General features: G+C 57.7%; 53 protein-coding genes (1 of these 53 cut by a window edge). 22 read left to right on the top strand and 31 right to left on the bottom strand.

The features are described 5' to 3' along the window. Positions 1 to 460: the 3' end of a chloride channel protein gene (locus AC2FGE_RS11505; protein ID WP_496819362.1), read on the top strand. 1226 nt of this gene lie to the left of the window's left edge; only the last 460 of its 1686 coding nucleotides appear in the window; the start codon falls outside the window, past its left edge; it ends in the stop codon at positions 458 to 460. On the opposite strand, the gene AC2FGE_RS11500 is transcribed toward AC2FGE_RS11505, so the two are convergent. The 3 genes from AC2FGE_RS11500 to AC2FGE_RS11490 form a co-directional block, all read right to left on the bottom strand. Continuing rightward, complete coding sequence (locus tag AC2FGE_RS11500) at positions 457 to 1824, bottom strand: DUF3179 domain-containing protein (protein ID WP_496819361.1); 1368 nt, start codon at positions 1822 to 1824, stop codon at positions 457 to 459. The two genes, AC2FGE_RS11505 and AC2FGE_RS11500, sit on opposite strands and share 4 nt — an antisense overlap. Before the next feature lie 209 nt (positions 1825 to 2033). Continuing rightward, positions 2034 to 2597, bottom strand: coding sequence for a hypothetical protein (locus AC2FGE_RS11495; RefSeq protein WP_496819360.1), 564 nt, complete (start codon positions 2595 to 2597; stop codon positions 2034 to 2036). A gap of 46 nt (positions 2598 to 2643) precedes the next feature. After that, complete coding sequence (locus tag AC2FGE_RS11490; RefSeq protein ID WP_496819359.1) at positions 2644 to 3009, bottom strand: YMGG-like glycine zipper-containing protein; 366 nt, start codon at positions 3007 to 3009, stop codon at positions 2644 to 2646. 163 nt (positions 3010 to 3172) lie between these two features. On the opposite strand from AC2FGE_RS11490, the gene AC2FGE_RS11485 reads away from it, so the two are divergent. Together AC2FGE_RS11485 and AC2FGE_RS11480 are read left to right on the top strand one after the other, a co-directional pair. Continuing rightward, positions 3173 to 3682, top strand: coding sequence for a hypothetical protein (locus AC2FGE_RS11485; RefSeq protein WP_496819358.1), 510 nt, complete (start codon positions 3173 to 3175; stop codon positions 3680 to 3682). A gap of 8 nt (positions 3683 to 3690) precedes the next feature. Further along, the gene (locus AC2FGE_RS11480; RefSeq protein ID WP_480540708.1) at positions 3691 to 3897 is read left to right on the top strand and encodes a helix-turn-helix domain-containing protein; all 207 of its coding nucleotides are present in this window, start codon (positions 3691 to 3693) and stop codon (positions 3895 to 3897) included. Between the two features lie 48 nt (positions 3898 to 3945). Here AC2FGE_RS11480 and AC2FGE_RS11475 read toward each other — a convergent pair whose 3' ends face one another. The 9 genes from AC2FGE_RS11475 to AC2FGE_RS11435 all read right to left on the bottom strand — a co-directional run bounded on the left by AC2FGE_RS11475 (position 3946) and on the right by AC2FGE_RS11435 (position 13191). Further along, positions 3946 to 4287, bottom strand: coding sequence for a DUF427 domain-containing protein (locus AC2FGE_RS11475; protein ID WP_496819357.1), 342 nt, complete (start codon positions 4285 to 4287; stop codon positions 3946 to 3948). Positions 4288 to 4351: 64 nt separating this feature from the next. Next, positions 4352 to 6142: an aminopeptidase P family protein gene (locus AC2FGE_RS11470; RefSeq protein WP_496819356.1), complete on the bottom strand. Its 1791-nt coding sequence runs from the start codon at positions 6140 to 6142 to the stop codon at positions 4352 to 4354. 77 nt (positions 6143 to 6219) lie between these two features. Beyond that, positions 6220 to 7392, bottom strand: a complete 1173-nt coding sequence (locus tag AC2FGE_RS11465; RefSeq protein WP_496819355.1) for an alpha/beta hydrolase — start codon at positions 7390 to 7392, stop codon at positions 6220 to 6222. 296 nt (positions 7393 to 7688) lie between these two features. Then, the gene (gene cobT / locus AC2FGE_RS11460; protein ID WP_480827676.1) at positions 7689 to 9566 is read right to left on the bottom strand and encodes a cobaltochelatase subunit CobT; all 1878 of its coding nucleotides are present in this window, start codon (positions 9564 to 9566) and stop codon (positions 7689 to 7691) included. Then, on the bottom strand, positions 9563 to 9949 hold the full coding sequence (locus AC2FGE_RS11455; RefSeq protein ID WP_496819354.1) for a hypothetical protein: 387 nt from the start codon (positions 9947 to 9949) through the stop codon (positions 9563 to 9565). The genes cobT and AC2FGE_RS11455 overlap by 4 nt, the downstream gene beginning before the upstream one ends. Further along, entirely contained in the window at positions 9949 to 10935 is a 987-nt protein-coding gene (gene cobS, locus AC2FGE_RS11450; protein ID WP_496819353.1) for a cobaltochelatase subunit CobS, read from the bottom strand. Before cobS ends, AC2FGE_RS11455 begins: the two co-directional genes overlap by 1 nt. A gap of 149 nt (positions 10936 to 11084) precedes the next feature. Continuing rightward, positions 11085 to 11690: a methyltransferase family protein gene (locus AC2FGE_RS11445; RefSeq protein ID WP_496819352.1), complete on the bottom strand. Its 606-nt coding sequence runs from the start codon at positions 11688 to 11690 to the stop codon at positions 11085 to 11087. A 149-nt stretch (positions 11691 to 11839) separates the two neighbouring features. Then, entirely contained in the window at positions 11840 to 12406 is a 567-nt protein-coding gene (locus AC2FGE_RS11440; RefSeq protein ID WP_496819351.1) for an NYN domain-containing protein, read from the bottom strand. A 158-nt stretch (positions 12407 to 12564) separates the two neighbouring features. Next, positions 12565 to 13191 (bottom strand): J domain-containing protein, encoded by a 627-nt coding sequence (locus AC2FGE_RS11435; RefSeq protein ID WP_496819350.1) that lies wholly within the window; start codon positions 13189 to 13191, stop codon positions 12565 to 12567. A gap of 108 nt (positions 13192 to 13299) precedes the next feature. Between AC2FGE_RS11435 and AC2FGE_RS11430 the strand changes: the two genes are divergently transcribed. The 3 genes from AC2FGE_RS11430 to AC2FGE_RS11420 all read left to right on the top strand — a co-directional run bounded on the left by AC2FGE_RS11430 (position 13300) and on the right by AC2FGE_RS11420 (position 14995). After that, the gene (locus tag AC2FGE_RS11430; protein ID WP_496819349.1) at positions 13300 to 13554 is read left to right on the top strand and encodes a BolA family protein; all 255 of its coding nucleotides are present in this window, start codon (positions 13300 to 13302) and stop codon (positions 13552 to 13554) included. A 122-nt stretch (positions 13555 to 13676) separates the two neighbouring features. Further along, positions 13677 to 14309 (top strand): hypothetical protein, encoded by a 633-nt coding sequence (locus AC2FGE_RS11425; RefSeq protein ID WP_496819348.1) that lies wholly within the window; start codon positions 13677 to 13679, stop codon positions 14307 to 14309. Then, entirely contained in the window at positions 14309 to 14995 is a 687-nt protein-coding gene (locus tag AC2FGE_RS11420; protein ID WP_496819347.1) for a hypothetical protein, read from the top strand. Before AC2FGE_RS11425 ends, AC2FGE_RS11420 begins: the two co-directional genes overlap by 1 nt. A 24-nt stretch (positions 14996 to 15019) precedes the next feature. On the opposite strand, the gene AC2FGE_RS11415 is transcribed toward AC2FGE_RS11420, so the two are convergent. The 6 genes from AC2FGE_RS11415 to pepN form a co-directional block, all read right to left on the bottom strand. Continuing rightward, positions 15020 to 15451, bottom strand: a complete 432-nt coding sequence (locus tag AC2FGE_RS11415; RefSeq protein WP_496819346.1) for a DUF4177 domain-containing protein — start codon at positions 15449 to 15451, stop codon at positions 15020 to 15022. A 79-nt stretch (positions 15452 to 15530) separates the two neighbouring features. Continuing rightward, a complete protein-coding gene (pepT, locus tag AC2FGE_RS11410) occupies positions 15531 to 16787 on the bottom strand; it encodes a peptidase T (RefSeq protein WP_496819345.1) in 1257 nt (418 codons plus the stop codon). 91 nt (positions 16788 to 16878) lie between these two features. Continuing rightward, a complete protein-coding gene (gene gatB / locus AC2FGE_RS11405) occupies positions 16879 to 18402 on the bottom strand; it encodes an Asp-tRNA(Asn)/Glu-tRNA(Gln) amidotransferase subunit GatB (protein WP_496819344.1) in 1524 nt (507 codons plus the stop codon). Between the two features lie 79 nt (positions 18403 to 18481). Continuing rightward, positions 18482 to 19741, bottom strand: coding sequence for a hypothetical protein (locus AC2FGE_RS11400; RefSeq protein WP_496819343.1), 1260 nt, complete (start codon positions 19739 to 19741; stop codon positions 18482 to 18484). Positions 19742 to 19869: 128 nt separating this feature from the next. Beyond that, positions 19870 to 20298 carry a hypothetical protein gene (locus AC2FGE_RS11395; protein ID WP_496819342.1) on the bottom strand — a complete coding sequence of 143 codons (429 nt, stop codon included), beginning with the start codon at positions 20296 to 20298 and terminating at the stop codon, positions 19870 to 19872. Then, the gene (gene pepN, locus AC2FGE_RS11390) at positions 20295 to 22847 is read right to left on the bottom strand and encodes an aminopeptidase N (RefSeq protein WP_496819341.1); all 2553 of its coding nucleotides are present in this window, start codon (positions 22845 to 22847) and stop codon (positions 20295 to 20297) included. The genes AC2FGE_RS11395 and pepN overlap by 4 nt, the downstream gene beginning before the upstream one ends. Positions 22848 to 23056: 209 nt before the next feature. Between pepN and AC2FGE_RS11385 the strand changes: the two genes are divergently transcribed. The 3 genes from AC2FGE_RS11385 (at position 23057) to AC2FGE_RS11375 (ending at position 26616) form a co-directional block, all read left to right on the top strand. Then, positions 23057 to 25192: a malate synthase G gene (locus AC2FGE_RS11385; protein WP_496819340.1), complete on the top strand. Its 2136-nt coding sequence runs from the start codon at positions 23057 to 23059 to the stop codon at positions 25190 to 25192. An 82-nt stretch (positions 25193 to 25274) separates the two neighbouring features. After that, positions 25275 to 25700: a GlcG/HbpS family heme-binding protein gene (locus AC2FGE_RS11380; protein ID WP_496819339.1), complete on the top strand. Its 426-nt coding sequence runs from the start codon at positions 25275 to 25277 to the stop codon at positions 25698 to 25700. Between the two features lie 136 nt (positions 25701 to 25836). After that, positions 25837 to 26616 carry a gamma-glutamyl-gamma-aminobutyrate hydrolase family protein gene (locus AC2FGE_RS11375; RefSeq protein WP_496819338.1) on the top strand — a complete coding sequence of 260 codons (780 nt, stop codon included), beginning with the start codon at positions 25837 to 25839 and terminating at the stop codon, positions 26614 to 26616. Positions 26617 to 26665: 49 nt separating this feature from the next. On the opposite strand, the gene AC2FGE_RS11370 is transcribed toward AC2FGE_RS11375, so the two are convergent. Both AC2FGE_RS11370 and AC2FGE_RS11365 read right to left on the bottom strand, forming a co-directional pair. Next, the gene (locus AC2FGE_RS11370; RefSeq protein WP_496819337.1) at positions 26666 to 28906 is read right to left on the bottom strand and encodes a xanthine dehydrogenase family protein molybdopterin-binding subunit; all 2241 of its coding nucleotides are present in this window, start codon (positions 28904 to 28906) and stop codon (positions 26666 to 26668) included. 3 nt (positions 28907 to 28909) lie between these two features. Further along, the gene (locus AC2FGE_RS11365) at positions 28910 to 29374 is read right to left on the bottom strand and encodes a (2Fe-2S)-binding protein (RefSeq protein WP_496819336.1); all 465 of its coding nucleotides are present in this window, start codon (positions 29372 to 29374) and stop codon (positions 28910 to 28912) included. A 99-nt stretch (positions 29375 to 29473) separates the two neighbouring features. Here AC2FGE_RS11365 and AC2FGE_RS11360 point away from each other — a divergent pair, with 99 nt between their 5' ends. Then, positions 29474 to 30052, top strand: a complete 579-nt coding sequence (locus AC2FGE_RS11360) for a TetR/AcrR family transcriptional regulator (protein WP_496819335.1) — start codon at positions 29474 to 29476, stop codon at positions 30050 to 30052. Here the strand turns inward: AC2FGE_RS11360 and kynU are convergent. Then, positions 30045 to 31238 carry a kynureninase gene (gene kynU, locus AC2FGE_RS11355; protein ID WP_496819334.1) on the bottom strand — a complete coding sequence of 398 codons (1194 nt, stop codon included), beginning with the start codon at positions 31236 to 31238 and terminating at the stop codon, positions 30045 to 30047. The two genes, AC2FGE_RS11360 and kynU, sit on opposite strands and share 8 nt — an antisense overlap. 173 nt (positions 31239 to 31411) lie before the next feature. Between kynU and AC2FGE_RS11350 the strand changes: the two genes are divergently transcribed. The 6 genes from AC2FGE_RS11350 to AC2FGE_RS11325 all read left to right on the top strand — a co-directional run bounded on the left by AC2FGE_RS11350 (position 31412) and on the right by AC2FGE_RS11325 (position 38133). Next, a complete protein-coding gene (locus AC2FGE_RS11350) occupies positions 31412 to 31861 on the top strand; it encodes a methyltransferase family protein (RefSeq protein ID WP_496819333.1) in 450 nt (149 codons plus the stop codon). Positions 31862 to 31988: 127 nt separating this feature from the next. Beyond that, the gene (locus tag AC2FGE_RS11345; RefSeq protein WP_496819332.1) at positions 31989 to 33560 is read left to right on the top strand and encodes a Re/Si-specific NAD(P)(+) transhydrogenase subunit alpha; all 1572 of its coding nucleotides are present in this window, start codon (positions 31989 to 31991) and stop codon (positions 33558 to 33560) included. A 13-nt stretch (positions 33561 to 33573) separates the two neighbouring features. After that, positions 33574 to 35025, top strand: coding sequence for an NAD(P)(+) transhydrogenase (Re/Si-specific) subunit beta (locus AC2FGE_RS11340; protein WP_496819331.1), 1452 nt, complete (start codon positions 33574 to 33576; stop codon positions 35023 to 35025). A 157-nt stretch (positions 35026 to 35182) separates the two neighbouring features. Continuing rightward, positions 35183 to 35539 carry a VOC family protein gene (locus tag AC2FGE_RS11335; RefSeq protein ID WP_496819330.1) on the top strand — a complete coding sequence of 119 codons (357 nt, stop codon included), beginning with the start codon at positions 35183 to 35185 and terminating at the stop codon, positions 35537 to 35539. 108 nt (positions 35540 to 35647) lie between these two features. Further along, positions 35648 to 36925, top strand: a complete 1278-nt coding sequence (locus AC2FGE_RS11330) for a DUF3422 family protein (protein ID WP_496819329.1) — start codon at positions 35648 to 35650, stop codon at positions 36923 to 36925. Between the two features lie 71 nt (positions 36926 to 36996). Continuing rightward, a complete protein-coding gene (locus tag AC2FGE_RS11325) occupies positions 36997 to 38133 on the top strand; it encodes an MFS transporter (RefSeq protein WP_496819328.1) in 1137 nt (378 codons plus the stop codon). Between the two features lie 6 nt (positions 38134 to 38139). On the opposite strand, the gene AC2FGE_RS11320 is transcribed toward AC2FGE_RS11325, so the two are convergent. From AC2FGE_RS11320 to AC2FGE_RS11310, 3 genes are all read right to left on the bottom strand, one after another. Continuing rightward, complete coding sequence (locus AC2FGE_RS11320; RefSeq protein ID WP_496819327.1) at positions 38140 to 39120, bottom strand: ABC transporter permease; 981 nt, start codon at positions 39118 to 39120, stop codon at positions 38140 to 38142. Further along, entirely contained in the window at positions 39113 to 40120 is a 1008-nt protein-coding gene (locus AC2FGE_RS11315; RefSeq protein WP_496819326.1) for an ABC transporter permease, read from the bottom strand. Before AC2FGE_RS11315 ends, AC2FGE_RS11320 begins: the two co-directional genes overlap by 8 nt. Before the next feature lie 91 nt (positions 40121 to 40211). Continuing rightward, on the bottom strand, positions 40212 to 41918 hold the full coding sequence (locus tag AC2FGE_RS11310; protein ID WP_496819325.1) for a peptide ABC transporter substrate-binding protein: 1707 nt from the start codon (positions 41916 to 41918) through the stop codon (positions 40212 to 40214). A 284-nt stretch (positions 41919 to 42202) separates the two neighbouring features. Here AC2FGE_RS11310 and AC2FGE_RS11305 point away from each other — a divergent pair, with 284 nt between their 5' ends. The 5 genes from AC2FGE_RS11305 to AC2FGE_RS11285 are packed head-to-tail and all read left to right on the top strand — an operon-like array spanning position 42203 to position 48747. Continuing rightward, positions 42203 to 44023: an ABC transporter ATP-binding protein gene (locus AC2FGE_RS11305; protein ID WP_496819324.1), complete on the top strand. Its 1821-nt coding sequence runs from the start codon at positions 42203 to 42205 to the stop codon at positions 44021 to 44023. A gap of 5 nt (positions 44024 to 44028) precedes the next feature. Continuing rightward, a complete protein-coding gene (gene argE / locus AC2FGE_RS11300; RefSeq protein ID WP_496819323.1) occupies positions 44029 to 45195 on the top strand; it encodes an acetylornithine deacetylase in 1167 nt (388 codons plus the stop codon). 25 nt (positions 45196 to 45220) lie between these two features. Beyond that, entirely contained in the window at positions 45221 to 46387 is a 1167-nt protein-coding gene (locus AC2FGE_RS11295; RefSeq protein WP_496819322.1) for a M20 aminoacylase family protein, read from the top strand. A gap of 15 nt (positions 46388 to 46402) precedes the next feature. After that, a complete protein-coding gene (locus tag AC2FGE_RS11290) occupies positions 46403 to 47566 on the top strand; it encodes a M20 aminoacylase family protein (RefSeq protein ID WP_496819321.1) in 1164 nt (387 codons plus the stop codon). Positions 47567 to 47583: 17 nt separating this feature from the next. Continuing rightward, on the top strand, positions 47584 to 48747 hold the full coding sequence (locus tag AC2FGE_RS11285) for a M20 aminoacylase family protein (RefSeq protein WP_496819320.1): 1164 nt from the start codon (positions 47584 to 47586) through the stop codon (positions 48745 to 48747). Between the two features lie 43 nt (positions 48748 to 48790). Here AC2FGE_RS11285 and AC2FGE_RS11280 read toward each other — a convergent pair whose 3' ends face one another. Both AC2FGE_RS11280 and moaA read right to left on the bottom strand, forming a co-directional pair. Further along, positions 48791 to 50125 (bottom strand): 3-deoxy-D-manno-octulosonic acid transferase, encoded by a 1335-nt coding sequence (locus AC2FGE_RS11280; RefSeq protein WP_496819319.1) that lies wholly within the window; start codon positions 50123 to 50125, stop codon positions 48791 to 48793. Between the two features lies 1 nt (position 50126). Then, positions 50127 to 51134 carry a GTP 3',8-cyclase MoaA gene (gene moaA / locus AC2FGE_RS11275; protein ID WP_496819318.1) on the bottom strand — a complete coding sequence of 336 codons (1008 nt, stop codon included), beginning with the start codon at positions 51132 to 51134 and terminating at the stop codon, positions 50127 to 50129. 90 nt (positions 51135 to 51224) lie between these two features. On the opposite strand from moaA, the gene AC2FGE_RS11270 reads away from it, so the two are divergent. Then, positions 51225 to 51650: a hypothetical protein gene (locus AC2FGE_RS11270; protein WP_496819317.1), complete on the top strand. Its 426-nt coding sequence runs from the start codon at positions 51225 to 51227 to the stop codon at positions 51648 to 51650. On the opposite strand, the gene AC2FGE_RS11265 is transcribed toward AC2FGE_RS11270, so the two are convergent. From AC2FGE_RS11265 to glmU, 5 genes are all read right to left on the bottom strand, one after another. Continuing rightward, positions 51638 to 52360 carry a DNA alkylation repair protein gene (locus AC2FGE_RS11265; RefSeq protein WP_496819316.1) on the bottom strand — a complete coding sequence of 241 codons (723 nt, stop codon included), beginning with the start codon at positions 52358 to 52360 and terminating at the stop codon, positions 51638 to 51640. The genes AC2FGE_RS11270 and AC2FGE_RS11265 overlap by 13 nt on opposite strands. Continuing rightward, entirely contained in the window at positions 52332 to 52874 is a 543-nt protein-coding gene (locus AC2FGE_RS11260; RefSeq protein WP_496819315.1) for a pyridoxamine 5'-phosphate oxidase family protein, read from the bottom strand. Before AC2FGE_RS11260 ends, AC2FGE_RS11265 begins: the two co-directional genes overlap by 29 nt. 61 nt (positions 52875 to 52935) lie before the next feature. Then, complete coding sequence (locus AC2FGE_RS11255) at positions 52936 to 53283, bottom strand: hypothetical protein (protein ID WP_496819314.1); 348 nt, start codon at positions 53281 to 53283, stop codon at positions 52936 to 52938. An 18-nt stretch (positions 53284 to 53301) separates the two neighbouring features. After that, on the bottom strand, positions 53302 to 55125 hold the full coding sequence (gene glmS / locus AC2FGE_RS11250) for a glutamine--fructose-6-phosphate transaminase (isomerizing) (RefSeq protein ID WP_496819313.1): 1824 nt from the start codon (positions 55123 to 55125) through the stop codon (positions 53302 to 53304). 4 nt (positions 55126 to 55129) lie between these two features. Beyond that, positions 55130 to 56482: a bifunctional UDP-N-acetylglucosamine diphosphorylase/glucosamine-1-phosphate N-acetyltransferase GlmU gene (gene glmU / locus AC2FGE_RS11245; protein WP_496819312.1), complete on the bottom strand. Its 1353-nt coding sequence runs from the start codon at positions 56480 to 56482 to the stop codon at positions 55130 to 55132. Positions 56483 to 56504 lie beyond the last annotated feature (22 nt).

Below are 56504 nucleotides of genomic sequence, written 5' to 3'. Positions count from 1 at the left end.
TTCAACCACACTCATTGTGTTTGAACTGACCGGAGACTGGCAGATCGGTCTGGCCGTGATGGTTTCAGTCTCGATGTCGACAGCACTGGCATCTCGTTTGGTGGACCGGTCTTTCTTCCTGACCCAGTTGGAGCGCCGAAATGTGCATCTGGCCGCTGGCCCGCAAGCCTATCTGCTTGCCATGCTACGCACCGGGGCAGTGATGCGGCCAATCGGCGACGCACGCTCGATTACCGCGGATGAGGCGCAGGAACTGATCGCGCGGGGCCTCTGCGTCAAAGCCAGCGCCACACTGGAAGCCGCCATGCCCTATTTTGACCGGGAAGACATTCCCTGTATTCCGGTGATCTTGTTGGAAGAAGACGGCTCAGAAACCCCCATTGGTGCGCTCTATCATGTCGATGCGCTCAAGGCTTATAACAGGGCGTTGGCGGCCACTGCGGCCGAGGAACATTCCTAGCCATCGTAAACGCTGGCAGCGTCACCCAGATAGTTATCCCAGGCAAACCAATAAGAGATATGCCCGGCGACGCGCGGTAGCTTCGCGCCATCTGGCCCGGTCAACATCTCTTCGGACAGGGTCCATTTGCGACCGCTTTCGTCCACTAGCCCGCCGTCAGAGGCTGTGAACCTGTGCCCCGCTCGCTCATAAGCCCGCACGGTCCGGCGATCCGGGTTTCCGATCAGAACCAGAGGGCGGTTCGCAATTGCATCATTGATCACACGGGTACGGCTGAACGCATCCAGTGGCCATGCACGCGCAGCGCCGAACTGGCGGATCGTAAAAATGTAGTCCTTTTGCCGGTGTTGGGACTGATCGACCTGTGCGGGGAACATCAACTCGGGCGAGGCGAAATACTCACGGTAGACCACGCCAGACCCATAGTTGCGGCGATGTCCGGTATCCAGCGACAGTACGCGGGTACCAGGGTGCGAAGTCTTCCAATTGTCCCAGGTCGTGATCACAACGGGTCGCTGTTTCAATTCGATCCCGCTGTCGACCAACGGGCCGACCACGGGTTTGCCGGTATATTGATTCCACAGCGAGTGTGTTTCGCGGTCAAACATCAGTTTGTTCGACCGGTAGAGGAAGCCAGAGGAACCAAAGACAAACGGTTTGCGCCGCCCCGAAACCTGCGTTTCAAACAGAATGCCAGACCCGCACAGGGTGCAATAGGCAAGTGCGACCGGAACACCTCCGATCACTTCGTTGAACATTTCATGCCACCCCATGATCCGCAGCGGATAGGCGCGTACATCCCGGTTGATCGAGACGCCAAAGACCAGATCATCTCCTTTGAGGTAGCTGGCGTCTGAGGCAGAGATAAGCGTTGGATTGTCCAGTGAAGGGATGCCGTCTTTGTAGACCCCACCCCAGGCGATTTCTTCCAGTCGGATCTTCATCCGGTCGCGTGCCAGGTATTCGGGCCGGAGGAACAGATCAAAATTCTGGTCGATCCCCAACAGAACCTCACGTTTGAAGGGGATCAGCGATGGGTGCGGGATCAGTTGTGGGTTCCGCTCTTGCCAGAGCATCCAATCAAACCAGCCCGTTCCGAGCTTCTGACCGCTGAGGGTTTCCATCACCTCTGAAATTTCATCCCGCCGCCGATCCCCGTATCGCATGGCGGTCAGCAAAGCAGGCACCACATCAGGTTTCCCGCGCTGCGTCAGATAGGCCATCTGCGCCTCAAACTCGGTTCGACCGGAATAAAGCGTGCTGCGCAGCGCCACCAGCACCGGGTCCTGTTGTGCCCAAAGCACGCGCGGTGCCAACGCGCTAAGACCCAGCCCCCCAACAAAGCTGCGGCGTGAAACTGACATAGCATCCTCCTAGGTCGTACATGCATAGTATGCCTTCAGTTGTACTCACTTTCATTCAACAGCGTCGTGATCGGGGTGTGAGCCTTTCGTTTCGCGAATCGCAGCCCCATCCAAACACATCGCATTTGAATAATTCGGCATAATCTAGGAGCGACCCCTGCATCCCAACGAAGGGCGTGCTCTCTCCTGAAGTCGAGATTCTAAGCGTACTACTCAGTTAGCAATCCGTATTTGCGGATCTCGGATTTTGACATCTTGTGAATGTCGTCAGCCGGGGCGGCGTAGACTGTGAACCAGTAGAATGCGTCATGCCCGAGCATGCGTTCGACATAAAGTCGGTTTTGCTCGTGTTCAGGTGCGCCGCGCGGGTAGTTGGATGCTTCTTTTGCACCATCTGACCATGCGTGTACGCCAATCTCTGCCCCGTCATCCATAGTTCTTCTGACACCTGCCAGAAAAAGATCAACCCCACCCGAGTGGATGAGACTGGATGATGTGAGATGCGTGTTGAGGCCTAGTTCGCGCACTCGGTAGGCCAATGCGATCATGGTGTCGTCATCCAGTGAGCCCGGCACATCAAGTTCAACCAGGGTCTCGATGTCAGGGTGTTGGGCATAGATTTCCTCGAATTGCTTAAGCGTTTTGGAGTTGATCGCTCCTTGCATAAACAGTTTTGTGCCTTCGACGCGGAACTCAGTCATCGGGACCTGGTTCCACGCCAAAACTGAAATCTGGGTACAACCAGACAGCACGACGGCCGCCAATGCTGCCATCACGGCAGCATACTTTCCAAGGCGCCAGCGGCGGGTGCGTCTTGGACTAGCCGACAACATTGTGTCCTCGACCGCGCATGCAGTTAAAGACAATACTCTTTCTCGCACTATCTAGCTCGCTAGAGTCCTCTGCCGTTCCCAACAGCCCTCCGACAGCTGCGCCAACCCCCAGCCCTGCAAGCGCATCGCCGCTATCGGCTTCGGCAGCACCAACAAGCCCGCCCACTATGGCACCAGTGATGGCAGAGTCGTTGGATTTCTCTTTTTGCAAAGACACCTGCTCGCAAGCTGCGAGATCTGATTGGAAGTTTGGGTTTCGTTGTCCGTCAACGATCAGTGAGTCATTGGCATCAGCGCATGCGGTTAGGGTTAGTCCAAGTGCCATCAACCCATATGCGTTCGTCATTTTCATTAGTCTTCGTCCTTTTGTTTGGTCTGAATTGTTCGGAAGGTGAGTTAGGGTTTCGATCTCAATAAATCAACAATTATTTTATGTTTTATTTAAATTACGTGAAGTAAGGATTTATTGATTTGATGATTTGCGCTAAAGAACGCTTGCTACTGCAGGAGGATCGATGACTTTTTTCGCAAAAGCCGCCATGGCGCTTAGTCTGAGCTGTTACTTCCTTTTGTTTGGATTCGTCTGGATTGGTGAGATGTTGGGGATTCACGGCCTGGTTTGGGATATGTTCGACTTTCCCGAACAAGACACTTCGCCTCCATTCTGGACGCTGGTTGTCGGTCTGATTTTAACCCTGATGGCGCTGATGTCCCTTGCTGGCGCCTTTCGCGGTGCATGGCTTGTGCTCAACGGGGGGCCAGAACAGGATTTTCGGGATCTTGGACGAAACCTGCGCCATATGGCGTGGGGATTGATCGGATTTTGGATCGGCTACAACGTAATAACTCTCGTCATGCCGCATCTGATCGTAATCGGATTGGAATCAACCGAAGGCTTTGATTTTAGTTGGGCGCCGCTCGACCTTGATATTGTTTTTGCGATCACGGGTGTGGTGTTGCTTGCGATATCCCAAACGTTACAACGCGCCTGGCAGGCCGAAGACGAAAACAAGCATTTTCTCTAGGGGGCACCATGGCTATTCAGGTAAATCTCGACCTGATGCTTGTTAAGCGCAAGGTCTCCTCGCGTGAGTTGGCTGCGGCAATCGGCTTATCCGAGACCAACTTGTCGTTGATCAAGTCCGGCAAAATCAAGGGTGTCAGGTTCTCAACGCTTGAGGCTATCTGCAGATATTTGGACTGCCAGCCAGGCGATATTTTGAGCTTCGAACCGGATTAACCCGGTATCAAATCTGTGCGTAGATCAGTCGGACAGTGCACTAAACTGTCAGATTTGCTCTACCTTAACCGACTCAACCGGATAGAAGGCGATGTAGCCCTTGATCTGCGCCACACCAGGGATCGGGCTTTCATAGCTCCAGGCGGCGTTTTCTGTGACCGAGGATTTGTTGACGATCGAGAAATGGGTCGCATCCCCTTTATGCGGGCAATGCGTGACCTTGTCGGTTTGGTCCAGAAAGGCCATCGCGATATCGGAACGCGGAAAATAGATCACGGGTTCCAGATCACCTTCCAGCAAAACCAGAGCAGTGTTTGTTTCACCCAGAATGGCACCGCCAGAGCGGACGCTCCATTTGCCATCAGCTTTCTCGATTGTGATCTCTGTCATTCCTTGCCTTCCCTTCAGCGTCGCGTGGGGCTCTCCTCTGCCCGTTTTATGTAACAGTCCGGTGTCAGACCGGCACGGTTGCGGCATCCAACCACAGTTGAGCGTCAGGGCCCAGTCTTGGCCGGATTTTTTCCGCAACGTCGCGGTGATAGGCGTTTAGCCAGATGCGCTCGGCGGCGGTCAGCATGTCCACCACGATCAGCCGACGATCAAAAGGCACATAGGTCAGAGTGCGCCACTGCAGCATCGCGCGTTCCTCATCACCACCGGGCAGGGCTGGGGCATCTTCGACGACGACCAGATTTTCGATACGGATGCCAAACGCTCCTTCACGGTAATATCCCGGTTCGTTGGACAGGATCATGCCGGGTTTCAGGGGCACGTGGCTGACGCGAGACAGGCGCTGTGGGCCTTCGTGGACGCTGAGATATGCGCCCACACCATGGCCGACTCCGTGATTGAAATCCTGCCCGGCCTGCCAAAGAGGCGCGCGCGCGATACATTCAATGTCGCGCCCGGCCAAACCAACGGGCCAGCGCAGCATCGAAAGGCCGATCATGCCTTTCAGAACACGGGTGAAGCAGGCTTTTTCTTCATCCCCCACCGCACCAATGGCGATGGTCCGCGTGATATCGGTGGTGCCGTCCAGATATTGCCCACCGCTGTCTAGCACCAGCAGGTGGCCGTTCTGCAGCAGACTGTCGGTCTCGTCGGTCACTCGGTAGTGCATGATGGCCCCATTCGGGCCGGTGCCTGAAATCGTATCGAATGAGATATCCTGGAGCGCATTGTCCTTGCGCCGGTTATCTTCCAACCGGGTCACAACTTGCGTTTCGGTCACGCTGCCGGGCTGTTGCGCATCCAGCCAACACAGGGTTTCGACGACGGCAACCGCATCGCGCAGATGCGCCTCGGCGCTGCCCTCAATCTCAGCGGCGTTTTTGCAGGCCTTCGGTAGGGCGCAGGGATCTCCACCATCGACCATCTTGTCGCCCAGCGCATCTGCCACGATCTGCGGCACGGTGGCCGCGTCGACCTGTACGCGCCCGTCCAGTTGCTGAACCGCATTCAGAAAATCTGCAGGATCGTGGACCGAGACCTGATCTCCCAAATGATCGCGTACCTCGACAAGTTTCCGGGCGGCCATGAACAAATCCACCTGACCTGTGGCGTGCAAAATCGCGAAGCCATGGGCGACAGGGTTGTAACCGATGTCAGAGCCGCGAATGTTCAGCAGCCACATGATCGAGTCCGGTAGTGTGATCAGCGCTGCCGTACACCCTGCGTCTTCTATGCTTTTTGCCAATCGTGTGATCTTGTCGCTGGCTGCTTCTCCCGCAAACTCTATCGGGTGGGCTTTGACCGGGTTCATTGGTGGGGCGGGCTGATCCTGCCATATCCGATCGACCAGATTGTCAGTGCGCACCAGCTCAATGCCGCTGCCCTCAAACTCCTTTTCCGCCGCAGAGATTTGCCCCGCCGCGTGTAGCCAGGGATCAAAACCAATCTTGCCGCCTTGGGGCAGTTGCTTTTTGACCCAGGTACTCAGGCTGACATCGGGCCAGGGGACCGGCGTATAAACATCCGCGACCTGCGCCTTGACCTGTGTGCGATATCGCCCATCGATGAACACACCAGCCTCATCCCGCAATGCCACGCAAAACCCCGCCGAGCCTGTGAAGCCTGTCAACCAGGCCAGACGTTCGTCACGTGGGGCCACGTACTCCCCTTGATGAGCATCCGCACGCGGGATCAGAAATCCATCCAGCCCTGCCCGTTCCAATTTTGCCCGCAGCGCGGCCAATCTTGGAGGTCCCTGTTCAGGGCGCGCAGTGACTTTAAAACTCTGAAACATGAGGGCCTCTTGCATCGGTCGATTTGCGCTGAAACCTGCGATCTGTCGAAGGAAATGTCCAGCGTGGGACAGTTCTGTTAAGTATCTGAGGTCAAAAAATCATCAATCGCCTTGATATAATCCCTGTACGCGTCGTTGCTGGGCAGTGGAAGCTGGTTAGCAGTCTCCAGAATGACGAGCGATGCATCAGGTATTCCCGCTGCTAACTTGCGCGCTTCGGACAAGGGATGAACAGTTGTGTGGCGGCCGTGTAGAATCAGGGTGGGGCATCTTACCTGAGGCAACAGATCTAGTGCCGTCATGCTGTTGCCGATGTCACGGTAGTGTAGTTTTTGCTCGCGCGAGTACAGCGATTGCATCTCTGTCACCATGTGGCGTACATCATCCAGTGGTCCATCCGGGAAATAGCTAAGCGTAGAGCCGATTGCATAGCCACCTCCTGGCGTGTGCCAACCTTCGGAAATCAGTGTTTTGATCGAGTCTGGTTTTTCGCTATCTACACGATGATTGCGCCCTTCTGCCCATCCGCCAGCAATAACCAGCTTGCTAACACGATCCGGATGACGCGTCGCAAAGTGGATGGCAGGAAAAGCGCCGCCAAACTCTCCTATGATCGAGAAACGATCGAAACCCACGGCATCCGCCACGGTCAGAATTTCATTTAGTCTGTGGTCGAAGACTGCCCGATGATCTTCGTTCGAGCTTACGCTGTGATCCTTGTTGTACCGCAGCAGGTGGAAACGGCTTGCCATATCTGTCAGACGCTTCCGTTCAGAGGCCAAGCGCCACTCTGCTTCCAGATCATGGATAACCGAGCCGATGCGAAGCACCGGAAGCCCTTCGCCGTTGAGAGTATACGGAACAACCAATCCGTCCTTACCATGCGCGTAGCGCAGTCTTTGCGTATGCTCTTGTTGTGCAACGGCGTGCTCAGGATCGCCGTCACATCTGACATCTGCCGCCAGTTGAAGCCCGCGCCGCACGATTGTGCGGATGATCCGTTGTGCCTTGCCATCATCGCCAACGGCCCGCCGCGCGGCGGCCACACGCGCGCTGATGGTGGATTCCGATACAAAACGCCCGTTCCAGACCCGCTCGATGATCTCATCCCGCGCCACCAGTTTGCCGGGGTGTTCGGCCAACAATTTCAACAGATCAAAGACCTGCGGTTCAACAGGCACTGCCTCGCCCTGGCGGGTCAGGACGTGGCGATCCACGTCCAGAACACAATCTGCAAATTCGTAGCGCATGGGATCACTACATCCGGTTTTGAGCGGTCTCACAAGCGCCAAAGGCAATCCCAAAGGTTTCTTAGGAATTTCTCAATGCGGCCTTCAAGCGCTCAGCTTAGCTGGGTGGCAAAATGACAATCAACATTAGGAGATCGCAACATGATGCCGCCCTTTGACACAGCTCTCCTGCGCTACCAACCCGCACGCTACCGGTTGCGCAACAGCGCTGCCCGCCCTCCAAAACCAAGCCGGCATTTCGCGCAGGCCGTTCTTCGGTTTCTATCAGGCCTCAGGACGCCTCAGGCGCAGCGAACCTAGCTGGCCTTCTTCATCCCCATCACGCGGGCACGGGCGCGAGGATCGCTGTCAAACAGCGCGGCCAACTGTTCAGTCATCGCACCGGCCAGTTGCTCGACATCGGTAATGGTCACCGCGCGGTCGTAGTAGCGCGTTACGTCGTGGCCGATCCCGATGGCCAGCAATTCGACCATCTTGCGCTTTTCGACCATGGCGATCACATCGCGCAGGTGTTTCTCCAGATAATTCGCCGGGTTCACGCTGAGCGTTGAATCATCGACCGGTGCACCATCCGAGATCACCATCAAGATCTTGCGCTGCTCGCGCCGGGCCAGCATGCGGCGATGGGCCCATTCCAGCGCCTCACCGTCGATGTTTTCCTTCAGCAGACCTTCTTTCATCATCAGGCCCAGATTGGCACGGGCGCGCCGCCAGGGTGCATCAGCACCTTTGTAGACGATATGGCGCAGGTCGTTCAGACGGCCCGGTTGCTGCGGGCGGCCATCGTTCAGCCAGGCCTCGCGCGCCTGCCCGCCCTTCCATGCCCGGGTGGTGAAGCCAAGAATCTCGACCTTCACATTGCAGCGTTCCAGCGTCCGGGCCAGAACATCCGCACAGACCGCCGCGATCGAAATCGGGCGTCCGCGCATTGAACCAGAGTTGTCCAATAGAAGGGTCACAACCGTATCGCGGAACTCAGTGTCCTTTTCGACCTTGAAGCTTAGCGGGGTCGTGGGGTTTGCAACCACGCGGGCCAGACGGCCGGCATCCAAAATGCCTTCTTCACGGTCAAACTCCCACGATCTGTTCTGTTGCGCCTGCAAACGGCGCTGCAGCTTATTGGCCAGTCGGCTGACTGCGCCTTTCAACTGATCCAGCTGTTGATCCAGATAGGCGCGCAGCCGTTCCAATTCCGCCGGTTCTGCCAGATCCTCGGCGGCAATCTCTTCGTCATGCGTGTTCAGATAGACCTTGTAGTCCGGGTCAGCCTCGGACGCGGGTGGAGGGGCAGGGGGCTCCAGCGGGGCTTCGCCATCTGGCATCTCGGCCTCATCCGACATCTCTTCGTCGGCCATCTCGTCCATCGAGACCTGTGCCTGAGACTGGTCCTGCTGTTCTTCCTGCGTCTGCTCAGGCGTGGCGTCAGCGTCTTGTTCGTCCTGATCATCCTGCCCGGTGCTGTCCGGATCGGGCTGTTCTTCGGCGTCTTCCTCGGCCTGATCTTCCTGTTCGTCATCCAGCTCATCCGGGTCGTCGCCCAGCTGGTCGCCGTAGCCCAGATCCTTGATCATCTGTCGCGCGAACTTAGCGAATTCGGCCTGATCCGAGAGCACCTCGTCAAGGTTCTCCAGCACGCCACCGGCCTGTTCCTCGATGAAACCGCGCCACAGGTTCATGACATTCTCGGCGGCAGGGGGCAGGTCGCGCCCAGTCGCCAGATGACGGATCAGATAGCCCGCCGCCACGGACAACGGCGCCTCGGCCGGTTGCTTGCACTGATCATAGCCCCGCCGCAGCGCTTCATGCCCGATCTTGACGTCGATATTGGACGCAGTGCCGGGCATGTCCCGTGCACCCATCGCTTCGCACCGAGCGGTTTCCATCGCCTCATAGAGGTCCCGCGCCATATCGCCCGGAGGGGCATAGCGGTTATGGGTCGCGTCGTCATGATAGCGGCGTTGCAAGGCCAGTGCATCCGCTGTGCCACGCGCCAGTAGAACCTCCTCGCGCGTCATCCGTCGCGACACCTGAGGCAGTCGCATCGACTCACCCGACAGGCCAGAGGGATCGACGGTGTAGCTTACCGAAAGCTCCGGATCGTCAGCCATGACCTTAGTGGCCTCGGCCAGCGCCTTCTTGAACGGATCGGCGGGGTTGTCGTTTGGTTTACTCATTTCTTGTTCTGGTCCCCAAACATACAGTTCATATTTGCTAGCTTAACCAGACCCAAGCTATCGCTGCCATCACAGGTTTGTCCCGGCGGTGGGCGAAGATTCAGCCAAAGCTCATCTTCAAGGACGATGGCACCGTCTGCAAAGAAGGTCATTGAGTTTTCGAATTTTACGTATGCGCTTTTTTCAAGATTAGGTGACTTGAACTCGATTGCACCACCAAGACCTGTATTACAAACCACAAAAATACCGGGGCCAATGGCATTCATCATGTCCATGTGACTAAAAAAAATAGGTTTTCCGCAGGGCCATTTTACATCAGCCAAAGCCGATTGCGCGCTGCTCAACATGAGCGCGAGAAGCGCGATGCGAGCACCGCAGCGCATCACCCCAAGCTCACGCTTGCCGCGCTTTCCGGCAGTTCCTCGTCAAAGCAGCGCTGATAGAACTCGGCCACGGTCTGGCGTTCCAGCTCATCACACTTGTTCAGGAAGGACAGACGGAAGGCATAGCCGACATCGCGGAAAATCTCGGCGTTCTGGGCCCAGTTGATCACGGTCCGCGGGCTCATAACGGTGCTCAGGTCACCGTTCATGAAAGCGGTCCGGGTCAGGTCGGCAACGGTAACCATCTGGCTGACGGTCTTGCGGCCCTCGGCGGTATTGTACAGCGGCGCTTTGGACAGAACGATCATCGTTTCTGCATCATGGCTCAGGTAGTTCAGGGTCGAGACCAGCGACCAGCGGTCCATCTGAGCCTGGTTGATCTGCTGCGTACCATGGTACAGGCCAGTCGTGTCGCCCAGACCAACTGTGTTCGCGGTGGCGAACAGGCGGAAGTTGGGGTTCGGCGTGATGATCTCGTTCTGGTCCAACAGGGTCAGCTTGCCGTCATGTTCCAGCACGCGCTGAATCACGAACATCACGTCCGCACGGCCCGCATCATATTCGTCGAATACGATGGCAACCGGGTTGCGCAGGGCCCAGGGCAGGATGCCTTCGTGGAATTCGGTGACCTGCTTGCCGTCGCGCAGTTTGATCGCATCCTTACCAATCAGGTCAATCCGGCTGATATGGCTGTCCAGGTTCACACGCACAGCGGGCCAGTTCAGACGCGCCGCGACCTGTTCGATATGGGTCGATTTGCCGGTGCCGTGATAGCCTTGGATCATCACGCGGCGGTTATGGGTGAAGCCTGCCAAGATCGCCAGCGTGGTTTCCGGGTCGAACTTGTAGGTGGGGTCGATTGCAGGGACGCGGTCGCTTGTTTCAGCAAACCCTTTGACCGCCATATCGCTATCAATGCCGAACACTTCACGAACCGAAATCTCTTCGGTTGGTTTTGCGTTGATGTCGATCGATCCGTCAGCCATGCGCCTTGTCCTTATCCTTTGGCCCGTTCTCCGGGTTTGAACCCGTGTGTGGTGCAACATATTGCAGACAAGGGCAAGGGAAAGCCGCGCGTTGAAATGGCTGACAGGATCTTTCTTTCAAACTGGCCTTATGGCAGGCAGAACCACGCTTAATCCAGAATGGCGTCACGCATCCGGATCAGACTGCGTTCATCGACGAAACGCGGGGTCTGATGCATATAATCGCGGAAGGCGCGGCCATAGCCCTGCAGCAGCCAACGTTCTTCGTTCAGAACGAACAGAAAATAGATCACGAACAGAATGGTGGCCAGGCCGAGGGTCAGCCACGACCCGCTGGCGATACCCAAGCCAATCGTTGCCAGAACCGAGGTGACGTATTGCGGGTTGCGCGAATAGGCATACATGCCGCCGGTCACCAGCCCGTCGCTTTCGCAATAGGTGTTATCGAGCCCCAGGAACCGGTAGCCCCAAAGCGTGATGCCAAAGGACATCACCATGATCGGCAGGCCCAGCACATAACGGATCCAATGACCCCAGCCGTTCACCCAGACCTCGGACAGCGCAAACACAACCGTTGCACCGCAGAACAGACGAAACAGGCCAAAGGCCGTGTGATGCCGCCATCCGCTGGCACTGGGCCACAGGCCAAGCTGCGGTAGGCGCAGGTTCAGCGTAAGATATCCGCTCAGCAACAGAGCCGAGCCTAGGGCAATACAAAGAGCAATCGTATGAACGTGATAAATGAGGGGTTCCATATCGAATTCCGTTGTCACAGGTCATGTTCGGATATGGGCGCGGTTCTTGGCCCATGAGCACAGGCCGTAGCAAGGCTTTGTAACAGGTTCAGGACTATGGCGCGTTCCGTGAATTTCCTGTGGTTGGAGGTCGGCGTAAGCGCAACAGGTTACAAGGTGTTCAGTGACAGCCAGAGCTTTCCCTGCTTGAAACCACCTCGAATGGCGATGCTTGGATCGCGAAATTCTGGATAATCCTCAAGCCAATCTCGAAACTGGTCGTTGGTCACAATGCGGGCTGTGTTCTCCCGAGCGGCGCGCAGGATCAGTGGATCGGCAGGGGTGCCTTTGGGGGCAATCATCACCCGATTGACGGGCAGTTTCAGAACGCGCGCAAAAGCCTGATCATTCATGTAATGCCCGATGATCTTGTATCCGGCATTGGCATCAAAAACGACGCCGGGTTTCAGCCCTGCTTCGGTCAGGGCCGAAATAACCTCCTTCAAGGTGGCCAGATCAGGCTTGCCATCTTTCCAGTGCATTACGTTGGACCCGTCCACGATGGCCCAGTTGCTTGCCCTCTTGCGACGGCCCAGCCAGGCGCGGACCACCAGAATCAGGCTGGCGGCAACGCTGAGGAGGGCGATCAGAAACGGCCCGTTGCTTGGTGTCGGCCAAAATGAGGCGGCACCTACGCCAATCAGCGAAAGTGACAGAACAATCAGTGATGTGCGCATGAAAACGACCCGGTAAATCCAATATTCAAATCCCCAGCACTATCCGGGGATTTAAAGTGTTTTCCCAGACCCTGTCGTTGTCAGAGGTAGCAACCGAGATAGTCCTGCACTGGCCTTGATGTTAGCGGACGTCCTGCGCAGCTCTTTCGCGCACGACATCACTTAAAGTTCCTACTGTCCTTGATCTGATCCCAGGCCCAGACCACCTCTTGCAGCTGTTCCTCCTGAGACCGGTCGCCGCCATTCATGTCAGGATGCAGGACCTTGATCAGCTTTTTATAGGCTTTGCGCACTTCCGACTTAGACCAGCTGTCATTGGCCTCAAGGATTTCAATGGCGCGACGTTCGGTGGGCGGCAGGCGACGACCACCGCTGCCCGAAGTGCGGCCCTTGTTCTGGGTGCTGTTTGCGCCCAGAACCTGATGCGGGTCCTCAATGCCCAAACGGGCCCAGGCGCGGGCTTCGGGGTCGCCCATAGGCTTGGTTTCGCGTTCCCATACCTTGTCTTTCGAGCGTTGCGCATTCAGCTCGGCCTCGGTGGTGCCATCGAAGAAATTCCATTTCTGGTTATATTCGCGCACATGTTGTTGGCAGAACCAGTAGAAATCATCCAACACATCCGGGGCCTTGGGCGCGCGGTACTTTCCGGGCTCCTGACATCCGGGATGGTCACAGATTCGCACCGAGGTTTCAGACGCACCCGACATGCCCCGACGCCCGCGCGGGTTCTTCTTCTTGGCGCTGGAAACGGACATATCGAATCCAAAGGGGTCTGATTTCGCCATGCTTTAATCCTCACGAACGTATCTTTTCGACTCGGAGGCAGCAGTTTAGTCTAAGCTGCCGAAAGTAGAAGAGGGGGGCGGCAAGTTTTTTTGCTGCTGAGCACAAAATTGAGCATTACCGAGGACATCCGAACCCGCCTGCAAGCCGCCTTTGACCCGCAAGAGTTGGAGGTGATCGACGACAGCGAAAGCCATCGCGGCCATGCGGGCTTTCAAGAAGGGGGCGAGAGCCATTTCAACGTCCGCATCCGCGCCGCAGCATTCGAGGGCCAATCCCGTGTTGCGCGGCATCGGGCTGTGCACAAGGCGTTGGGGGATGTCGTGCCGCGTATTCATGCATTGGCTTTGGATATTGGAGTCTGATGTTTTCTGACGTGCAGTTCAAGCGTAGTCGGCGTCTGATCCCGGTTCTACGATGCAAGCTGGGTTCTATCATATCCGTTTGTTTCCTTTGCCAAGGCGTGCAGGCCCACGCCGAAGGCCATATGTTTGACCTTTGGGTCAGTCACAAGGACATTCAGCTAGAGGCGTTCGACCCCCAAGGAGCTTATTCCTGCAATAGTCCTTCGAGACCGGCAAAGATCGATGTGACGCATGCCTTGGACTTAAGTGGTAAGGACGTTTCGCGTTTCTTAGGGCAGATACAACCTGAGCGCTCCGTAAGGCCGCAGGTCAGTCGAGGTGGAGGTGATCAACAAAATACAGGTGCTGACGAAGAAAGCCCGATAATCTTGCAAAGGTCTTTTACAAAGAACGAATTGGACAGCGAACAGAATGTCGATCTGCGTACTGAAATGTATTTTTGTGAATACCTTGGCTTCCCAGAGTTCGTAGGGCTCATCTACACGATTTCGGGTAGGGTTGGGAGGTACACTTTAAAGAAACGAGACTTTATTGGGCACGAACATGGCGGTCAGGTGCAGATCACATACCGTAGAACCTCGAGATTTTTAGGGGGTTCCGGCGAAGATCCTTTAGAGGAATACGTTAGCGGATATTTGAAGGCTTCGCTAAAGCTCAGAGATATCTATTTCCTTGAACAAGGCTCAGAGGTGAAAGTACCCATGGATTTTGACATTGATGTCCATGTCCAAGTGTCCACGGTTGAGGGGTTGTGATGAGAACCCGTTTTGCTGCCTTGGCAGGTACGGTGTTGACCTTGTTGGGGCTGTTTCCGGATCGCGTTTCGGCGCTTGGCGCCTGGGTCATCGAGTTTACAGAAAGCGACTATATTGTTGTCAGCTTGGAGCCCGTTCGATCATCCGATACCAAGCTTCCGTGTCGAGCGGGGTTTCGACCCGTGAGGTTGGAGGATCAGTCAAACCTAGGCGAATTTGGCCAGTTTCGAATCGGTACGACTTCGCCTGATATTTTCCAATCTACGGCTAAGAAAAGAAGCGTCGCTGCGCAAACGCGGGTGCAAGTACTGATGAAGACGCGGTTGTTCGGCTGTGCGTTTGGGCCGCATTTTGTGCCATATCGTGGGCATGTCGAATTGACGGTCTCTCTTGGATTAGCGGATATTGAACCGTTGCACCTTAGGCACAATGTGTTTGAACGAGGTAACGACTTTTCAGTGAATTACAGTGCCCAATTGGCGGGTGCGTTTGAACCCGAGTTCGTCACTTGGGGAAGGTCAATGAAATCACCACCGAGCGAATATGCTGACAAGGTGCGGGGCACTTTGCAATTGTCTTTCCGGCCAAACCCCACGATCCCCGTGTCAGATTGTGGCTTGGATGATCCAATCGTACTCAACCGCTTCAATGCGAGGTTTCTGATAGTACACGACGCATCGCGATAGAAGGCATTGGACTGTCGTCGCATTTCAAGACTCTGGTTTGGCTGCGACTTTTTCATTGTCCTTTAACGTCAATGGCGGCTCGTCCGCCTCTTCGGCGATGGGCTCAGGGGCCTGAACCGAATCCGGTCCGGGTACCGGTTGCGCCAGCGGTACGCCTTCGGGCGTTTCGCTTGGGGTTGGTGCGACGACCGGAGGCGCAGTCTCAGCTTCAGGTACGTCTTGTGCCAAGGTCCGCCGAAACACCAGCACATTGCGCCAGTTCGTTGTCGATCCGGTCAGGCCCGAGCGTTCCTCGCTGGGCAGAAGTTCCGCGCGCTGATACTCCCAGCCGTCCCGGCCCATCTGGTTCAACACCTGCTCGACCGAGGCGGCGAACCGGCCCTCGGACGTTTTCACACCCTTGGCTTTGACACCTTTTTGCGGGGCGGGGATGACCTTGTATTCGTAGCGCTGCATCAACTGTTCCTAAACCATATTCGCGCCAACTTAACATGCTGATCCCCGGGCGAAAGCACCGTTGCGGGATCGGCGAGATTTAGCTCCGCATGTTGCCGCCGACCTGTGCCGCTTTGGTCACCAGTGACAGACAAAGCTGGGTTGCCAGTGCCATGTCCTGCACCGATATCCACTCCAACGGCCCGTGAATACACTGCATCCCGGTGAACAGATTGGGGCAGGGCGTGCCGAATTCGGTCAGGCGCGAGCCGTCAGTGCCGCCCCGGATCGGAACAGAGAGGGGTTCGATCCCCAGCTCCCGGCAGGCCGCGCGGGCCAGATCAACGGGTGTCATGTCCTTTTCCAGCCAATAGCGCATGTTGCGATACTGATGGCTGATATCGCAGGTAATAGTCGCGCGGGGTTCGGTGGCCTGCACCGCGGCGCAGATCTGGCGCACGATCTCGCGCTGAGCCTCCAGCCCGTCCATTTCGAAATCCCGCAGGATCAGCTTGATCTCCATCTCTGATGAGCCGCCATTCATATCGGTAATGTGGATGAAGCCTTCGCACCCATCCGTCACCTCTGGCGTCATGGTGGCCTGTGGCAGCATCTGTACAATCTTTGCCGCCAGATGGGTGGCATTCACCATCTTGCCCTTGGCCAAACCGGGGTGGATCGACACACCTGCGATTTTGATCACCGCGCGATCAGCCGAGAAGCTTTCATATTCGATCTCGCCCACCTCCTGCCCGTCAAGCGTATAGGCGAAATCGGCCTTCAGATCCTTGGGCAATCGCTTGGTCACACCGCGCCCGATTTCTTCGTCCGGTGTGAAAGCGATGCGGATCGGCCCGTGCGGAATGTCGGGGTTATTGATCAGATGCCGCGCCATGGTCATCAGGATCGATACGCCCGCCTTGTCATCTGCTCCTAAAAGCGTTGTGCCTGAGGCGGTGATCAAATCATGGCCGATCTTTTGGGCCAGGTAAGGGTGTTCTTTGGGGGACAAAACCAGATCGGTATCGTCGGGAAAACTGATTTCTCCACCGTTATACCCCTTGATGACGCGCGGTTTGACACCCGCGGCATTGAACTGCGGGGCGGTATCGACATGGGCCAGAAACCCGACGGTCGGCCCTTCGGCGGTGCCCGGAACAGTCGCCACAACGACGCTGTCGTCGGTAAGTTCAACATCTTGCGCGCCGATTTCGGTCAGTTCCTGCCGCAGCAGGTGCAGCATATCGAACTGTATTTCGGTGCTTGGGGTCGAGGGTGAGGTCTCGTCACTTTGGCTGTCAATCGCCGTGTAGCGCATCAGCCGGGTTTCGAGTTCCTGGTCAAATTTGTTTGTCATAATGCCACCCTTTCCGGTGCCGAAGAAAGGGCGCAAATGAAAACGGAGTCAAGCGGGTGTCCTGACTCCGTTCAATCTTGTGATGCAGGGCTTACCCGCCCAGTTTTTTGCTGACCAATTCATTGACGGCTTTGGGGTTGGCTTTGCCCCCGGTGGCTTTCATCACCTGACCGACAAACCAGCCCGCCAATTTTGGGTTCACTTTGGCCTTTTCGACCTGCGCCGGGTTGGCGGCGATGATCTCGTCCAAAGCGGCCTCGATGGCGCCCGTGTCGGTGACCTGTTTCATGCCGCGCTCTTCCACGATCTGCGCCGGGTCACCGCCTTCGGTGTAGACGATCTCGAACAGATCCTTGGCGATCTTGCCCGAGATGGCATCCGAGGAAATCAGGTCGATGATCCCACCTAACTGCGCGGGGGAAACCGGCGAGTCGGTGATGTCGTGGTCTTCTTTTTTCAGGCGTCCAAACAGCTCGTTGATGACCCAGTTCGCGGCCAGTTTGCCGTTGCGGCCCCCAGTAACACCACCGACGACCTCTTCGAAATAGGCGGCGCTTTCGACCTCGGCGGTCAGGACGGAGGCGTCATAGTCAGTCAGGCCGAACGCTTCGATGAATCGCGCTTTTTTCTCGTCGGGCAGTTCAGGCAGCTTGGCGGCGATGTCATCGACCCATGCTTGCTCAATCTCTAGCGGCAGTAGGTCGGGGTCGGGGAAATAGCGGTAGTCATGCGCTTCTTCCTTGGACCTCATCGAGCGGGTCTCACCCTTGTCCGGATCGTACAGCCGGGTTTCCTGATCGACTTTGCCACCACCTTCGACGATGGCGATCTGGCGGCGGGCTTCGACCTCGATCGCCTGTTGGATGAAACGCATCGAGTTCATGTTCTTGATCTCGCAGCGCGTGCCCAGATGCGAGAAGTCCTGCGTTTCCTGATACTTCTCATAAGCACCCGGCAAGCAGATCGAGACGTTCACGTCCGCCCGCAGGTTGCCGTTTTGCATGTTGCCATCACAGGTGCCCAGATAGCGCATGATCTGGCGCAGCTTAGCGATATAGGCGGCAGCTTCTTCCGGGCCACGAATATCGGGGCGCGAAACGATCTCCATCAGGCAGACGCCGGTGCGGTTCAAGTCTACGAAGGACATATGCGGGTCCATGTCGTGGATCGACTTGCCCGCATCTTGCTCCATGTGGATGCGTTCTATGCGGACCATGCGCGCGGTGCCGTCCCCCATCTCGACCAGCACTTCGCCTTCGCCCACGATGGGGTGGTACAGCTGAGAAATCTGATAACCCTGTGGCAGGTCAGGGTAGAAATAGTTCTTGCGGTCGAACGCCGATTTCAGATTGATGTCCGCCTTCAGGCCAAGACCGGTGCGCACCGCCTGTTCGACGCAGTATTCATTGATCACCGGCAGCATCCCCGGCATCGCCGCGTCCACAAAGGCCACGTTCGAGTTCGGCTCGGCCCCGAATTGGGTCGACGCGCCCGAAAATAGCTTGGCGTTGGACGAGACCTGCGCATGCACCTCCATTCCGATCACCAGTTCCCAGTCGTGCTTGGCCCCGGCAATGGTTTTGGGTGTGGGCATTTCGTATGTCAGGTCGAGCATGGCGCGCCTCATTTCCGCAGAAGTCTAAGCCTGCGTATTAGGCCTGGCGGGGCCTAGGGGCAAGGGGGAAAGGCGCGATTCAGTGTTGTGAAAACTGCAGGCCGGTGGGCGTGAAGGTCACATTCTTGCCACTGCCCAGCTCATCCCGTAACAGATCGCCGATGGCGCGCAACGCATCGCGCTGTCCACGCGCTGCAAATCGTTCGGGCGAATTGATGCGAACCGAATTGTTGAAGCCCGCAGTTGCATGGGCCCAGATCAGCGGATGCAACTCGGTCAGGTGGTCGCGGATCAGCCAATTGGCGGTCTCGCGCATCTGGTTGCGGATCTGATCGGCCTTGTCGTTCAAACCCAACCCGTTTTGTACAGTGATCGCACAATAAGCGGACAGCATATTGACCATCTGCTGACCGGGGTGCAGCCGCAGAATGTCGCGCAGACCTTCAAGGAAATAATCGATATCAACGCGCGCGCAAGCTTCGGCGTCCATCGCGATGGCATCGAACTGGACCCATGTGTAACCGCCCGCACCCCATGTATCATGTGTTCGGGCCGCGTTGCGCAGGGCCTGCAGTTCAAGCTCCTCATAGCTGCCGAACCAGCGGGGCAGCAGATGACTGCCCATCGCGCGCATGTGGCGCTGGTTTTTCGGATCAAGGTCAATCAGGCGCTCATACTTTTCAGCGACCCGAGCGGTTGCCTTGCGCTGACCGGCCAGCAGCGCACATCTGGCGGCTGCGATAAGCGGGCTATCGGGTGCGGCGGCCATGCAGTCCGGCAGGATTTGGCCGGCACGATCAAAATGCGCCGCGCAGCGCGAACTGTGTAGCGACGGCAATGTCGCATCCGCCGAATTGCCACGCCAGGCCCAGGCAATATCGATATGTGCCAGCGCCACGATTGTGGCGATCATCGGGTCGTCCGGGTGATCGCGCATCTCGGTTTCCAGTTCCGAAATCCCGCCCAGCAGATCGAAATCGGATACTGCCTTGCCATCTGACAGCGCATGTTCGGCCGCCAACACCACGTCAGATCGAGCGCCAAAACCCAATAGATCGGCAATTGGCATCCCATCGGGCGCCGTTGCGCGCGCCTGATCAGCAGCGCGCATTTCTGCGGACAATTCATCCCAGCGATCCTGGCGCGCCAAATGGCGTCCGCGCTCGATCATTTCGCGGCCCACAAGGTCCTTGCGGTCAAGCTTGGCAACAGGGATGTTCAATTGGCCCTGTTCGGGCAAAGCCGCTGCCAAGGCAGAATTAGCCAGACAGACATCAGGCGTGACTTGAGGTTTCTGAGGTGAAAATCGGGCAGAGAATGCCCGTGTAAAGCGGAACATAGTGGTACTCGAAAACTTAAAAACTGGTAACTGCAGGATAGGCTGGCCGGAAAATCCGGTGATTTCAAGTTAAATGCGCGTTACCTTCCATGAATCCTGTGTAATCGTGCTGGGCTGCGTGGATCGTTTCAGAAAACAGTAAAATGATGGCGTTCAACGCGGTAACCGGCCTGGGTGACAACCTCTTCAAACTCCCGGTGCGGCGGTAGCGACTCATCGGGCAGGCGGATGCGTTTTTCCGATTTCAGCACCAGCGAGACGCGGACCGAGAAATCCCAGCGCGTGTCGAATCGAAAGAAATCAATCTCTTTCAAAGCGATCTGGCCTTTCCGTTTTCCAGAGTACCAACGCAGCATATCCTGATCGAACTGAACACCTGCGCTGCTGTCGTGCAAAACATCCCAAACTGCGGGCAGGGTGGTCACGGCCAGCAGAGCCATCAGCCACCATGCGGCTTCAAACAGAACAATCAACGCAAGCAATGCTGCGTAGATGACGATCAGAAGAATGACCGTCCGAGGGTTCCGATTGCGCCGCGTGAACGTGTAGGTTGTCATGCGCCCAGGATGCGCGAAATCATTTCGGTCGTATCACGCGACAGGTTCGGTGTTTCGGAAATGCGGGTCAGTTGCGTGCGGATCAGGTCCTGTCGATCTGCATCATAACGCCTCCAGGTCTGGAAGGCCGAACACATGCGCGCTGTGGTCTGCGGGTTGACAGGGTCCAGTTTGATCAACCAATCCGCCAGCAGTGCATACCCTGTGCCATCAAGCTGATGAAAGCCTGCATGATTCATCGCCAAACCACCCATCACAGCGCGGAATCGATTGGGGTTTTTCCAATTGAAATCAGTGTGTTCAGTCAAGTTTTTCGTGACTTTTCGCGCCACTTCGGGCGCGGCCATTGCCACTTGCAAACCGAACCATTTGTCGATGACCAGCCGATCATGCTGCCATTGATCATAGAACCGGGCCAATTCTGCCTCGCCATTGCGGGCACGCAACAAGCAGGACAGGGCCGAGAGTTGCAAGGTCATGTTGTCCGACTTCGTGTAGGATTCAGCAGCCAGCGCGCCTCCATCCAGGCGGGTGGTCAGAGCCAGCGCCGCGCCGCCCAGTGCGCGCCTACCCGATTGTGCGGCATTCGGTGCGTAGGGCGCGTCCACCAGTGCTTCGCCGTGCAGGCGGGGCAGCAGGTCTTGCAGGTGCTGGGCTGTGGCTTGTCGCAGGGTCTCGGTCGCGATCCAGATCGCCATCGGGTCAGGCGTCTGGCCGCGTTCATGCAAAGCCGCCGCCAACTCTGATTGTGTGGGCAGGCCCAGCATTAGCGCGCGGTAGGCGGGGTCCAGATCCCCATCGCGTAACACGGCCAGCAAACCGTCGAGGTAGTTGGAGTCTGGTGTTGCGTCGTCCGAGATCATGCGCAGCAGCGTATCTTCGGCCAGCGAACGCCCGGCCTGCCAGCGATTGAACGGGTCTGTGTCATGGGCCAGCAAGAAGGCGCGATCTGCGTTGGTGTGAACGTGTTCAAGGATCACCGGGGCCGAGAAATCCCGCAGGATCGACGGCACCGGCTTGGCCGCGAGACCAGAGAAGGTAAAGCTCTGTTCGGCCTCGGTCAGCTCCAGCACCTCGGTGGCGCGCACCTCATCCCCGTTCGGACCTAGCAGGCCGACCGCGATGGGGATGACCTGAGGCAGCTTCTCATCCTGTCCGGGTGTTGGCTCGGTGTGCTGGCTCAACGTCAAGGTATAGGTCCCATCGCTCCAGTCCTCGGCGACCGAAACCCGAGGCGTGCCGGATTGGCTGTACCAGCGTTTGAACTGGCTGAGGTCACGGCCTGTCGTGTCTTCGAATACTCTCAACCAATCTTCGATCGTGCAGGCCTGCCCGTCATGGCGGTCAAAGTAGAGGTTTAGCGCCTTGGCATAGGCTGCATCCCCGACCAATCGTTTCAACATGCCAATAACCTCGGCGCCTTTTTCATAGACGGTTGAGGTATAGAAGTTGTTGATTTCCTGAAAACTCTCAGGTCTGACAGGGTGAGACAATGGCCCGTTATCTTCGGGGAATTGCCGTGCGCGCAGGTCGATGGCGTCATGGATGCGTTTCACCGGGGCCGAGCGCATGTCGGATGTAAATTGCGCATCGCGGAAGACCGTCAGCCCTTCTTTCAAACACAGTTGGAACCAGTCGCGGCAGGTGATGCGATTGCCGGTCCAGTTGTGGAAATATTCATGCGCGATGATGGCCTCAATTCGTTCGAAATTCAGATCGGTCGAGGTTTCGGGGCTGGCCAGAACAGCGGACGAGTTGAAGATGTTCAGCCCTTTGTTCTCCATCGCGCCCATGTTGAAATCATCTACGGCGACGATATTGAACACGTCCAGATCGTATTCACGGCCATAGACGTCTTCATCCCATGCCATCGATTTTTTCAGAGCCTCCATTCCGAACGCGCACTTGCCTTCATCTCCGGGGCGGACCCACAGGTTCAGCTCGACTTCGCGTCCCGACATCGTTTTGAACTGGCCGGGATGGGCAATCAGGTCCCCGGCGACCAGCGCGAACAGATAGGCAGGTTTGGGCCATGGATCGGTCCATTCGGCCCAGCCTTCACCTTTGCCAGATGGGTTGCCGTTCGATAGCAGGACAGGGAGGTCGCCGTTGATCCGTACGGTGAAAGTGGACATCACATCGGGGCGGTCGGGATAAAAGGTGATCTTGCGAAACCCCTCGGCCTCGCATTGGGTGCAGTACATGCCGTTCGACATGTAGAGCCCTTCAAGCGCGGTGTTGTTACCCGGGTCGATTTCAACCTCGGCTTCCCAGATAAACGGCGCATTGGGAACATCGGTAGTCAAACCTTGATCGGTCAACACGGGGTTTACGTCTGACCCATCAATGGACGCACGTATCAGCTTTAATTCTTCCCCATGCAAGAAGAAGCGGTGGTCTGAGGCATTGGGGTTAGGCCGAAACGCGATGCGCGAAGAAACACGCGTTGCATGCGGTGCAAGATCAAAGGTCAGATGAACGCTGTCCACCAGATACCCGAAGGGTGTGTAGTCTTTCAGATAGATTGTCTTGCCGGTTTCGTCGCGCATCCGAGGCCTCGCATCGGTTTTGGGTTTTCCGCGACGTTAAGAGCTTCGTTCCGGGGCTGCAACCGGCCTGCGGAATTGCCTTGCCGCTTTTGAAACAGCTTTAGGCAAAACGGGGCGATGGGAAACCCTAGACAAAAGTTGCCTATCGGAAACTTTCGGCCTAAGTCAGTTTGGCATACATCGGCACACAAACGCGGGAGATCAGACACATGAGCGGCAGACAGACCCTGAGCGGGTTGCAGGTAGATCCGATACTGGTTGAGTTTATCGAGACACAGGCGCTGCCGGGCACAGATGTGTCGTCCGAACAGTTTTGGGCCGGTCTGGCCCGCATGGTGCAAGATTTGGGCCCCAAAAACCGGACCCTTCTGGCCAAACGCGCGGATATTCAAAGTCGTATTGATGGATGGCATCGTGCAGAAAAATCGCAACCCATGGATGCCGCCGCCTATCAGGCGTTTTTGAAAGAGATCGGGTATCTGGTTGATGAGGGCGAGGCGTTTCAGATCGAAACGGCAAATGTGGACCCCGAGATTGCGCTGATCCCCGGCCCGCAACTGGTTGTGCCAATTACCAATGCTCGCTTTGCTTTGAACGCGGCCAACGCCCGCTGGGGCAGCCTGTATGACGCGCTTTATGGGACAGATGCGATGGGTGATCTGCCTGCGGGTGGGGGCTATGACGTGGAGCGCGGGGGGCGTGTAATTACTTGGGCCAAGGCGTTTCTGGATGAGGTTGCACCGCTTGCCGAAGGATCGTGGGCCGAAGCTGCGGAGCTGACCATCGATGCCGGCGCGTTGACCCCCGCGCTGGCCAATCCTGCACAGTTTGCCGGTTTCGGCGGGGACGCAAATAAGCCTGCGTTTGTATTGCTGAAAAACAATGGCTTGCACATCCAGATCATGATCGATCCGTCCAGCACCATCGGGGCAAGCGATCCTGCGGGCATTGCTGATATGCGCTTGGAATCAGCACTCTCGACCATCATGGATTGCGAAGATTCGGTTGCCTGCGTGGATGCTGAAGATAAGGTTGTCGCCTACGGCAACTGGCTGGGCCTGATGAAGGGCGACCTGACCGAAGAGGTCACGAAGGGCGGCAAAACCTTCACCCGTAAGCTTGCAGATGATGTGGAATACACTACGGCTGACGGCGGTCGGGCGTCGCTGAAGGGCCGGTCGCTGATGTTGATACGGAATGTGGGCCACCTGATGACCAACCCGGCGGTATTGGACGGTGAGGGCAATGAGATCGGAGAGGGGCTGATGGATGCGCTGTGCACCACGCTGATCGCCATGCATGACCTCAAGCGCGACGGCGGGAACTCGGTCGAAGGGTCTGTCTATGTGGTCAAACCCAAGATGCATGGCCCCGAAGAGGTGGCGTTCGCAGTTGAGATTTTCGACATGGTCGAAGACATTCTGGGGTTGCCGCGCAACACTGTGAAACTGGGCATCATGGACGAGGAACGCCGCACCTCGGCAAACCTGACCGAGTGCATCCGCGCCGCGAAATTGCGTGTGGCGTTTATCAATACCGGGTTCCTGGATCGTACCGGGGATGAGATTCATACCTCGATGGAGGCGGGTCCGATGTTGCCCAAGGGGGACATCAAAACCACACCGTGGATTGCCTCATATGAGGATCGCAATGTCGATATCGGTCTGGCATGCGGTCTGAAGGGCAAGGCGCAGATCGGCAAAGGTATGTGGGCGATGCCCGACCGGATGGGTGAGATGCTGGAGGCCAAGATCGGCCACCCGCAATCCGGCGCAACCTGCGCTTGGGTTCCATCTCCCACAGCGGCGACGCTGCATGCAACGCACTATCACAAGGTGGATGTGCTGGCCCGGCAGGATGAAATCGCAACAGGCGGCGCGCGCGGTACATTGGATGATCTACTGACCGTTCCGTTGCTGGGCGGCCGCAACCTGAGCGACGAAGAAATCACCCGCGAGGTCGAAAACAACGCGCAAGGCATCCTGGGCTATGTGGTCCGATGGGTCGATCAGGGCGTTGGCTGTTCGAAAGTGCCCGACATTCATGATGTCGGTCTGATGGAGGACCGCGCGACCTGCCGTATCTCATCCCAGGCGCTGGCCAACTGGCTGCATCATGATGTCGTAAGCGAGGCACAGGTGATGGCTGCGATGCAGAAAATGGCGGCTGTGGTGGATCGGCAGAATGCGAGCGACCCAAGCTATGCTCCAATGGCACCCGGATTTGACGGTGTTGCCTTCCAGGCTGCTTGCGATCTTGTCTTCAAGGGCCGGGTTCAGCCCTCGGGCTATACCGAGCCGGTTCTGCATGCGCGGCGATTGGAGTTCAAAGCCAGTCAGCACTGAGTGGCAATTGCGGGAATGAGGGGGCTGTCTGCCCCCTCGTGCTCCCCCGAGGATATTTTTGGCCAGATGAAAGGGATCAGGTATGGGTATTTCTTTGCGCAAGGCGCGCGCGATCATTCGTAAGGCTTTGGAAAAAGGGCGCGAAATGGAGCTGAAGCCGCTGTCGGTAGTCGTGCTGGATGCCGGTGGTCATGTCATCGCGTTTGAGCGTGAAGACGGTGCCGCCCCTGGCCGGTTCGCCATTGCGCAGGGTAAGGCTTATGGTGCCGTCATGCTGGGCATGGCGGGCACAGCACAGATGCAGCGGGCTGAAGCGCAGGCTTATTTCATGGCCGCAGTGAATGGTGTTTATGGCGGGCAGGTCGTGCCAGTGCCGGGTGGTATTCTGCTGCGAGACCGCAAAGATGCGGTGATCGGTGCGGTTGGTGTGACGGGCGACACATCCGACAATGATGCCGTTGCAGGCATGGCGGGTATCGAAGCAGCGGGGCTGACGGGCGAAATCTGACCCGACACGGCCCGGTTTTTTGGGCGTGTGCGCAATTGAACATTGCTTTGCGCTGTTATGCAGGCCGTGCGTGGTTGCACGGGCTGCTTTGTGTCGATAGCGTCAGTTCCAATCAATGCAAAAGCAAGGAGTTGGAATGGTGCGACCCGTCGTTGGTATTATCGGCAACTCTTACCTGATGAATGATCAATATCCCACGCATGCGGGTGGGACGATGAATTCGGATGCCGTGGCCAATGTATCTGGCTGTCTGCCGCTGCTGATACCAGCAGATCCACGCTATGTCTCGGTCGATGAGTTGCTCGAGGTCTGTGACGGGTTCCTGCTGACGGGTGGTCGCCCCAACGTACATCCCGAGGAATATGGCGAAGCGGCCACAGATGCGCATGGCGATTTCGACCGGGCGCGGGATGCAATCACGCTGCCTTTGGTGCGCGCCTGTGTCGAACGCGGCCAGCCCTTTCTAGGGATCTGCCGTGGGTTTCAAGAGGTGAACGTGGCAATGGGCGGCACGCTTTATCCCGAAATCCGGGACCTGCCAGGTCGGATGAACCACAGGATGCCGCCCGACGGAACGCTTGAGGAAAAATTCGCCCTGCGACACATCGTGACCCTGTCGGAAAACGGTGTGTTTCACGATGTTTTTGGTGCGACCGAAGTGATGACGAATACCTTGCACGGTCAGGGCATCAAGCGGATTGGCGAACGCGTTGTGATTGATGGCCATGCGACGGATGGCACACCCGAGGCGATCTATATCAAGGATGCGCCTGGTTTTACCCTTTCGGTTCAGTGGCACCCGGAATGGGATGCGATCAATGATCCGGTGTCTCGTCCGCTGTTTGAAGCGTTTGGGACCGCTGTGCGGAGCTGGGCTTCTGGAACCGCGCTGCAACAGATGCAGAGATTGGCGTGACATTGATTGGCGGAGGCCCGGCAATAGTTGCCGGACCGCCTCTTTGTCATTAGATCAACAGATCGAACTGATTGATCAAGGGCAGGCTGCGTGCGCGCTCTCCGGTCAGGTCGAACAATGCGTTGCCAAGCGCGGGCATGGATGGAGGTGTGCCGGGCTCACCCGCGCCGCCCATATGGCGGTTGGTTTCCAGCACGCGCACCTCAACCTGAGGTGCGGTGTGCATGCGGATCGCGTCATAGTCGGGGAAGTTGTACTGCTCGACCTCGCCATCGGCAAAGGTAATCTCGCCGTAGCAGGCCGCTGAGAGGCCATAGATCATGCCGCCGAACATCTGGGCTTTGACATTCTCGGGGTCCAGCGCCAGCCCCATGTCACAGGCGATCCACGCCTTGTTGATACGGATCGTGCCGTCTTCATCTGCCACTTCAATGACTTGCGCCACAGGGGTGCCGAAGCTGTAGGTGAAGGCCACACCGCGCCCGACACCGGGGGGTGTCTGGCCCGTCCAGCCCGACATGTCGCGGACCGCTTCAAGGCATCCTGCGGATGGGGCGTGCTCGCCTTGCATCAATTCCAGTCTGAATTTCAGCGGATCACGGCCTGCAGCATGGGCAAGTTCATCCATGAATGTCTCATGGAAGAACCCGTTATGGCTGTTGCCGACCGAGCGCCAGAACCCGACAGGGATATCCAGCTTGGCGATATGGCCGCTCATGCGATAGTTCGGAACGCCGTAGGGCTGGTTGAAGAATCCCTCGACCAATACCTTGTCCGGGCCTGCACCGGGCAGGCCAGTATAGCGCTGAACAGCCTGTTGTGTGCAGGATTGTGAGGCGACGGCCCCATCGATCAAAACCACTTTGCCATCTTGAACCGCACCTCGCATCCGGGCGATCGCGCCGGGGCGGTAGTAGTCATGGCGCATGTCTTCTTCACGGCTCCAAGTGGTCTGGACCGGCGTACCCGGCATCTCCATGGCGACCTTGGTGGCGATGTCACCGAAATCCAGCTCTCCACGTCGGCCAAAGCCGCCACCCAGATAGGTGGTGTGGATCTGCACGGCCTCGGTCTCCAACCCGGCCGTGTTGGCAACGCGGAACTGGATCAGGGTAGGGGCCTGGTTGCCGCACCACAGTTCCAATGCGTTTCCGGTATAAAGCGCGGTGGCGTTCATCGGCTCCATCGTTGCATGGGCCAGATAGGGCAGATGATATTCAGCTTTGATCTCTGTTGCGCCTTCGGGCATGATGCTGACATCGCCATCATCGCGCATGGTCGAATTCGGCGCGTCGTCGAACGCCTTGGCGATCTCTGCAAAGACCTGATCCGTTTCGGGGGGGTAGGGGGCGTCGCCCCAATCCACATCAATGGCGTCAACCGCCTGTTGGGCAAGCCATGTGTTGTTGGCGATGACCGCAACACCAGTGCCCAGATCGACCACCTTTTCGACACCCGGCATCGAGGTTGCGGTACTGTCGTCATATCCGTTCATCGCGCCACCCAGCTTAGGGTTCATGCGCACAGCGGCGAATTTCATACCCGGCAAGCGGACATCGACGCCAAACTCTGCCGTACCCGTCGCTTTCTCCACCATATCCAGACGCGGCAGGGCCTGTCCCAGATAGCGCCATTCGGAGGGATCCCGCAGGGGAGCCTCGACCGGTTCAAGACCGGCGACATCAACGGCCAGATCGGTGTACGAGATTTTGTCGCCGTTCGGGGCGATCACATGGCCTGACGCGGTCTGCAACTCTGCCGGATCAACGCCCAGTCGGTTGGCTGCGGCGCGTTTCAGGGTTTCGCGCGCCGAGGCCCCGGCCTGACGCATGCGTTCATACCCGTCCTTCATCGAAGTAGAGCCACCGGTTACTTGTAGACTGAGGGTACGCCCCAACACACCCAAAGCCTCGCCCAGATTGTGTTGAAAATCCGAGATGTCATAGCCCTTGTTGGGCAGACCTTCGCCAATCAGGGCCGAGTTGTAATAGGCCGCAGCGGCAGGCCCGTGCAGAACGGTGATCTGATCCAGATCAACGTCCAGTTCTTCGGCAATCAGCGCGGCCCATGTGGTTTGTACACCCTGTCCCATCTCTGCGCGGGGGGCGAACAGCGTCACGCCGTTCTGGTCGATCAGAATGAACGGGTTCAGCGCCGCCTCGCCGTCGCTGGGTTTCAGCGGGTTGGCGGCCGGGCGGGTGACGTAATAGGCCCCAAAGGCCACGCCGCCGACAATTGCGGCAGAGCCGATCAGGAAGGTTCGGCGCAGGATTTTTCCAACTTTACCCATCTCTTACGCCTCCTTTAGTTTGCCAGCGGCGTCGTGAATCGCTGCGCGTATTCGGGGATAGGTACCGCAGCGGCACAGGTTCCCCTGCATCGCGTCGTCGATATCGGCATCTGAGGGCGCGGGGTTTTCGGCCAGCAAAGCTGCGGCCTGCATGATTTGCCCGGACTGGCAATAGCCGCATTGCGCCACCTGATGGTCGACCCAGGCTTGCTGGAGTGTCGACATGGCGGCAGGTGTTCCAATGCCTTCGATCGTGGTCACATCGCCCCAGACATCTGACAGGGCCACCTGACAGGACCGCACGGCCTCGCCATCGATATGCACGGTGCAGGTCCCGCAGGCAGCGACACCGCAACCGAATTTGGTGCCGGTCAGACCGACCTCATCGCGCAGCACCCAAAGCAGGGGGACATCATCAGGCAGATCGACCTGATGCGCTGTTCCGTTGATTTTAAGGGTGGTCGCCATGGCGCGCCTCTCGTTAGCTGTGGCAGTTTCTGACATAATTGTTGAAAAGTGTCAGTGTGTCAATTGACAAAATATACGAAAACTGTCAGAGCTTCTAAAATGAAGGATACGGGCGACGACACACGGCAAAAGGCCATTCTGGCTTCGGCTTTTCAGGCTTTTTCGAAATACGGATTCCGCAAGACGTCTATGGACGATATTGCGAAGGGTGCGGGTATGTCTCGGCCTGCTGTGTATCTGCACTATAAGAACAAAGAGGCAATCGTTCGCGAGCTGACCAGGCTGCACTATGCTGACAAGGCAAACGCCGTAGCCGCTGCTTTGAAGAATGCAGGATCAATCTCGCATGTACTGAACGCAGCGATTCAGGCGCAAATGGAGGGAATGACGGCGATACTGGCTTCACCCCATGGGGTCGAGATGCTGGATACGACCAAATCCATGTCGACCGATATTGTCGAACAGGGCGAGGCAGAACTGACCTTGCTGTTTGCGGAATGGCTGACCGATATGCAGGCCAAAGGGCGCGCCCGCGTGTTCGACACGCCCCACGACACCGCAAAGACGATTACGGCCAGCCTGAAAGGGATCAAGCTGACCGCCTCCAGCGCCGAAGAGTTCGAACAGCGCACCCGGCAGCTGGCTGCGATGATCGGCGCTGGGCTTGAGGTCAGGTGACCTGCTGGCGGATTTTGTATTCGGGCCGATCCCACTGTCGGTTGCCCATGATATCGGCCATAATATCAACCGCTTGTTCCACATCTGTTTCGTCGACGTAAAGCGGTGTGAAGCCAAAGCGCATGATGTCTGGTGCCCGGAAATCCCCGACCACGCCGCGCGCGATTAGGGCCTGCATCGCGGCATATCCTTCGGCAAAGTGGAATGAGACCTGACTGCCACGCTGCATCGGGTCGCGCGGGCTGGCAAGTGTCAGGTCAGAGCAGGTGGCCTCGACCCGTTGAATGAACAGCTCGGTCAATTCGATGGATTTTGCGCGCACATCGGCCATATCGGCCATATCCCAAACATCCATCGCCACCGAAAGTGAGGCCATCTGAATGACCGGAGGGGTTCCGACCCGCATGCGCTCGATCCCCGCGCCAGGGCGATAGTCGAGATCAAAGGCAAAGGGGGCCTCGTGTCCCAGCCAACCCGACAGCGCTGGGCGCACCTGGTCCATCAACCGAGGGGCCACATAGATAAAGGCCGGAGCACCGGGCCCGCCATTAAGGTATTTGTAGGTGCATCCCACCGCAAAATCAGCATTGCAGCCCGACAGGTCAACTGGAATCGCCCCAGCCGAATGCGCCAGATCCCAAACGGTCACCACGCCCAAGGAGTGGGCCAATTCAGTCAGGGCTTTCATGTCATGCAGGCGCCCGGTCCGGTAATCCACCTCGGTCAGCATCAGAACGGCGACGTCATCCGTCAGAGCCTCCGCCACTTGTTCAGGGTCGACCACTCGCAACTCATAGTCATCGCCGAGTGACCGCAAAAGCCCATCAACCATATAAAGATCGGTGGGGAAGTTGCCATTGTCTGACAGCACAACTTTGCGATCCGGGTTTAACTCCAAAGCGGATGCAACCGCCTGATAGACTTTGATCGACAACGTGTCGCCCACGACAACACTGCCGGGTTCTGCTCCGATCAGTTTGCCGATCCGGTCACCCAACGCCGCCGGCATACCCATCCAACCGGCCTTGTTCCAGCCGGTGATCAGCATTTGCCCCCATTCGTCGGTCATCATCTTGCGCACGCGATCTGCCGCAACCTTTGGAACCGGGCCCAGAGAGTTACCGTCGAGGTAGATCATCCCCTCGGGCAAAGTGAACATGTCTTTGGTCGTCGCAAAATCAGTCATGACTGCCTGTTTTTTCGTTTCTTTGGATAGCACTACACTCAGGGCGTAAAACATCCCGGCTCTGCTGTCCATTGATGCGACATCTGGGGTTTTGCTATTTCGGTCCCAAAGCGGTAGGACAGCGCCCAGAAACGACACGTGTACTTACGTGGCGTCAGCCCCGAGGATCGACGATGCGCTGGATCGACCTTCCCCCTGTCTGGCTAGTGGGCTTTGCCCTACTTGCCTGGTTGCAGTCGAGGTATTTGGGATTTGGCCTGTCCCTTGAGGGCGGGCTGACCGATCTGCTTAGCGGTGTGCTGATCGGGGGTGGCATTCTTCTGGCTGTATTGGCCGTTGCCGAATTCCGGCGCCACAAGACAACAGTCATTCCGCATGAAACACCCAGCGCAATCGTGCAATCCGGTATCTACAAACGCAGCCGGAACCCGATCTATCTGGGGGATGTTTTGATCCTGGCGGGTCTGGTGCTGCGCTTTGACGCCGTTCTGTCACTGGTTCTGGTGCCGATCTTCGTCTGGGTGCTTGAACGTCGTTTCATCCTGCCCGAGGAGGACCGCATGCGCCGCACCTTCCGCGCTGATTTCGCCCGCTATGAACAAAAGACAAGACGATGGGTGTAGCCAGATCAACCGAATGACACAACGTAATGGATGCTGCGCTTGCGAAATAAAATTGCGCAAGATACATCTTTTCTTAACAATCCATACCCGAGGACCTGACCGGCCTTAGAACCAAGGGGGACTGCCAGTGAAAATAGGCACACCGAAAGAAATACTGGATGGCGAGAACCGAGTGGCAATGACGCCAGACTCGGCCGTACAGCTGCAGAAACTGGGCTATGAGTGCCTGATCGAAAAAGGAGCCGGGGCGGCCGCCGGGTTTTCGGATGCCTCATATGAGGCTGCGGGTGTTGAGATCGTAAAAACCGCGGCGGCGCTTTGGAAAGCGGCGGATATTATCGCCAAAGTGCGCATCCCGACCGAGACCGAGCTGAAGCGTTTGACCAAAGGCAAGACGCTGATCTCTTTCTTCAATCCGGCGGGGAACGAAGAAGGGATGGAACTGGCCAAGTCCAAAGGCGCGAATGTCATTGCGATGGAGATGGTTCCGCGTATTTCCCGCGCGCAGAAGATGGACGCGTTGTCCTCGATGGCCAATATCGCCGGTTACCGTGCGGTGATCGAGGCGGGTAACAACTTTGGCCGGTTCTTCACCGGTCAGGTGACGGCGGCCGGTAAGGTGCCGCCTGCCAAGGTTTTGATCGTGGGGGCCGGTGTTGCCGGTCTGGCGGCGATTGGTACGTCCACGTCGCTGGGTGCGATCACCTATGCGTTCGACGTACGCCCCGAAGTGGCCGAGCAGGTCGAATCCATGGGCGCCGAGTTCGTCTATCTGGATTTCGAAGAAGAACAGCAGGATGGTGCGGCCACCGGTGGCTATGCTTCGGTCCAGTCGGAAGAGTTCCGCAACGCGCAGCTGGCCAAGTTCCGCGAACTGGCGCCCGAGGTGGACATCGTCATCACTACCGCGCTGATCCCGAACCGCGAAGCGCCCGAGCTTTGGACCAAGGATATGGTCGAAGCGATGAAGCCGGGCTCTGTCATCGTGGATTTGGCAGCGGAGAAGGGCGGTAACTGCAAGCTGACCGTGCCGGATGAGAAGATCGTGACCGACAATGGCGTGACCATCATCGGCTATACGGATTTCCCCAGCCGGATGGCGGCGCAATCCTCTTCGCTGTACGCGACAAACATCCGTCACATGATGACTGACCTGACGCCGGAAAAGGACGGTCAGATCAATCACGACATGGAAGATGACGTGATCCGCGGAGCAACCGTGACCCATGAGGGTGAGGTCACCTTCCCGCCGCCACCGCCCAAGGTGCAGGCGATTGCGGCGCAGAAAAAGCCCGAGGTCAAGGAACTAACCCCGGAAGAGAAAAAGGCGCAGGAAATCGCAGCCTTCAAGGCGCAGACCAAGCAGCAGTTCACCCTGCTCGGTATTGGCGGCGCGCTGATGCTGCTGGTGGGGCTGATCGCTCCGGCCAGCTTCATGCAGCACTTCATCGTCTTTGTGCTGGCGATCTTTGTGGGCTTCCAGGTGATCTGGGGCGTAGCGCACAGCTTGCACACACCGCTGATGGCGATCACCAATGCGATCTCGTCGATCATTATCGTTGGGGCCTTGATGCAGATTGGGTCCGGGTCGTTCCTGGTTATTCTGCTGGCCGCGCTGTCCGTCTTCATGGCCGGTATCAATATCTTCGGCGGCTTCCTCGTAACCCGGCGCATGCTCGCCATGTTCCAGAAATCCTAAGGAGGTCGGGCATATGATTGGCTTCACTTCTGCCGCTTACGTTGTTGCGGCTGTCCTTTTCATCCTTTCGCTCGGCGGTCTGTCGAACCAGGAAAGCGCCAAGCGCGCGGTCTGGTATGGCATCGTCGGTATGGCGCTGGCGGTCTTTGCCACGCTGGTTGGCCCCGGTTCGGGCCTGTGGCTGCTGTCGCTGCTGCTTATCGCGGGCGGTGGCCTGATCGGTCAATATGTGGCGCAGCGCGTCCAGATGACCGAAATGCCGCAACTGGTGGCTGCGATGCACTCGCTGGTCGGTCTTGCGGCCGTGTTCGTTGGCTTCAACGCCCATTTCGAGATCGGCAACGTGGCACAGGTCATGGCGATCGCGGATTCGGCGTCTCAGGCGGACCTGTCTGATCTGGGCGCATTTGCCAAGCTGATCGCCAAGAAAACCCCTGCGGAACTGGCGATTCTGCATGTGGAACTGTTCCTGGGCATCTTCATCGGTGCGATCACCTTTACCGGTTCGGTCGTCGCTTATGGCAAGCTGGCGGGCAAAGTCACCTCTGCAGCGACAAAGCTGCCCGGTGGTCATGCGCTCAACGCGGTAGCGGCTGGGCTCTCACTGATTTGTCTGATCTGGTACACCTCGACCGGGGGGCTGTTCCCGCTGTTCCTGATGACGCTGGCGGCGCTGTTCATTGGTTATCACCTGATCATGGGTATCGGTGGTGCCGACATGCCGGTGGTTGTGTCGATGCTGAACTCGTATTCGGGTTGGGCGGCAGCCGCGATTGGCTTCAGCCTCGGAAACGACCTGCTGATTGTGGTCGGCGCGCTGGTGGGCTCGTCCGGTGCGATCCTGTCCTACATCATGTGCAAGGCGATGAACCGGCATTTTGTCAGCGTCATCCTGGGCGGCTTCGGTGGTCCGCAGGGGGAGCAGATGGCTGTCGAAGGCGAACAGATCGCAATTGAGGCTGACGGTGTGGCCGCCGCGCTGAACGATGCGGACAGCATTGTCATTATCCCGGGCTATGGCATGGCTGTTGCGCAGGCACAGCAGTCAGTGTCCGAGCTGGTCCGCAAGCTGCGTGCCAAAGGCAAAGAGGTACGTTTTGCGATCCACCCGGTTGCCGGTCGTTTGCCGGGTCATATGAACGTGCTGCTGGCCGAAGCCAAAGTGCCGTATGATATCGTTCTGGAAATGGACGAGATCAACGATGACTTCCCCGAGACGGATGTGGCCATCGTGATCGGCTCGAACGACATCGTGAACCCGGCCGCGCAGGAAGATCCCAACAGCCCCATCGCCGGAATGCCGGTTTTGGAGTGCTGGAAGGCCAAGCAGGTGTTTGTGTCCAAGCGCGGTCAAGGCACTGGGTATTCGGGCATCGAGAACCCGCTGTTCTTCAAAGAGAACACGCGCATGTTCTATGGCGACGCCAAGCAGTCATTGGATAAGCTGCTGCCGATGATCGACTGATCATCTCATGTAAGAAAATTGCAAAGGGCGCCTTTGGGCGCCCTTTTCTTTGTTGCTGTGCAGGAGGCTTTGCCTCCTGACCTCCAAGATATTTGTGGCCAGGTGAAGCGGGTGGACCGTGCTATTCTGAACCAGAACTTGGTAGCAGGAGGTGGTCATGCAAAAAGTAAATGGAATAGGCGGGGTGTTCTTTCGGGCCCGTGACCCCGAGGCGTTGCGGGGCTGGTATGAAAGGCATCTTGGCGTAAATCACTATGACCCGGTGCCTTGGAAGCAGCGCGAGGGGTACACTGTCTTTGCTCCTTTCGCGCAGGATACAGACTATTTTGGCCGGGCCGAGCAGCAGTGGATGATCAATTTCCGCGTTGATGATCTGGCAGCGATGACCGCACAGCTTGAGGCCGCGGGGATCAAGGTTGAGACCCATCCTGACTGGGACAGCGAGGTTGGCAAGTTCGCTCGCATTCATGACCCGGAAGGCAATCCGATCGAGCTGTGGCAGCCAAATCAATGAGATAGCGGGTTTGTATACCGTTGCATTCCTGTAAGTATATGAAATAAAAAGAGAATTGATGTATTTCAGCTGTGTCGTATAGTGCCCCGGATAAGACGGAGCCACAAAATGACGCCGATTGATGATCATCCCTTGCGCTATGCGCTGGCCAATGAGCTGCACGCAAGGCCCTTTCCAAGCGCCGAAGTGCCTTGCACGGTTGCATTTCTGGCCATCAAGAAACCGGCGGCGGCGGTCGACGGGGACCGGCAGTCGGATATCGCGCATCTGACCGATCTTTTGACGCGCTATGGTGCGTCCCACCCTCAGCCAGATGCCACGCATTACGCGGGGCAGATAGGGCGCCATTGGTTGAAATGGGAACAGCATACCGAGTTTGTGACCTATACTGCGATTTCTCAGAATGTGAGTGCCCGGGCCTTTGACCCGGCTGACTTTGAGGTGTTCCCGGCGGATTGGGTCATGGCCAGCCCGGGCAAGAGGATCACATCGATCTTGATGCGTGTGGTGCGCCGACCAGATCAAGAGGCAGTTCGTGCCGTCTTGCCCGACTGGTTCGAACCTGAAAGCCTGGCGGTCTCTCGCGTTCTGGATGATGCCGCGATCTGTGCCAGCGATTTCCGTATCGATCCCGCAGGCCATATGCGATTTGCTGTGTTTGTCACCGAAGGCACCGGTCAGCGCCGGATCGGGCGTATTATTCAACGCTTGTGCGAGATCGAGACGTATAAGGCGATGTCCATGTTGGGTTTTGCTAGGGTCAAAAGCCTGACCCCACGCATTGGTGAACTAGACCAGAAACTGACCGCATTGATGGGAGAGATGACGGATGGCGAGAACCATCCTGACGACCTGTTACCTGATCTACTGCGCATCTCGACTGAGTTGGAAACCTTGTCTGCGCGCTGCGCCTTTCGCTTTGGAGCGACGGGGGCCTATGAGGCCATTGTCAATCAGCGCATCGCCGTCTTGCGGGAAGAACGGTTCATGGGCCGTCAGAGCTTTGCCGATTTCATGATGCGCCGTTACGACCCGGCCATGCGCACCGTGAAATCGACAGAAAAACGCCTGCAAACCCTGTCAGACAGGGCCATCCGCGCCGGTGATTTGCTGCGTACAAGGGTGGATGTGGAACGCAGCGCGCAGAACCAGGCTTTGTTGGAAAGCATGGACAAGCGCGCAGATTTGGCCTTGCGCCTGCAGCACACGGTCGAGGGGCTTTCGGTTGTGGCCATCAGCTACTATGCTGTGTCGCTGGTCAGCTACGTGCTGTATCCGCTCACGTCGACCGGGCTGAGCAAGGGTACATTGACCGCCTTGATCACGCTGCCGGTTATTTTATTGGTCTGGGCTGCCGTCCACAGAATTCGCAAGCGGTTGGAATGACGTGACTTGCACAGCGGGGCAAGCTTTGTACTAGTGACCGGCAACGATAGTCACACAATCGGAGCATCCCTGTGATCAGTGTCGTTTCAGCATGGCGGGCTGTGACCGCGATGTTCATACTCAACGGCGCATTGTTCGGTATCTGGGCTTCGCGTATTCCGGCGGTTCGGGATCATCTGCAGCTGAGCCATGAGGCGTTGGGCTATGGCCTGCTGTTCATGGCAGCAGGCGCGGTGTGCTCCTTTCCTATCACCGGGCGACTGACCGACCGGTTTGGCGCCGTTGCAATCACTCGGGTGATTGCGGTTCTCTATACCGGGTCGCTTGTGCTGTTGGGGCTGGCGGACAGTTTCACCCTGTTGGCTGTCTTTCTGTTTATCTTCGGGGCGTTTCACGGGTCGATGGATGTGGCCATGAATGCCTGGGCTGCCGAAGTTGAAAGCGCTTATGAGAAACCACTTATGTCCTCATTCCACGCGATGTGGAGCCTTGGGGCAGGCTTGGGGGCGATCAGCGGGTATGCGGCTGTACAACTTCAGATGAGCGTGTTGCAGCATTTCCTGTCGGCGGGCGGTTTGGTCGTTGTGTTGGCTCTGGCGTTGTCCTGGGTGCAATGGACGTCTCGCCGGTCGGTGCAGTCGCAGGGATCAGTTTTTGCGTTCCCGTCCGGTGTGCTGATCCTGGTAGGGTTCACGGCTCTGTGCGGTGCGCTGGGCGAAGGGGCCGTCGCGGATTGGAGTGCGATTTTCCTGCGTGACGTCACTGGCGCTGCGGAAAGCGTTGCGACCTTAGGCTACGCCGTGTTCTCGGTCGCGATGGTCGTATGTCGTCTTGCGGGGGGGCTGGTGATTGCGTTGGTCGGGCCGGTTGCTGCGGCACGGGGTGGCGGGATGTTTGCCGCTATGGGCGTGTTTTGTGTTGTCTCGGCGGGCACTGCTTCGCTCGCGTTGGTGGGGTTTATGCTGATGGGCGTAGGGTATGCTGTGATTATGCCATTGGCGTTCAGCCGGGCCGCGAATGATCCGCAGATACCGCCGGGGCAGGCCATCGCTAGCGTGGCAACGCTTGGGTATGGCGGTTTGCTGATCGGCCCGCCTTTGATTGGGTTTTTGGCAGAGTTGTTGACGTTGAGAATGGCCTTTGGTGTCTTGCTGCCGCTTGCCGTTCTGATCGTCGTGTGCGCCGGCGCGCTTAGGCGCGCCGACTGAGTTTGCTTAACGTCCGCGAATTCGCGGATCCAGCGCGTCGCGCAGACCATCACCCAGATAGTTTACGCTCAGAACGGTCAGCGAAATCGCCAGGCCGGGCCAGAACACGCGCTCGGGGTATTGCTGAAGATAGTCAACGCCATCAAACAGCAAGCGGCCCCAGGTCGGGAAGTCAGGCGGGAAGCCCAACCCCAGGAAGGACAGCGCGCTTTCGGTGATGATCGCTGTGGCAATCCCCAATGTCGCCGACACCATGATCGGAGACAGCACGTTCGGCAGGATGTGCCGCGTGATAATCTGGGTGTTGCTGGTGCCGATAGAGCGCGCGGCCAGAACAAACTCGCGCTCCTTGATCGCCAGCACGTCGCCCCGCACGATCCGGGCTGTCGGCATCCACGAGGTGATGCCGATGGCGCAGACGATCAGGATGAAGATCCCGCGTTCCAGCCCGAACGCAGCAGACAGAGGCTCGCGGAACAGCAGCATCATGACCAGCAGCAAAGGCAGCAGAGGCAGGGCCAGGAACAGATCGGTCAGGCGCATCAGCGGCCCGTCCAACCGTCTGAAGAACCCGGCGACCACGCCTATGAACGAACCCAGGAACAGTGCCAGCAGCATCGCGGTGATGCCCACCGAGACCGAGGTCTGCCCGCCGGACATCATCCGCGCCAGGATATCACGACCTAGTTGGTCGGTCCCGAAAGGATGCGCCCAGCTTGGGCCCTGATTGCGCGACCGGATGTCGATCTGGGTTGGATCGATGCTCCAAAGGAACGGCCCCAGATAGACGCCAGCGACGATGAAGATGAACAGGATCGCTCCGATCATCGCGCCTTTGTGGGTCTTGAACTGATCCCACACATCGCGCCACTGGCTGCGGGGCGGGGTGGTCAGATCGTCCATCACACCTGCGGTGGGCAGCGCTGTCGAGGCGGGGGCCAGTCCTTCGTCGGGGACCAGCGTGTCTGATTTGTCAGTATCAGTCATAGCGAATCCTCGGATCCAGAATGCCGTAGAGCACGTCTGCAATCAGGTTGAACAGCACGATCAGCACGGCAAAGATGAAGGTCAGGGTTTGAACCATCGGCAGGTCATTGGCCTGAATGGCTCCGATCAGCAACTGGCCGATGCCATTCACCTTGAAGACCTGCTCGGTGATGATGGCGCCGCCGAAAATGGCGGGGATACCCAGCGCGATCACGGTGACCACTGGGATCATCGAGTTACGCAGGACGTGGACCATCACGACCGTGTATTCGCTTAGGCCCTTGGCACGGGCGGTGCGGACGTAATCCTGATTGAGGTTGTCCAGCATCGAGGCGCGCATGAATCGGCTCAGCTGTGCTGTAATCTGAAGCGCCAGAACCATGACGGGCATGATCATCTGCTTTAGTTGCAGCATAAAGCTTTCCCAGCTGTTCACCACAAGCGTGGTGTCATAAATCGACGGGAACCAGCCCAGTTGGACCGAAAAGATCACGATTACCAGTACGCCTGAGAAGAACGGCGGAACCGAAAAGCCAACCATCGACACAAAAGTGCCCATCTGGTCGAACCAGGAATACTGGCGATAGGCCGAATAGATGCCAATGGGCAGGGCGATCAGGATGGCGACGACATATGCAGTGCCAACAACCCACAGGGTCTGCGGAATACGCTGAACGACGATGTCCATGACGGGCGAGCGGGTCTGCCACGAAATCACACGCAGGTCACCTTCGGAAAACGTGGTGCCAAACATCGCATCGATCAGAACCTGCGGCTCGATCCAGAAGAACTGCACGATCCATTTCCAGAACCGGATATGCATCGGTTGGCCAAGGCCAAGCGCTTCGCGCATCTTCTCTTTGACTTCGGGCGGAACGGTGAGCGGGACCTGCGCCATCGGGTCGCCAGGTGCGAGTTCGAGGAGCAGGAATATGACGAGGCTGATGAACAGCAGCGTAGGCACCGCCAATATCAGTCGTCTGATGGTAAAATTGAGCATTAAGAGGCGCCTTTATATGCGTCTTCTTGTTGGGGTGGTGTGCAAAGGACCGCGCCCCGAAGATCGGGGCGCGGCTTTGCAAGGCTAACGCTTAGGAACCGGTCTTGCGGTACCAGTCAGCGATATTCCAAAGTTCGCTGTCCCAAACGTTCAGGACAACGCCACCCAGGGTGTTTGCGTGTGCCGAAAGGCGACCACGGTGCACCAGCGGGATCATACCGCCGTTTTCAACCATGATGTCGTTCAGCTGTTTCGCGATCTCGGCACGCTGTTCCAGACCGGCGGTTTCGGCCAGCTGTGCGTGCAGCTTATCGAACTCTTCGTTGCAGAAGCGGCTGATGTTCTCACCCTGCCACTGCGTGTCGGGACGAGGTGCTTTGTCGCACAGACCGTTGCCCAGATAGGACTGAGGGTCAGTGCCGTTGAAGGTGTTGGCGTACATCTCAACGTCGGCATAGAACTTCTGGAATGTGTCGGGCGAGCCCGGATCACCACCGAAGAAGACCGACGCGTTGATGTTGCGCAGTTCGGTTTCGATACCGATCTGGCTCCACCATTCCTTGATCAGCGCCTGGAAATCCTGACGGACGGCGTTGGTAGACGTCTGATAAACGACTTTCAGCGGAACACCGTCTTTTTCACGGACGCCGTCGCCATTGGTGTCAACGATGCCTGCCTCGTCCAGCAGAGCGTTTGCACCAGCGATATCCTGCGTATCGCAGGTCATCGAGGTCGAGTTGAACGCTGCCGGGGCCGGAACCCAGTTACAGGTCACTTTACCTGCCTGACCATAACCGATCTCAACCAATAGCGGGCGGTCGATGGCCATGGACATGGCTTTGTAAACGGCCGGGTCCTGAAGGAACGGGTGCGGATGCGTTGCGGTCGACCGCTCGCCTTCCGGCAGGTCGGGCGATGGGTTGGTCTGGTTCAGCATGATACGCTCGACCAGCGGGCCGAAGCCCGCAACCGGGGTACCTTTGCCGCCTTCTTGCATTTGCGCGATCACTTCGGGCGCCAGTTGCAGGTTCCAGGCATAGTCGAATTCGCCGGTTTCCATTACTGCACGACCAGCCGCCGTTGCATCGCCGCCACCTTTGAAGGTGACTGTCGCAAAGGCAGGTTTCGCCGGATCACGATAGTTGTCGTTCGCCTTGAAGGTGATCACGTCATTCGGCTTGAATTCGGTGACAACAAACGGGCCGGTACCGATGGGGTTAAAGTTCTGTTCGGTGCATTCGGGGGCCTTCGCGCCCATGCAATCCGCGAACTGAGCAGCCTGAATGATCGGGCTTTCACCACCCACAAACGGGCCATAGGGGAAGGGGGTTGGTTTGTCGAAGGTCACTTTGACGGTCAGGTCATCCACGGCTTCGACATTGGTGACGCCTTCAAACTTGGTGACCTGCGCACAGCCGCCTTCGGGGTCCATGCAATAATTCGCGGTAAAGACCACATCTGCGGAGGTAAACGCCGAGCCGTCCGACCAGGTGATTCCCGGCGCGATCTTCCATGTGATCGACGTAAGGTCCTCGCTGACGCCACCGTTTTCAACAGTCGGAATCTCAGAGGCCAGATAAGGCACCATGTTGCCGTCCTGGTCGTAGCGCGCGAGCGGTTCGATCACCAGCGAGGCGGATTCAACGTCCTTGGTGCCACCCGACAGGAAGGGGTTCAAGATCGACGGAGCCTGCCAATAAATGATGCTGACATTGCCGTCCGATCCACGCTCGGCCAAGGCCATCGGGGCCATCGCCGTGCTTGCGATCGCACCGAGCAAAAGGGTTTTGATCTTCATAATAAACTCCCGAAAAGGACACTTCCGTGTCTCGATTATCTCCGCAAGGCCTGCGGATTTGGCGTTGCCGCTTTGGGTAAGGGTCTGAATTATTGCCGCAAAATCTGCTAAGACCCACGGAATCCATGATCTCCCCATCACGGTTACGCGAGGTATCGAAACAGAACTCTGGAAAAAAGCAAGGGTTGCCGTTGGGAAAAATGGCAACGGGTTTGACTTTTCCTGCCTTGCCGCCTTAGCGTCAGGCATCCGAACAAAAAAAGACTACCAACAGGAGCGCGTGCGTGCTGGATCAACCTATTGCACAGATCAAGAAACTACGGGTCGAGTTCCAGACCAAGGATGGCCCCGTGGTGGGCGTCGAGGATGTTTCTTTCGAAGTGAACCCCGGCGAAACCGTTTGTATCGTTGGCGAATCTGGCTCGGGGAAATCGGTTTCTTCGCTGTCTTTGATGCGGCTGGTTGAGTTCGGTGGTGGCGAAATCGCGGGTGGAGAACTGCTGTTTGACCGCCGCGACGGCGAAGAAATGGACCTGTCAAACGCCGATCAGGATCTGATGAAACAGATTCGCGGCAATGAGATCGGGATGATCTTTCAGGAGCCGATGACTGCGCTGAACCCGGTTTTCACCGTCGGTCGTCAGCTGACCGAAGGGCTGCGCATCCACAAGGACATGTCAAAGGCGCAGGCCGAAGAGCGCGCGCTAGAGTTGTTGCGTCAGGTCCGGATCCCTGAACCCGAGCGGCGTTTGAAACAATATCCGCATGAGCTGTCGGGTGGGATGCGTCAGCGTGTTGTGATTGCGATGGCCATGGCGTGTGAGCCGCGCCTGCTGATTGCGGACGAACCCACGACCGCGCTGGACGTGACCATTCAGGCCGAGATTCTGGCGTTGATGGACCGGCTGAAGCGTGAAACCGGCACGGCGGTGATGTTCATTACCCATGATATGGCGGTTGTGGCGCAGATGGCGGATCGGGTTGTGGTCATGTTCCGCGGCAACAAGGTTGAAGAGGGCACCGTTAAGGAAATCTTCGAGAATCCGCAGCATGACTATACCAAAGCGCTGCTGGCTGCGGTGCCGAAGCTGGGTGAGATGCGTGGCAAATCCGCGCCTGAACCCATGAAACTGCTGGGTGTCGAAGGCCAGAACATCGCGCCCATTCCGGGCACCGAAGAGGTTCTGCTGACCGTCAAAAACCTGACAACGCGGTTCCCGGTCAAGGGCGGGCTTTTGCGCCGTACCATTTCGAATGTGCACGCGGTCGAAGATGTGTCTTTCACCCTCAACAGGGGGCAAACGCTGAGCCTTGTGGGCGAATCGGGGTGTGGAAAATCCTCCGCCGGGCGCTCCATCCTGCGATTGGTTGAGCCCATGTCGGGGGAGATCGATCTGGATGGCGTCGACATCATGAAACTGGATCCGGGCGGCCTGCGCAAGGCGCGGTTGGACATGCAGATGATCTTTCAGGACCCGTTTGCCTCGCTCAATCCGCAGATGCAGCTGGTCGATCAGGTGGCCGAGCCGATGCGCAATTATGGCGTCGCCTCAGGATCGGAATTGCAGGACCGGGTCGCGCAACTGTTCGACAAGGTCCAACTGCCGCGCAGCTTCATGCGCCGCTTCCCGCATGAAATGTCAGGTGGTCAACGCCAACGGATCGCAATCGCCCGTGCACTGGCCTTGAATCCCAAGCTGATCATCGCGGATGAGGCGGTCTCGGCCCTTGATGTGTCGGTGCAGGCGCAGGTTCTGAACCTGATGATGGAGCTGCAATCCGAACTTGGCCTGTCCTACCTATTCATCAGCCACGACATGGCGGTGGTCGAGCGCGTCAGCCATTATGTGGGCGTTATGTATTTGGGTCGGATCGTTGAACTTGGGCCGCGCGCGCGTGTATTCGAGAATCCGCAGCACCCGTATACGCAGGCGCTGATGAAGGCGGTCCCGATTGCTGATCCAAATCAGCGAAAATCGGAAAAAGATTTGAATTTCAAACCGATCCCGTCGCCCATTCATCCGATTGACTACACGCCAGAACCGTCTGAGTACCGCGAAGTTGAACCGGGGCACTTTACCCTAACTACGGATAGCGGGTACTGACCCGCATGGTACAGCGTCTGACGCCGCTTGAGATCATGACCAAGCTGATCTCGTTTCCAACTGTAAGTCGCGAGAGTAACCTGCCGCTGGTCGATTGGGTCGAAAGCTATCTGGGCGAGCACGGGATCGAGGCGCATCGCTGGCCTGACCCGAACCAACCGCACAAGGCAGCGATCTTTGCGCATGTGGGTCCGTGGGAAGAAGGCGCAGTCGTCCTTTCCGGCCACACGGATGTGGTGCCGGTCGACGGGCAATCCTGGGATACCGACCCGTTTGTTGTGACCGAAAAAGACGGCAAGTATTTTGGTCGAGGCACCTGCGACATGAAAGGATTTGACGCGCTGGCCATCTGGGCCTTGGTCGAGGCGCAATACGCCGATCTAAAACGCCCGCTGCAATTGGCGCTGAGCTTTGATGAAGAGGTCGGTTGCACCGGAGCGCCGCCCATGATTGAGGCAATGCAGAAAGTTTTGCCCAAAGGGTCGGCTGTGATCGTCGGTGAGCCATCGGTGATGCAGGCCGTCACGGGTCACAAAGGCGGGTTCGGCTATGACACGCATATGATCGGGTTCGAGGTCCATAGCTCAATCATGCATACTGGTGTCAACGCGATCATGGAGGCGGCACCTCTGATTAACTGGGCCAACGAACAGAATGCCCGCAACCGGGCCGCGATGCCAAGTGACACGGCAGCGGTGTTTGACCCGCCCTGGACCACGGTTCATGTTGGCATGATCGAAGGCGGTACAGCGCATAACATCACCGCGAAAGACTGCCATTTCATGATGGATTTCCGAACCGTACCGGATGAAGCCAAGGCCGAGTGGCGAGAGGCGTACTTTCAGCAGGTGCGCGAGGTCGAGGCGCGGATGCAGGCCGTGCACCCTGAAGCCCGGATTGAAATTTCCGAGAACTTCTCGATCCCCGGTCTGGTGCCCGAGCAGGATGGTGAGGCCGAAGCTCTGGTACGTGCTTTGACCGGCGACAATGCCAGCCATGTGGTCAGTTACGGCACCGAAGCGGGTCAGTTTCAGGAAGCGGGTTATTCCGCGGTGATCTGCGGCCCTGGCGATATTGCGCAGGCGCATCAACCGAATGAGTTCATCTCGGTCGCGCAGTTCGAAGCGGGGCGCGTGTTCATGCAGCGGTTGGTCGATAAATTCTCAGGCTGACCAGTCCTTTGGAAGGAGACATCAGATGCCGGTGAAAAACAGACTTGCCGAGATGCAGGATGAGATCACCAAATGGCGCCGCCACCTGCATATGCATCCCGAACTGATGTATGACGTCCACGAGACGGCGGGTTTTGTGATCGACCGCCTCAAAGAGTTCGGGGTCGATGACATCACGCCGGGCATCGGTAAAACCGGCGTTGTTGCTGTGATCAAGGGCCGCACGGATACCAAAGGTCGCGTGATCGGGCTGCGCGCGGATATGGATGCTTTGCCGATCGAAGAGGCGACGGGATTGGATTATGCTTCGACAGTTCCCGGCAAGATGCACGCCTGTGGGCATGATGGCCATACCTCGATGCTGCTAGGGGCGGCGCAATATCTGGCAGAGACGCGGAACTTCGATGGTACTGTGGTGCTGATCTTTCAACCGGCCGAGGAGGGCGGGGCCGGGGGATTGGCCATGTGTCAGGACGGGTTGATGGACCGTTGGGGCATTCAGGAGGTCTATGGCATGCACAATATGCCCGGCCTACCGGTTGGCGAATTCGCGATCCGGCCCGGTGCGTTGCTTGCGTCGTCCGATGAGTTTGAGATCGTTGTGACAGGCAAAGGCGGCCACGCGGCAGCCCCGCATGAAGCCGTCGATACAACGCTCGTTGCTTCGCATATTGTTGTTTCTTTGCAGTCGGTTGTGGCGCGAACTGTCGACCCGATTAAACGCGTTGTTCTGACCGTCGGTACGTTCGATACAGACAGCGTCGCATCGAATGTCATTGCGCATACAGTCAGGCTGAAGGGTACTGTGCGGACGCTTGATCCCGAATATCGCACCATCGCCGAAGAACGTGTGCGCCGGATCGCCGAAGACACGGCCTCGGCCTTTGGCGCGACTGCGCAGGTAACATGGACGCCTGGGTATCCGGTGACCGTGAATTCCGAGGTGGAAACGGGTTATGCCGCCGAAGCCGCCGCTGCCGTTGCAGGCAAGGTGAATGACAGCACCGATCCGATTATGCCATCTGAAGACTTCGCCTACATGCTTGAAGAACGGCCCGGAGCCTACATCTTTCTAGGGAACGGGGACACCGCCATGTGCCACCACCCGGAATACAATTTCGATGACGACGCGATTCCTGCCGGCTGCAGCTGGTTTGCCGAGCTTGTGGAACGACGATTGCCCGTCGCTTAACTCAGGGAGAATGACATGCCGATCAGAAACCGCCTTGCAGAGCTGCATGAAGAAATCACCGGTTGGCGGCGCGACATTCACGAACACCCCGAGATCCTGTACGACACCCACCGCACCAGCGCCTTGGTGGCCAAAAAACTGAAAGAGTTCGGCTGCGACGAGGTGGTCACCGGCATCGGTCGTACCGGTGTGGTCGGCGTGATCAAAGGCAAAACCGATACTCAAGGTCGCGCCATCGGGTTGCGGGCCGACATGGACGCGCTGCCCATGCAGGAACAGACCGGGCTGGGCTACGCGTCAAAAACCGACGGCGCGATGCATGCTTGTGGCCATGATGGTCATACGGCAATGGTTTTGGGTGCTGCGAAATACTTGGCCGAGACGCGTAATTTCGATGGGACGGCGATTATGATCTTTCAGCCCGCCGAAGAAGGCGGGAATGGGGCCGAGGCCATGTGCCAGGACGGGCTGATGGACCGGTTTGGCATTCAGGAAGTCTATGCGATGCACAATGTGCCGGGCCTGCCCACGGGCCAATTCGCCATCCGTTCGGGGCCTCTGTTGGCGGCAGCGGATGAGTTCGACATTCATTTGGAAGGCCACGGCGGTCACGCGGCCAAACCGCATGACACTGTGGACACCACGGTGATGCTGTCTCAATTGATCGTCGCCTTGCAAACGGTTGTGTCGCGCAATGCAGACCCGATCGAGCAGGGCGTATTGTCTGTGACCTCGGTTGAGACGTCCTCTAAGGCGTTCAACGTGATCCCGCAATCGGCCCGCGTGCGGGGAACGGTGCGCACCCATTCCAACGAGATGCGCGTCATGATCGAAAAGCGGCTGACCGAAGTTGTCACCGGTATCGCCTCTACGATGGGGGGCACTTCGAGCGTGACTTACAACAAAGGCGTTCCGGTCACGATCAACGCCGAAGACCAAACGGGCTACGCCGAAGAGGCCGCGATTGCGGTTGGTGGAAGCTGTGGCGAGGCACCGATGGTGATGGGGGGCGAGGATTTCTCGTTCATGCTGGAAGAACGCCCAGGTGCCTTTATCATTCTGGGCAATGGCGACAGCGCCGGGCTGCACCACCCCGAATACAATTTCAACGACGAGATCATTCCAATCGGATGCTCGTGGTTTGCCGAAATGGTCGAGCGCCGGATGCCGGCGGCTTGAAGTAGGAGAGAGAAGATATGCCAGTTAAGAACCGCTTTGCCGAATTGCAGGCCGAAATCACCGAATGGCGACGGGATTTGCACGAGAACCCCGAAATTCTGTTCGAAACGCATCGTACCAGCGCAATGGTCGCGGAAAAACTGAAGGAATTCGGCTGTGATGAGGTCGTTACGGGAATTGGCCGTACCGGCGTGGTGGGGGTGATCAAGGGCAAGTCTGACAGCAAGGGCAAGGTCATTGGCCTGCGCGCGGATATGGATGCGTTACCAATCCACGAGGCGACAGGTCTGGACTATGCCTCAAAAACAGATGGAGCCATGCATGCCTGTGGGCATGACGGTCATACGGCGATGTTGTTGGGCGCGGCCAAGTACCTGTCGGAGACACGGAACTTTGACGGCACTGTGGTCGTAATTTTCCAGCCCGCCGAAGAGGGAGGCGGCGGTGGTCGCGAGATGTGCGAAGACGGTATGATGGACCGCTGGAACATTCAGGAGGTCTACGGAATGCACAACTGGCCAGGCAAACCGGTTGGCAGCTTCGCGATACGTCCGGGCTCGTTCTTTGCCGCAACTGATCAGTTCGACATCACCTTTGAAGGACGTGGCGGACATGCGGCGAAACCGCAGGAAACCGTCGATACAACCGTGATGACAGCGCAGGCGGTGCTGGCTCTGCAAACGATTGCGTCGCGCAATGCGGACCCGATTGATCAAGTGGTCGTGTCGGTGACTTCGTTCGAGACGTCGTCGAAGGCGTTCAACGTGATCCCTCAGACAGTTCAGATCAAGGGGACTGTGCGCACGATGAGCAGCGACATGCGTGATCTGGCCGAAAAGCGGATTAATGAGATCTGCAACGGGGTTGCAGCGACCTTTGGGGGTACGGTGGATGTGACCTATATTCGCGGCTATCCGGTTATGGTGAATAGTGAGGAACAGACCGCGTTTGCGGCAGATGTGGCCCGGTCTGTGTCCGGTGATTGTGAAGATGCACCGTTGGTGATGGGCGGTGAGGATTTCGCCTTTATGCTTGAGGAGCGTCCGGGAGCTTATATTCTGGTCGGTAATGGCGACACGGCCATGGTGCACCATCCCGAGTACAATTTTAACGATGAGGCTATTCCTGCAGGGTGCAGTTGGTGGGCCGAGATCGTTGAACAGCGGATGCCTGCGGCTTGACGGATACGGGTGGGGGCTCTGCCCCCATACCCCCGGGATATTTTTAGCCAGATGAAGAGGGATCTTGCGCCCTTGCGGTAAGGTTCAGGTGACTGCAGAGCGTTTTTGCGACTGAGGTCAGTGCGTTTTTTTGAGTGTTGACGCAGGTTTCGGCAGCGCTGCGCGCAGTGGTCAGGGCGCTGTCGTCTGAAAGCCAGGTTGCAACTGCATCGGAGAGATCGCTAGCGGATTGGACTTCGATTGCGCCTTTGGCCGCGACAAGGGGCGCGAAGGTTTCGGCGAAGTTGAAATAGCCCGGGCCGGTGATGACAGCGGCTCCGGCTTGGGCGGGTTCGAACGGGTTGTGGCCACCGATCTCCTTCAACGAGCCGCCCAAGAACACGATCGGGCAGAGCGCATACCACGTGCCGGTTTCGCCCAGCGTGTCGGCGACATAGGTTTGAGTTTGGTCCGTGATCGGCTCGCCTGCGGCGCGGAACGCGGCTGTGAGATCGGCCTGTTTCAGAAGCCCGGCGATGTCGGTGCGGCGTTCCGGGTGGCGCGGGATCAGAAGCAGCAGCAGATCGGGCCAGCGTTCAAGCAGGGTTTTATGCGCTGCGAGCACAGTTTCTTCTTCGCCTGCGTGAGTGGAACTGGCGATCCAGACCGGGCGGCCCGCTATTTGTGTTCGGATGTCGGAAAGCACCTGCTCATCAATGACCAACGGATCGGACATGGCTTTGAGGTTGGTGCCGGGTTTCACGCGCTCTGGCTCGGCGCCCATGTCGATGAGATTGGCTGCAGTTCGGTCATTTTGGGTCAAAAAAAGACAAAAGCTGTCCAATATGAAACGCGCAGTTTTAGGCCGCTTTTTCCAACCTTCGACTGATTTCTGTGAAAGGCGGGCGTTTAGCAGGGCCAGTGGCACGCCGCGCCGGGTGCTTTCGACGATCAGCTGAGGCCAGATTTCGCTTTCGACAAACACGCCTGCATGGGGTTTCCAATGTGAGAGAAAGCGCAGTACCGGGCCATGCGTATCCAGCGGCGGGTATTGATGCCGTGTTCGCGGGGGCAGGCGCTTTTCGATCAGCGCGGCAGATGTGGGCGTGCCGGATGTGATCAGAAACTCGGCATCGGGCAAAAGCTTGCCCATCCGCCTGATTAGGCTGAGGACCGACAGGCTTTCGCCAATGCTGGCGGCGTGAAACCAGATCAAACGTCCTGCGGGGCGTGGTAGGCTAGCATGACCCAGCCGTTCCTGCCGTCTTTCGTTTGGAACACCCGCGGTTTCAAGTTTGCGACGCACGGTGCGCCACAACAAGGGGGCTGCGAGGGCAATGATCCCGCAGTACAATTGATACAGCGCTGTCGAGTGGCCGGGGCGGCGATGCTCGGGCATCCTAGCCGCCCGTATGGCTCATATGACGGGTCATCTGGCCATCAACGGCCTGGCGGGAATAGTCGAAATCATGCCCTTTGGGTTTCAAGTTGATCGCTGCCCGGATCGCATCTTCTAACGGGGTTTCGCTGTCAGGGTGGTCACGCAGCGGCGCGCGCAGGTCGGCCATGTCTTCCTGACCTAGGCACATATAAAGCTCACCCGTGCAGGTCAGGCGCACCCGGTTGCAGCTTTCACAGAAATTATGGGACAGCGGCGTGATGAATCCAATCTTCTGTCCGGTTTCTTCCAATCGCACATAGCGTGCAGGGCCGCCGGTGCGTTCAGCCAGATCGGTTACGCTGTAGTGGTTTTCGTATTCCTTGCGCACGTCCTTCAGCGACCAGTACTGATCCAGACGATCCTCGTTGCCGATATCGCCCATGGGCATCACCTCGATCCAGGTCAGGTCCATATCGCGTTCGGCACACCATTCGGTGATGCGGGGCAGCTCTGGCTCGTTGAAACCTTTCAGAGCAACCGCGTTGATCTTCACCCGCAAGCCCGCATTCTGCGCTGCATCAATCCCGTTCAGCACCTGTTTCAGGCGGCCCCAACGGGTGACTTTAGCGAACTTATCTTCATCCAGCGTATCCAGAGAAACATTCACACGCCGCACACCCGCGGCATAGAGTTCGTCGGCAAACCGGTGAAGTTGCGAGCCATTGGTTGTGAGCGTCAGCTCCTTCAAGGCGCCGCTGTCCAGATGCCGCGTCATGGATTGGAAGAAGTTCATGATATTTCGGCGCACCAAGGGCTCTCCGCCCGTTATGCGTAGCTTTTGAACGCCCAGCTTCACAAAGGTCGAACACATCCTGTCCAGCTCTTCCAGGGTCAGAAGATCTTTTTTGGGCAGAAAGGTCATATTCTCGGACATGCAATAGACGCAGCGGAAATCGCAGCGATCCGTTACAGAGACGCGGAGATACGTGATGGCACGTGCGAATGGGTCTATCAGCGGAGTAGTCATGCGCTATAGGTAAATTGGGAACCAGCCCGCGGCAAGGGTTTACCGTGCTTTGGGCTGGAACAGTTACGTGTGGGGCTGTAAGTTTCAGGCATGAGATACGTTCTTGTTTTCCTGTGTGTTCTGCTTGCCGGCTGTGAAACAGTGCGGTCGACGACAGATCGTGTGTTTGGACGCAGCGAGGCCGCGGTCGAGACCGATGCCAATGTGGAGCCCGATGGGGTAGAAGCCGCACCCGAAGCTGAGCTGGTCACGACGCGACCAAACTGGGTCGGTGCCAAATCCACCACCGCTGTTCTGGGGGACCCCTCAACGCCCGGGCGCTGGATGCAAACGCCGCTTGTGGACACCGAAGTCACGGCGCGTGTGGTCGTGCCCCGAACCGGGGCTCAGGCTTATGTCACGCTTATCCCGTCGCGGGGGCCTGAAGGGGGCGGCAGCCAATTATCGCTGGATGCGATGCGCACACTTCTGGTGCCTTTGGACGCGCTGGTTGAGGTTGACGTCTACGCCAACTGATCTTTCAGGTATTTCCCAGCTTCCCGCCGTGCAAAGGGTTTCATCCCCGGACCATGCTGTTCCAGAAAGGCGACAACGCGGGGGGCATCGTGTTTTGACAACTCGCGCAGCCACCACGCGATGGCCTTCTGGATGAACCAGTCGCGATCTGGCACATAGCTGGCAGCCCAGCCCAGTATGCGATCCCGGCGGTCGAGATCATCAGGTTTGGGGTGGTTTTGCTTGGTCCAGGGCAGGGTGGCCACCAAGGCAGCGCGGCGTGTCCACATGTGATCTGATGTCGTCCATTCCTCTACCTGATCCAGCCGGATGGGATCGGCCGTCAGCCGTTTTTGCATCGCCATAGCCGCATGATCGGCCACGGCCCAGGCATCGAAATCCGGCAGCCAGCTTTGCAGCTGCTCCCAAACGGCGTCATCCGGTCTGATACGCGCTTGTGTGAGGAGTTTTGAGGCGGCGAGGCGGGTTTCGTGGGTGTTGAATTGCCACAGCTCATCTGCCAGCTGCACGCGCTGAGGTACATTCAGCTTTTGTCGCCAGGTTTTGGTCAGATCATTCAGAACGGGGTTTGCGACGCCCAGATAGGGGCGATCCGCCTTGTGATAGGCCGCCATTTGCGCACCGCGTTCGGGGTCGGCATGGGCTTTGATCTGGGCCAGATAGGGGTCAAGCAGCGGCATCTCAGACAGGGACTCCTGTGGGTTTGCCATCAATTGTCTGTTGGTTCTTGTCCACCCAATAGGCGCGGATGTCGTCATCCGACTTGCCATCAACCCATTTCTGCATCGTGTCACGTTCCGACGTGTATTCCATGAACGGGACCGCGTAGCCGCAGGAGGTCTGAACCATATCAATGCTCAGGTCATAAATCTGCCGCGCACTGCGGTGGGTGGGGAAATGCCGGGACAGTTCCTCCCAACCGGCATCGCCTGTGTGGAACGTTTTGGCTGTGCCGTAGGCGCGCAGGATCAAAGGGCGGGTGGTGAAGGAACACCACATCAGGGTCATGCGATTAACGTCCAGCAGATGCCCTGCCGTTTCATTGCCGCTGCCGGTCAGGTTCATCCAGATGATGCGGTTGGGGCCCAGAACGCGCAGGGAATCCATGCCTTTGGGCGAGATATTGACTCGTCCCTCAGACCCAGCGGTTCCGACAAAGAACATGTGCTGATCTTCGATAAAGGCCTTATGCGGTGGATCGAGTTGCGGAAATTGTTTGGCCATGGCGCGCTCCGGGAGAGGGGTTGCGGCAAACCTAAGCGCGTATGGATAGGCCGTCCAGCAGTCAGGAGATTGAGCGCCGTTCTGCGAGCAGCGCATCCAGATGTCTAGGATAGGTTTTGTACCCTGTGAATATGAATTCGTCCTCATCCGCCGGGGCGCGTAATTTGGCCTCGTGATCCCAGATTCGGGCCCAATCCCGCAAATGCTCTTGCAGGTCTTCCAGCGCCGACATCAGTTCAGGGGCGGCTTCGAATGGAGTGTCTTCGATGAAATCCAACACCTTTTGGTTGGTTGCCCGCAATGCCCGCGCAGGACCAAAGGTTTTACCCCGTGCCAGATAATGCTCGTACTCTGCGCGCGAAGCACTCATCAGGGACATCAATCGCGCGATGGAGTCCTGCTCATCCATGACCGACCCTTTCGCGGTTTATTCCACCGTTACCGACTTTGCCAGATTGCGCGGCTGATCCACATCCGTGCCCTTGGCCACCGCCGTGTGATAAGCCAGCAGCTGCGCAGGCACCGAATACAGGATCGGGGCAAGGCTTGGGTGGATATGCGGCATTCGGATCGTGCTCCAAACACCGTCCTCAGCCTCGGCAATGCCATCATCGTCCGAGACCAGAATGACCTTGCCTTTGCGGGCCATCACCTCTTGCATGTTGGACACGGTCTTGTCGAACACGGTATCTTTCGGTGCCATCACCACAACCGGCATATGCTTGTCGATCAGCGCGATGGGGCCGTGTTTCAGTTCCCCTGATGCATACCCTTCGGCGTGGATATAGCTGATTTCCTTCAATTTTAGCGCGCCTTCCATGGCCAGCGGATACATCAGGCCACGCCCCAAGAACAGGACATCGCGTGCCTCGGACAAGCGCTGGGCGGATTTGCGGATGGAGCGGTTTTGATCCAGCGCCGCGTTCAGAACCGATGGCAGCCCACGCAAGGCGGCGGCGTGATCGGCCAGTTCCTCATCGGTCAAGGTGCCCTTGTCAGCAGCGGCCTTGAGCGCGAGCATCAGTAAGACGCTGAGCTGGCAGGTGAAGGCCTTGGTCGAGGCCACGCCGATCTCGATACCCGCGTGGATGGGCAGAGCCACATCGCTTTCCCGCGCGATCGAGCTTTCGGGGACGTTGACGACAGAAACAATCTTGTCCGCCTTTCCTTCGCAATAACGCAACGCAGCCAGCGTATCGGCGGTTTCACCCGACTGGCTGACAAACAGGGCCATTGTGCGGTCGCTGATCGGAGGTTCGCGATAGCGGAATTCGCTGGCGATATCGACTTCAACCGGCATTTTGGCCAGTTGTTCGAACCAGTATTTCGCTGTCAGGCAGGCGTAGAAGGCGGTACCGCAGGCCACCATGGTCAGGCGATCTAGCTTTGTGAAATCCAGATCGATATCTGGCAAAACCACCCGGTCGCCACCTGTTGGCAGGTAAGACCGGATCGCCTCGGCCACAACAACCGGTTGTTCGGCGATTTCCTTGGCCATGAAATGCTTGTGCTCGCCCTTATCAGCCCGCGCATGATCCAGCTTGATCTTGCGCATTTCCCGATTAGCGAGCTCTCCGGCCTCGTTTCGGATTTCCAGCGAGGTGCGGGTCAGCACCGCGCGGTCGCCTTCTTCAAGATAGGTAATCTTGTTTGTCAGAGGGGCCAATGCGATGGCATCCGAGCCCACAAACATCTCGCCATCCCCATGCCCGATGGCCAAGGGTGAACCCTTGCGCGCGGCAACGATCAGGTCATCCTGACCGTCAAACAGAAAGGCCAGCGCAAATGCACCTTCCAATTGATCAATGGTCTTGAACGCAGCCTCGACCGGAGACAGGCCCGAATTCAGCAAATGCTCGGCCATCAGGGCCACGGTCTCGGTGTCGGTTTCGGTCTCAAACCCGATCCCATGTTCGGCCAGTTCGGCGCGCAGCTCGCGGTAGTTTTCGACGATCCCGTTATGGACGACGGCAACCGGCCCGGCCTTGTGTGGGTGGGCATTGTTGACCGATGGCGCGCCGTGGGTGGCCCAGCGGGTGTGCCCGATCCCGGATTTGCCGGGCAGGGGATCATGGACAAGAAGGTCACTCAGGTTGACCAGTTTGCCCACGGCCCTGCGGCGACCGAGAGTGCCGTCATTCACCGTAGCGATCCCGGCGCTGTCATAGCCGCGATATTCTAGCCGTTTCAGCGCCTCAACCAAAATAGGGGCGACCTCATGCTGCCCCAGAACACCTACAATTCCACACATAAACTCAGGCCTCTTTATCGCGGCGAGCCTTTTTCGCCTTTAACATATTAAACAATTTGCGCGCATAGCCGGGTTTGTTTTCCTGCTTGGCCCGCGCAACGGCCAAGGCATCGGCTTCGACATCTTTGGTCACCACTGTGCCGGTCGCCGTCATCGCCCCGTCGCCCACCGTCACCGGAGCGACAAGCATGGTATTCGAACCGATAAAGACATTTTGGCCAATCGTGGTTTTATGCTTCATTACGCCGTCATAGTTGCAAGTGATCGTGCCCGCGCCGATATTCGTTGCGGCCCCGACCGAAGCGTCACCGATATAGCTGAGGTGATTGACCTTCGCGCCTTCGGCAATCTCAGCGTTTTTGATCTCGACAAAGTTGCCGATGCGCGCGTTTTCTGCCAGCTCTGCACCGGGGCGCAGGCGGGCATAGGGGCCGACCACAGAGCCCCGGCTGACATGGCAGCCTTCCAGATGCGAGAAGGCCCGGATCGTTGCGCCGCTTTCGACGGTTACACCGGGGCCAAAGACCACATTGGGTTCGATCACCGTATCTCGCCCGATGACCGTATCGGCGGCCAGATAAACCGTTTCTGGTGCCATCAATGTGACGCCCAGATCCAGCAATTCGGCCCGCGCCTGGTCCTGAAACACAGCGTCCGCCGTTGCCAGATCGGCGCGAGAATTAACACCCAGTGTCTGCGCTTCGTCACAGGCAACAGCAGTGACGCTCAGGTCGCGGCTGCGGGCGATTTCAACCACATCCGTCAGGTAGTATTCGCCCGCAGCATTGTTATTGCCCACCGCATCGATCAGCGACATCAGTAACTTTGCGTCACAGGCCAAAAGCCCAGAATTACAAAAGCTTATCGCCCGCTCCTCAACTGATGCTTCTTTGAATTCGACAATCCGCTCCAGCGTGTCACCATTCATCACCAGACGCCCATAGCGCGCGGGATCTGCGGCCTCAAAGCCCAGGATCACCAGATCATTTTTCACCCGCGCTTCGATCATGTGTTCCAGCGTATCGGGCTTCAAGAACGGAGTGTCCCCATAAAGAACAACGACGTCACCTTCGAACCCCTCTAGCGCGTCGCGAGCTTGCGCGACGGCATGGGCGGTGCCCAGTTGTTCCTCCTGCACAGCGATCTGCGCTGTCTCATCCTCGACCTGTGCGACCTTGGCGACTGCCTCGGACCCGTGGCCTGTGACGATCACGGTGCGCTCGGGCGATAGCACCGAGCCAGCGCGCATGGCGTGGATCAGCATCGGAACCTGGGCGATGGGATGCAGAACCTTTGGAACATCCGAATTCATCCGGGTGCCTTTTCCGGCGGCAAGGATGACAAGGGCAGTGGTCATGAAATCGTTTTCTCTTTGTGTT

The sequence above is a fragment of the Ruegeria sp. YTSA075 genome (assembly GCF_059610245.1).
Note: the sequence above shows the minus strand (reverse complement) of the source record. Positions and strands in the feature narration are given on the sequence as shown.

What these genes read in the sequence shown, in the direction of transcription:
- AC2FGE_RS11280 (WP_496819319.1), bottom strand. Translation starts at nt 50,125, where the DNA reads ATGCCCGAGCATCGCCGCCCCGGCCACTCGACAGCGCTGTATCAATTG.
- AC2FGE_RS11335 (WP_496819330.1), top strand. Translation starts at nt 35,183, where the DNA reads ATGCAAAAAGTAAATGGAATAGGCGGGGTGTTCTTTCGGGCCCGTGAC.
- AC2FGE_RS11315 (WP_496819326.1), bottom strand. Translation starts at nt 40,120, where the DNA reads ATGCTCAATTTTACCATCAGACGACTGATATTGGCGGTGCCTACGCTG.
- AC2FGE_RS11445 (WP_496819352.1), bottom strand. Translation starts at nt 11,690, where the DNA reads ATGGAACCCCTCATTTATCACGTTCATACGATTGCTCTTTGTATTGCC.
- AC2FGE_RS11435 (WP_496819350.1), bottom strand. Translation starts at nt 13,191, where the DNA reads ATGGCGAAATCAGACCCCTTTGGATTCGATATGTCCGTTTCCAGCGCC.
- glmU (WP_496819312.1), bottom strand. Translation starts at nt 56,482, where the DNA reads ATGACCACTGCCCTTGTCATCCTTGCCGCCGGAAAAGGCACCCGGATG.
- AC2FGE_RS11495 (WP_496819360.1), bottom strand. Translation starts at nt 2,597, where the DNA reads ATGGCAGCATTGGCGGCCGTCGTGCTGTCTGGTTGTACCCAGATTTCA.
- AC2FGE_RS11380 (WP_496819339.1), top strand. Translation starts at nt 25,275, where the DNA reads ATGGGTATTTCTTTGCGCAAGGCGCGCGCGATCATTCGTAAGGCTTTG.
- AC2FGE_RS11270 (WP_496819317.1), top strand. Translation starts at nt 51,225, where the DNA reads ATGAGATACGTTCTTGTTTTCCTGTGTGTTCTGCTTGCCGGCTGTGAA.
- AC2FGE_RS11375 (WP_496819338.1), top strand. Translation starts at nt 25,837, where the DNA reads ATGGTGCGACCCGTCGTTGGTATTATCGGCAACTCTTACCTGATGAAT.
- AC2FGE_RS11285 (WP_496819320.1), top strand. Translation starts at nt 47,584, where the DNA reads ATGCCAGTTAAGAACCGCTTTGCCGAATTGCAGGCCGAAATCACCGAA.
- AC2FGE_RS11310 (WP_496819325.1), bottom strand. Translation starts at nt 41,918, where the DNA reads ATGAAGATCAAAACCCTTTTGCTCGGTGCGATCGCAAGCACGGCGATG.
- AC2FGE_RS11340 (WP_496819331.1), top strand. Translation starts at nt 33,574, where the DNA reads ATGATTGGCTTCACTTCTGCCGCTTACGTTGTTGCGGCTGTCCTTTTC.
- AC2FGE_RS11440 (WP_496819351.1), bottom strand. Translation starts at nt 12,406, where the DNA reads ATGCGCACATCACTGATTGTTCTGTCACTTTCGCTGATTGGCGTAGGT.
- AC2FGE_RS11465 (WP_496819355.1), bottom strand. Translation starts at nt 7,392, where the DNA reads ATGCGCTACGAATTTGCAGATTGTGTTCTGGACGTGGATCGCCACGTC.
- AC2FGE_RS11295 (WP_496819322.1), top strand. Translation starts at nt 45,221, where the DNA reads ATGCCGGTGAAAAACAGACTTGCCGAGATGCAGGATGAGATCACCAAA.
- AC2FGE_RS11400 (WP_496819343.1), bottom strand. Translation starts at nt 19,741, where the DNA reads ATGTTCCGCTTTACACGGGCATTCTCTGCCCGATTTTCACCTCAGAAA.
- AC2FGE_RS11365 (WP_496819336.1), bottom strand. Translation starts at nt 29,374, where the DNA reads ATGGCGACCACCCTTAAAATCAACGGAACAGCGCATCAGGTCGATCTG.
- AC2FGE_RS11265 (WP_496819316.1), bottom strand. Translation starts at nt 52,360, where the DNA reads ATGGCAAACCCACAGGAGTCCCTGTCTGAGATGCCGCTGCTTGACCCC.
- AC2FGE_RS11350 (WP_496819333.1), top strand. Translation starts at nt 31,412, where the DNA reads ATGCGCTGGATCGACCTTCCCCCTGTCTGGCTAGTGGGCTTTGCCCTA.
- AC2FGE_RS11290 (WP_496819321.1), top strand. Translation starts at nt 46,403, where the DNA reads ATGCCGATCAGAAACCGCCTTGCAGAGCTGCATGAAGAAATCACCGGT.
- AC2FGE_RS11425 (WP_496819348.1), top strand. Translation starts at nt 13,677, where the DNA reads ATGTTTGACCTTTGGGTCAGTCACAAGGACATTCAGCTAGAGGCGTTC.
- AC2FGE_RS11455 (WP_496819354.1), bottom strand. Translation starts at nt 9,949, where the DNA reads ATGCGCTGCGGTGCTCGCATCGCGCTTCTCGCGCTCATGTTGAGCAGC.
- AC2FGE_RS11415 (WP_496819346.1), bottom strand. Translation starts at nt 15,451, where the DNA reads ATGCAGCGCTACGAATACAAGGTCATCCCCGCCCCGCAAAAAGGTGTC.
- AC2FGE_RS11395 (WP_496819342.1), bottom strand. Translation starts at nt 20,298, where the DNA reads ATGACAACCTACACGTTCACGCGGCGCAATCGGAACCCTCGGACGGTC.
- AC2FGE_RS11385 (WP_496819340.1), top strand. Translation starts at nt 23,057, where the DNA reads ATGAGCGGCAGACAGACCCTGAGCGGGTTGCAGGTAGATCCGATACTG.
- AC2FGE_RS11470 (WP_496819356.1), bottom strand. Translation starts at nt 6,142, where the DNA reads ATGTTTCAGAGTTTTAAAGTCACTGCGCGCCCTGAACAGGGACCTCCA.
- moaA (WP_496819318.1), bottom strand. Translation starts at nt 51,134, where the DNA reads ATGACTACTCCGCTGATAGACCCATTCGCACGTGCCATCACGTATCTC.
- AC2FGE_RS11320 (WP_496819327.1), bottom strand. Translation starts at nt 39,120, where the DNA reads ATGACTGATACTGACAAATCAGACACGCTGGTCCCCGACGAAGGACTG.
- AC2FGE_RS11255 (WP_496819314.1), bottom strand. Translation starts at nt 53,283, where the DNA reads ATGGATGAGCAGGACTCCATCGCGCGATTGATGTCCCTGATGAGTGCT.
- cobT (WP_480827676.1), bottom strand. Translation starts at nt 9,566, where the DNA reads ATGAGTAAACCAAACGACAACCCCGCCGATCCGTTCAAGAAGGCGCTG.
- glmS (WP_496819313.1), bottom strand. Translation starts at nt 55,125, where the DNA reads ATGTGTGGAATTGTAGGTGTTCTGGGGCAGCATGAGGTCGCCCCTATT.
- argE (WP_496819323.1), top strand. Translation starts at nt 44,029, where the DNA reads ATGGTACAGCGTCTGACGCCGCTTGAGATCATGACCAAGCTGATCTCG.
- AC2FGE_RS11420 (WP_496819347.1), top strand. Translation starts at nt 14,309, where the DNA reads ATGAGAACCCGTTTTGCTGCCTTGGCAGGTACGGTGTTGACCTTGTTG.
- AC2FGE_RS11475 (WP_496819357.1), bottom strand. Translation starts at nt 4,287, where the DNA reads ATGACAGAGATCACAATCGAGAAAGCTGATGGCAAATGGAGCGTCCGC.
- gatB (WP_496819344.1), bottom strand. Translation starts at nt 18,402, where the DNA reads ATGCTCGACCTGACATACGAAATGCCCACACCCAAAACCATTGCCGGG.
- AC2FGE_RS11480 (WP_480540708.1), top strand. Translation starts at nt 3,691, where the DNA reads ATGGCTATTCAGGTAAATCTCGACCTGATGCTTGTTAAGCGCAAGGTC.
- AC2FGE_RS11330 (WP_496819329.1), top strand. Translation starts at nt 35,648, where the DNA reads ATGACGCCGATTGATGATCATCCCTTGCGCTATGCGCTGGCCAATGAG.
- AC2FGE_RS11490 (WP_496819359.1), bottom strand. Translation starts at nt 3,009, where the DNA reads ATGAAAATGACGAACGCATATGGGTTGATGGCACTTGGACTAACCCTA.
- AC2FGE_RS11260 (WP_496819315.1), bottom strand. Translation starts at nt 52,874, where the DNA reads ATGGCCAAACAATTTCCGCAACTCGATCCACCGCATAAGGCCTTTATC.
- AC2FGE_RS11500 (WP_496819361.1), bottom strand. Translation starts at nt 1,824, where the DNA reads ATGTCAGTTTCACGCCGCAGCTTTGTTGGGGGGCTGGGTCTTAGCGCG.
- kynU (WP_496819334.1), bottom strand. Translation starts at nt 31,238, where the DNA reads ATGACTGATTTTGCGACGACCAAAGACATGTTCACTTTGCCCGAGGGG.
- pepN (WP_496819341.1), bottom strand. Translation starts at nt 22,847, where the DNA reads ATGCGCGACGAAACCGGCAAGACAATCTATCTGAAAGACTACACACCC.
- AC2FGE_RS11370 (WP_496819337.1), bottom strand. Translation starts at nt 28,906, where the DNA reads ATGGGTAAAGTTGGAAAAATCCTGCGCCGAACCTTCCTGATCGGCTCT.
- AC2FGE_RS11360 (WP_496819335.1), top strand. Translation starts at nt 29,474, where the DNA reads ATGAAGGATACGGGCGACGACACACGGCAAAAGGCCATTCTGGCTTCG.
- cobS (WP_496819353.1), bottom strand. Translation starts at nt 10,935, where the DNA reads ATGGCTGACGGATCGATCGACATCAACGCAAAACCAACCGAAGAGATT.
- AC2FGE_RS11485 (WP_496819358.1), top strand. Translation starts at nt 3,173, where the DNA reads ATGACTTTTTTCGCAAAAGCCGCCATGGCGCTTAGTCTGAGCTGTTAC.
- pepT (WP_496819345.1), bottom strand. Translation starts at nt 16,787, where the DNA reads ATGACAAACAAATTTGACCAGGAACTCGAAACCCGGCTGATGCGCTAC.